Genomic DNA, 57,671 nt, shown 5'->3' with positions numbered 1-57,671 from the left:
TTTCGCTGTGAGACAGGGGTTTTCAACCCCTGTCGGACTGGAAGTCAAACGAGAGATTCGATCGCAAATATGAACACTGCTGAACCTGCATTAACTAAAACTGAATTAAGAAAATCGCTCCTCCACACCCGCAAATCCCTATCAGGACAAGAATGGACACAAAAGAGCACGAGCCTCTGCAATCATCTGCAAAACTCGCCCCTATTCACCCAAGCAAAAACAATCCTCGCCTACTTCAGTTGTCGCCAAGAACCAGATTTAAGTCCCCTATTTGTAACTCCCCGCAAATGGGGATTTCCCCGCTGTGTCGGCAAAGAGCTATCCTGGCACATCTGGCAGCCCGGAGATGCTTTACATACTGGAGCTTATGGCATACTCGAACCCCTGCCGGATGCTCCTAAAATAGACCATTCAGAAGTAGATTTAATGCTCGTACCCGCAGTAGGCTGCGATGTTCGCGGCTATCGCTTGGGCTACGGCGGCGGCTATTACGATCGAATGCTCAGTTTAGCTGAGTGGGAATCAAAAGTTACGATCGGCATTATCTTTGAATTTGCCTCGATCCCCCAGCTACCAGTTGACTCCTGGGACAAACCGCTGTACGGAATTTGCACGGAAAGCGATTTGACAATCGTAGACCAAAAATCTTAAACGGGCCTAAACAAATTAATTTTCCGCAATTATGCCTATATCCTCTTAATCTAGAATCTAGAATCTAAAATCTAAAATCTAAAATCTAAAATAGTATGGCTCAGCGCTACGTTCGAGTAAAAACAACACAAGGACACATCCATTACGGTTTACTGCAACTCAGTCACAGCGTTCAAGTATTTGATGCACCGCCTTGGTTACAAGGACAACCAACCGATTTGGAACTTTCACCAGATACTTACCAAATTCTCGCCCCGTGCTCTCCCTCAAAAATTGTAGCCGTAGGCAAAAATTATGTCGATCACGCCGCCGAGATGGGAACCCCAGTACCTGCTGAACCCCTGCTGTTTTTCAAGCCTCCGAGTGCTGTCATCCCCGCAGGTGGAGCGATTCGTTATCCGCAGCAGTCGGAAAGGGTAGACTACGAGGGAGAATTGGCCCTGGTAATTGGCGAACATTGTACCAACTGCACTCCCGAACAAGCACACAGCAAAATTTGGGGCTATACCATCGCCAATGACGTAACAGCCAGAGATTTGCAAAAGCGGGACAACCAGTGGGCCAGGGCCAAAGGGTTCGATACATTTTGTCCCTTGGGGCCTTGGATTGTCCGCGAACTGAGTCCGGCAGCACAGTTGCAGACTTTTGTCAATGACAGCGAGCGACCGGTACAGTCATCCCAGATCGATCGCATGGTATTTTCCCCAGACTTTCTCGTCTCCTACATCAGTCAAATTATGACCCTAATTCCCGGCGATGTGATACTGACGGGAACGCCGCAAGGAGTAGGGCCGCTACAAATAGGCGATCGAGTCCGCATCGAAATTGAAGGCATCGGCAGTCTTGAAAATACAGTAGTTGTTAGTCATTAGTCATCAGTCATCAGTCATATCATGTCCGGTCGCTTCCCTCCGCTTCGCTTCGCCCCAAATCAGGTAGGGGCGGGTTCACCCACAATATCTGCCAATAATTGACAATCTCAAAAACCCGCCCGGCCGGGATATTATCGTCAATCGATCGGACATGATATCATTAGTTATTAATTAGGTAAGTGCAAAAACAACAATGTCTTTTAGGAGCTTCTAGGGCCGTGTTTAGCGATGATTTGCGCCCTGGAAAGAGTTAACCATTTCACGCACGCGCCCTCTCCCTACTAATGACCAATGACCAATGACCAATGACTGATTTATCGTACCTGCATATAAACAGCATCCGAAAGCGGAGGAATCTCTGCATAGCGTCCCAAAAGCGACTGCACGACTGCATAGACAAATGCAGCAAAAGCGCCCAAAAACACCATGTTATACAGAGTTTCCGCAATAAATGCGACTTGTAAGCCGTTAGAAAAAATCGGCAAAACCAGACCGCACAGCATCAAAACAATGTCTAAAAGAATCGCCTGCATCGCATTAAAACGAATGAAGTGACTGATGTTTTCGTTTCTAACTACTCCTAAATACAGAGCAAAGAAAATAACCAAGCTAGCAAAGGGCAAACTATAAATTTGCATCAAAGGAGCTAGCGGTATCAACAACAGTTGCAGCACAGGAAACTGTGTAAACAGAAACCTGCCAAAGGCCAGCCCGTCAACCAACGGGAGCAAATAAGGCAAAGAAGCAAAAATCCGGTCTGTAACAGTTGTAGACCCGCGCCAAGTCATAATGAACTCTCCTGAGTCGATCGGTGAACTATTAATTCCATTAAACTCAGGATAACGCAGCAGCAGGGTTTGTGTTTCGACTCTGCCGGAACTTGCTTTTCACTCAGCAGGGAGCAGCCCCAACTACCAGATGCAGGCTTTTTTATTTAATATTAGCGATCGTGAAGCCCATTTGACACTCGTACCGATCGGGCAAATTTTCCGTAGGTTTAGCAACTGGATGTCCACAGCGAAGCTCTCCACCACTCCAGCGCGGTTGGCCAGTGCGATCGGCCAGCAAACAACTTTGGCAAACACACTGAGGGGCAAGCATCTGATTTTCCATTAAAATGACTAACATTTGATACCTCCGGCAGGTTTCACACCAGTAATTTCATTGTATGTCAGGAGTTGGGGACAAACCGCTTAACCTGAACACAACGTAATATTTATGTCAATGGTGCGAAATCCGTAGTACGGTATAAGATCCCCAATTCCCAATCCCAAAATTGTCAAGAGGTTGATTATTGTGACGGACACTAACTTAGAATTCCTTTCCAAAACCGATCCGCTCATTGCCGATTTAATCGGGCAAGAGCTCCAGCGGCAGCGAGACCACCTAGAACTCATCGCCAGCGAAAACTTTACCTCCGCAGCAGTAATGGCCGCTCAAGGCTCAGTGCTGACCAATAAATACGCCGAAGGACTGCCAGCAAAACGGTATTACGGCGGCTGCGAATTTATTGACGGCATCGAGCAAATCGCGATCGATCGCGCCAAACAGCTATTTGGAGCCGCTCACGCCAACGTCCAGCCCCACTCCGGCGCTCAAGCCAACTTTGCAGTATTTTTGAGCTTGCTGGAACCCGGAGACGGAATAATGGGCATGGATTTGTCCCACGGCGGACACTTGACCCACGGTTCGCCGGTCAACGTATCCGGCAAATGGTTCAAAGCTTATCACTACGGCGTCAGCCAAGAAACAGAACAGCTCGACTACGACGAAATTTTGGCACTGGCCAAAGAAAACCGACCGAAATTGCTAATTTGCGGCTATTCAGCATATTCGCGAATTATCGACTTTGAGAAGTTTAGAGCGATCGCCGACGAAATCGGAGCCTACCTGCTCGCCGACATCGCTCACATCGCCGGGTTAGTCGCCACAGGACACCACCCCAACCCCCTCCCCCACTGTCACGCAGTCACCACCACTACTCACAAAACCCTGCGCGGCCCCCGTGGTGGCTTGATTATGACCAATGACCCGGAATTAGGTAAAAAGTTTGACAAAGCAGTTTTCCCCGGCACTCAAGGTGGGCCATTAGAACACGTCATTGCGGGCAAAGCAGTAGCTTTCGGCGAAGCATTAAAGCCTGAATTTAAAACTTATTCCGGTCAAGTAATTGAAAATGCGCGCGCTTTAGCGACACAGTTGCAGCAGCGGGGTTTAAAACTCGTTTCCGGCGGCACGGACAATCACTTAATGCTAGTTGATTTGCGATCGGTAAACATGACAGGCAAGCTAGCGGACCAATTAGTCAGCGGTGTGAATATTACTGCTAATAAAAATACCGTGCCTTTCGATCCGGCATCGCCCTTTGTCACCAGCGGTTTGAGACTCGGTTCGCCGGCGATGACCACCAGGGGAATGGGAACTGCAGAATTTACCGAGATTGGCAATATTATTGCCGATCGCCTGCTAAATCCCGATGATGAAAGCGTTGCAGCCGACTGCTTGCGTCGAGTAGCAGCACTGTGCGATCGCTTCCCCTTATATCCCCACTTGTACTTGAAAGTGCCGGCATTAGCTTAATTTTCCTGATCTGCAACGGGAAATTGGTAGTTGGAAGTGTACGGGTAAAAGGGTTAGTCGATTTTAGATTTTAGATTTTAGATTTTAGATTTCTTCTCGCATTGAATCTGGGGGATTGAACTAGCATCTTAAATTTTGGGATCGACCATCGATTGTATCGGGGGCTTGTAACCGCTTTGGGGCGGATATAAAGAGCAGGAAAAGATTGAGAGTTGCCGGTAGCGATATTGACAAGCGGTTTTCACCAAAAATATCGATCGCCAATACGGTTTTTAGTAAAGATATTTGTCGGGCGGGGCTGGTTTGACTAACGGTATTTGTCGGTTGCGAAAGATACCGTTCAACTGGGCCCGCTCGCCAAATATCGACTTTTTTGCTCGCGAAAAAGTCGATATTTCAAATCGTTAATTCGAGAGTTAGAAATGAAAAACCTGACAATTCGTCCTCCTGCAACTGCCATTGCGGCAAATCTCCGACTCCCAAACCCCCAGTCGCTCTTCAAGATGTTTCCTTGTTATAAGCCATCTGAAATGTAGTAGACTCTGCCTGACAGACTAATTGCCCCGCACTATTTAAAATTGATTTCAGATGCCGTACCAGTATCTGTACCACATACTCGCTTTCCTGGTTTCTGCGATCGTCGTCCTCTGGAGTACACCAATAGTCAAAAAAATTGGTCTCAAAAGCGGGCGAGTCGATCGGCCAGGCGAGCGAAAAGTCCACAAGCGCCCAATGGTGCGCTTGGGAGGAGTGTCCATCTTTCTCGGCACTATCACTGCCCTCTTATTTGTCTGGATCTCAGGAGGCTTCCTCGATGCTAACGGACAAGTTCTCAATCCCAAAGACGAATACGAAATTTGGGGAGTCACCCTCGGCGGCATCGGATTCTTCCTCATCGGTTTAGCAGACGACCTATTTTCGCTCTCGGCCTTAAAACGCTTGCTCATGCAAATTGGCGTATCCAGCATCGTTTGGTACGCGGGCGTACAGATTGAGTTTCTGACAGTTCCCTCCTTGGGACTGACTAATATTGGCTGGCTGAGCTTGCCAATTACCGTGATTTGGCTCGTCGGCATGGCGAATGCCATCAACTGGATTGACGGTTTGGACGGTTTAGCAGCCGGAGTTTCAGGGATTGCAGCCGTTGTGATGCTGATTGTCAGTTTGGCGATGCAGCAACCAGCGGCGGCCCTGATTGCAGCGGCTTTAGCTGGCGGGACATTGGGGTTTCTGCGCTACAACTTCAATCCGGCTCAAATCTTTATGGGAGATGGCGGGGCTTATTTTATCGGGTTTACTCTCGCTGGAGTGGGAGTAATTGGGTTGGTTAAAACTACGGCTGTTACTTCTGTGTTGCTGCCCTATTTAATTTTAGCTGTACCGATTTTAGATATGTCGGCGGTGATTCTCGATCGACTTCGCAACGGCAAGTCACCGTTTATTGCTGACAAGCGCCATCTCCACCACCGACTTCTAGAAGCCGGACTCTCCCATCGATTTGCGGTTTTATTTATTTACTCACTGACACTGTGGGTGGGAAGTTTAGCCCTAGCTTTTTCGCTTCCGAGCGGCGTAATTTACGCTATGGGTGCAACAAGTTTGCTGGGATATGCTAGCTGGAAAGTTTGGAGACACGCTAGGTGAAGGAAGAAGGAAGAAGGAAGAAGGAAGAAGGAAGAAAAATAATTTCTAATGCCAAATGCCTAATTCCCAATGCCCTGCGCGGGCCAATGCCCAATGCCCCATGCCCCATGCCCCATGCCCAATTCCCCATGCCCAATTCCCCAATCCAATGCCCCATGCCCAATGCCCAATGCCCAATTCCCCAATCCAAAATCCAAAATCTAAAATCTAAAATCGAATAATGGTTGCTGAAATTATTTGTGTTGGCACTGAATTGCTGTTAGGCGATATTCTTAATAGCAATGCCCAGTTTTTAGCCAAAGAATTAGCGAGTCTGGGAATACCTCACTACTATCAAACAGTGGTGGGGGACAATCCAGAACGTATCAAACAAGTGTTAGAAATCGCCGTCAGTCGATCGCAGCTTTTGCTCTTCACCGGCGGTCTGGGCCCCACACCAGACGACCTGACAGTGGAAACCATCGCCGATTTTTTTGGGGTTCCCTTAATAGAAAAGCCGGAAATTATCGCCGATATCGAATACAAATATGCCCAGCGGGGACGCACCATGAGTCCCAGCAATCGCAAGCAAGCTTTAATTCCAGAAACTGCGGATATTCTGCCGAACCGCAGCGGTTCTGCACCGGGCATTATTTGGCAACCGGTTTCTGACGTGACAGTAATGACATTTCCCGGCGTACCGGCGGAAATGCACTTGATGTGGCAAGAAACCGCCGTTCCTTACCTGCAAAATAACGGCTGGTGCAGCGCCACTATTTACAGCCGCACATTGAAATTTTGGGGGATTTCTGAGTCAGCATTGGCGGAAAAAGTAGATAGTTTTTTGAATTTAACTAATCCTACTGTGGCTCCCTACGCCAATCACGGCGAAGTCAAACTGCGGATTTCGGCCCGCGCAAACGAGAAAGTTGCTGCGAAAAACTTGATTGAGCCGATCGAACAACAATTGCGGCAAATTGCCGGCTTAGACTGTTACGGTGCTGATAGCGATACCCTCGCTTCGACTGTGGGCCAATTGTTGCTGGATGCGGGGCAAACTCTCAGCGTGGCTGAATCCTGCACGGGAGGAGGATTGGGGGCGATGCTGACAGGTGTTCCCGGCAGTTCGAGCTACTTTTTAGGCGGGATTATTTCTTACGACAATCGGATTAAGGAAGGATTATTAGGTGTTAATCCCCAAGATTTAGCCGAATTGGGGGCAGTCAGCCACCAAGTGGCAAAACAAATGGCTGCGGGAGTTCGCGCCAGCCTCAATACCAATTGGGGGTTGAGCATTACAGGCATCGCCGGGCCAGGAGGCGGCACCGACGGTAAACCTGTCGGACTGGTTTATGTCGGTTTAGCGGGGCCCGACGGATCCGCAGAAAGTTTTGAATACCGTTTTGGCGATGCCAGAGGCCGCGAGTGGATTCGGAATTTGAGTAGCTGTACGGCGCTCGATCGACTCCGGCGTACATTATTGTTGGCAAAAGTGTAGAAAAAATCCTACGATTGGTCAATTGTCAACAGTCAACCGTAAGCTTAAGCTTTATTTAACACTCTCTACTCCGATATAATTCGGCAATTTTCCTTTTGCCTCTTGATTATCTGTAAAGATTCGTTATGATAATAAGATAGGACTGATTGGCCAAGATACTGAATCTCTCCATTGCTGAAAATAACCAGCAAGCGAGAAAGCAAGTTTGACCTTTGGTTTCAAAGTCGTGCTTGCTTATTTTCAGATATTTAGCCGTCGGTTTAGCAATCTAGACTATAAAAAAAGGAGCTATCCGTTCAATGGAAGACATTGAAAAGGTGCTGGAACAAATTAAAGAATGGGTTCGCAAGCTGATAGAAGGATTGCTGAATCCTGAAGCTCAACCGGAACTAGAACCGATTCGTATTCCTGTCAACCAACCGAGGAATCGCAGGTAGTCGGGACTGAATTAGAAGTTTGATGTTTAAGGTTTGACCTTTGAGGTGGTTGACTGGTTTTAAATACCATGTCAAAACTCTCTTAAATTTTGTTGCGCGGGAAATTTTAAAATTGTTAAATATCCTGGTACTTCACGGCCCTAATCTGAATCTATTGGGTCAGCGAGAACCTGGAGTTTATGGTTCTGCGACTTTAAATGATATCAACAAGTTGCTAGAACGAGAAGCGCAAGCCCTCCAGGTGCAAGTCTCAATTCAGCAGTCGAATCATGAAGGGGTATTGGTGGATGCAATTCACTCGATGTTAGGGCAGCACCAAGGCTTATTGATTAATGCTGGAGCTTATACTCATACGAGTGTGGCAATTAGAGACGCGATCGCCGCGGTGAATATCCCGGCGGTAGAAGTTCATCTGAGCAATATTTACCGGCGGGAAGCTTTTCGGCACCACTCCTTTATCGCAGCGGTGGCGATCGGGCAAATCAGCGGTTTTGGCTCAGAAAGTTATCGGCTGGGGCTGCAAGCTCTAGTGAGTTACGTGATTAAAAATTAAAAATTTACCGATGGTAGCGATCGGATGAGGGCAGGTTTTAGATGGAAAACCAGCCCTTATATGTTTGGGTTGAATTCAAATTAATCACAAGAGTTAGGCAAAGAAGCAAACCAGGAAGAACTCTAAATTACCAATTACCAATTACCAATTACCAAAGAACGGGGTTTAAAGCCCCGTCCTTATAGGACGGTTTTAATTTCTTAATTGTCCTAATTTTCTCAGATGTTGTGGTATAGTATAATAAGAATAACACAGGAGAGAGAGGCATGAAAGCGCGGTATCGATACAGATTATCTCCTAGTACGGAACAAAAAATTAGCTTAGCTAAATTGTTTGGTTGTACTAGAGTAGTCTGGAATGATGCCCTAAGAATTTGCAAAAACTCTGCCAAAAAACCTAGCTGTGCAGACCTGCAAAAAATTGTAATAACTCAGGCAAAAAAGACTGAGGAGAGAGCATGGTTGGGAGAAGTGTCGGCGATTTGCCTCCAACAATCTGTCTCTGATTTGGAAACAGCTTTTAAGAATTTCTTGGATTCTTGTAAAGGAAAACGTAACGGAAAAAAAGTCGGCTATCCAAAGTTCAAAAAAAAGACAAACAGCCAATCCGCCAAACTAACCAAAAACGGTTTTTCGTTGAGGGATGATTATGTTTACCTTGCAAAGATTGGCAGAGTTAAGCTGATTTGGTCTAGGGAATTGCCAGACCATCCAAGCTCTTTAACTATAATCAAGGATTGTGCAGATCGGTATTTCATCAGCTTTGTAGTAGAGGATGATCCCGAAGAAGTCGAAGCTAAGAACCACAGCGTCGGCATTGATTTGGGCATTAAAACCTTCGCTGTAATGAGTGACGGGACTAAAGCTGTAAGCCCTGACTACAAAGTGTTAGATCGCAAAATTCGCAGATTACAGCGTAAACTTTCCCGTCAAAAACTCGACTCTAAACGGCGGAATAAAACCCGACTGCAAATAGCTAGACTGCACAACCGAATTGCTGACACTAGAAAAGATTTTTTGCACAAACTATCAACTAACTTGGCTAAGGATAATCAACTTGTCATTTTAGAAGATTTGAATGTAGCAGGAATGGTAAAAAATAGGAAGCTATCAAGGGCAATTAGTCAGCAAGGTTGGGGTGAGTTTAGGGCTTTGTGCGATGGAAAATGTGGGAAGTATGGCAGAGAGTTCAAAGTAATTAGTCGCTGGGAACCTACCAGCCAAGTTTGCTCAGATTGCGGGTTTAAGTGGGGGAAAATAGACCTCTCTGTGCGTTATATACTCTGCCTCAATTGCGGTACTAACCAAGACAGAGATGAGAACGCCGCCAAAAATATAAATAAAGTCGGGATAGGGCATTGCCACGACTCTAAATGAACATGGAGACGCTCGTAAAACTACTTCGGTAGTATCGGTCAATGAAGTGTTAAGAATCCCCGCGCTTTTAAGCCGGGGAGTATGTCAATAACAACTTGAGTTAAATTCAAATGCGGCATTCCCTGTTGAGCAAGTTTCAAGGAACCATCCTGGGGGCAGTTTTAGGAGACTCTCTAGGCCTGCAATACCAGAGGCAACTCGTCGGTATTCCCCCCCAAACAGAAGACTTGCAGCCGATTTTACAACTGACGAAACACCAACAATTGACCGTAAGTGGCGCAACATTGGCGTTGAATTCTGTCAACAGTAAAATCCCAAGTGGCAAAGACTCATCCGCATCCGGGACACTTGCGGTAGCGTGTGCTCAAAGTTTAATTCGGTGTAGGGGTTTAAATTTAAAAGATTGGCGCGATACTTGGGAAGCATTTGCCAAGTCGGAAATCTACCATCCCCGCAACAGTGAGTTTCCAACCTTACTTAACCCTGGTGAAGCTGCCCTTGCTGCGCTGCCATCGGCGATGTTTTTTCACGAAAATAAAGCCAAATTGCGAGAAAAAATCATGCTGGCGATAGAGGTTTGGCACAACGAAAACCCGCCAGAATGGGAAACAGCAATTTTAGCAGTAGCATATACGATCGCCCGCTCTCTCAAAGAAAGACTTGACCCCGCGACGGCGATCGAGCAAACACTTGCCTACCTGAAAACAGAGAATGCCTTAACAGAGCTGCTGCTGCAAGTGCAAATACTACTAGAAAAGGGAGCCGATTTAGAAACAGCCGCCACTTATCTGTGCAAAAGCGCCACAGCTTTGCGAGAAAGACAGGGCGAAGGTGAAAAAAAATTACAAACCGAGTCAATTGTCAACCCAGGAAATTTCATTCCCATTGCCTTAGCTTTCTACTGCTTTTTGAACACCCCAGAAGACTTGCGCTTGTCAGTGGTGCGTGCTGCCCGCTGTGGTATAGCCGGACAAATAACCTGCGCTTTGACGGGAGCTTTGTCTGGAGCGTATAACGGCGTTGCTGCGATTCCTGTAGAATGGCGACAGGTATCTTCGGCTCAGGTTAATTCGCAGCAGCTAGCCGAGGGCCGAGAACCTTTGCTCTGGGGAACTGGCAGCGATGTAAAAATTGTAGAGTTAGCAAATAACCTGTTTGCTGTTTGGGCAGGCGTTTACAGGCCCGATGCCGGAGTCGATTCTGCTGTGCTAGCCCGATCGGTGGCTGCACCTTATGTCATTAGACCTCGTAAAATATAAAGGTTAAAGCTTTTAACAGTAAGGGGAAACCAGCAACTAACAAGTCAAAAGCCAAAGTGGAAGGAGAGCGCCAATTAAAGATTAAAAAGTGAAAAATTAAATCGGACGCGCCTGCCCCACAAAACCGGGTTTCAACGAGAATATGGGTAGTTCGGATAAAATCAATCAAGATGCATAGTCAGAAATTCTGACAAAGCTGCTGGATAACAGTGATATATCTTCGACACAAATGAATACGCTCTCCTCATTGATGCGACAGATTGAGCAGCTAGGGGCTGCGCGCTCACTGCGCCAACACATTGCTAAAGTGCAAAATGGCAGCAAAGCAGATACCTCACGCGCTGGCGGGCCTCTCCTGAGCCGTTTGTCGCGCCAGAAATGGCTTCTTCCCGAGACTTTTACTACTAAATTTACAAGTAAAACCTCCAAATCAAGCCTCAAAAATCAAGCTCGTTCCCCTATGTTGGCGCTGATAGCGGTAGTTTCCCTAAGCAGCACTCTGGGCCACCGCTTCTACAACCAGCCGAAACTGGATGTGGGGACGAAAGCTCCTCAGACGATTAAGGCTCCTGCTACTGCTAGCGTCCCGGATTACAAAACTACTGAAGAACAGCGGAAAGCAGCGCGGATAGGGGCTGTAGCTATATTAATGCTGGATTCGGCGGTCGATCGACAAATTTATCAAGAATTGCAACAATTTTTGCAGCATGGGAGCGATCTACGGGAGGCGGTAGGCCCGTTTCCGTTTGCGAGTACCTCGGCCCTCTCACTTGCTGTTCAGGTTTACTTGCGGAGCTGTCCTGAGTGGGAGTGGCGCTGGATTTTGGCGCAAGCGGGTGACAAAAGTGCAACTTCCGAGCGATTGAGTTTGGATTCCCCGGCAATTGCTGCGGCAACAGATAACAAGTCTCAGCAAGATGCTATCGCTCAACTGCAAGCTTACAGCCGATCGGTCCGGGCAGCAGAATTTCAAAGCCTGACAGACAGTATTTCCTCTGCTCGCGAGCGCTATCTCAATGCTGTGGAGGCGCTGGGAAAACCGTCGGTTTTGGGGCTGCCCCAGATTTACGATACTTCGCTGTTTGATTTGTCCGAAGCAGCTTGGCAGAAAACCCAAACCGGTATGAGTCGGGCGGCAAAAAGAATGGTGGCTCAAGGTATCCCGCAGGGGTTGCCCAAAGAGATTTTACAAGAAGCCGTGAACCTGCAAGTGGCTGATGAAGTGCCGTTAGAGTCCCAAGGTTTGGCGGTGGAGGGTTTAACAGCGATTTTGCAGCCAAATCTGGTGAGAGATCGGGAGGAAACCAAACAGCTAGCTGAATTAGCGGCGCAAAAGGTGAAACCGGTGATGATCGCAGTAGATCGGGGCGAGATAATTGTTGCACAAGGACAAGAGATATCGCAGCAAGATTTCGTGTTGCTGGACTATTTTGGTTTGAGCCGGCGGGGGGTGAATTGGCTGGGGCTGACGGGTTTTGTTTGTTTAGTCGCGGGGGCAATTGCGATCGTACTGCTGGTGGAAAGGCACTACCGCTTGCGCCGCAGAGATCATTTGCTATTGCTGCTGCTGACTTTGAGCGCGCCAGTGCTGGTGAGTTTGGGGCTGCCTTGGACGAGTTTGCCCGCGATCGGGATTTTAGCGGGCGGCTTCTACGGTTCGGCGGTGGGAGTCACTGTGGTGGGGCTGCTGTCGGCGCTGCTGCCCATTGGCTTAAATGTGGACTTGATTCATTTGGTGGCTAGCGGGGCGGGCGGATTGCTGGGCGCTTTTATGGCCGGGCGGCTGCGATCGCGCGAGGAATTGGCTCTTTTGGGCGTAGCTGTCGGCTTGGCTCAGGGCAGCGTTTATCTGGTGGGGACTTTGATTGCCAGCGCGGCTGCCGGTGCAATTTGGTACGTCGTACTCGGTACGGTGGGCGCGCAAAGTTTGGCCGGTTTGGCTTGGAGCGTTGTGGCGATCGGCATCAGCCCTTATTTGGAACACGTTTTTGACTTGATTACGCCGATCCGGCTGGCGGAACTTGCCAATCCCAACCGCCCGCTGTTGAAGAGGTTGGCTGCCGAGGCTCCTGGGACTTTTCAGCACACGCTGTTTGTGGCGAGTTTGGCAGAGGCTGCGGCCCGAGAACTCGGCTGCAATGTTGAGCTGGTTAGGACTGGGACATTATACCACGATATTGGAAAAATGCACGACCCGCTGGGATTTTGTGAAAATCAAATGGGCGGGGCCAACAAGCACGATGAAATTAATGACCCTTGGGCGAGCGCGGAGATTATTAAAAAGCACGTTACCGAGGGTTTGGTGATGGCGCGAAAGCATCGATTGCCGAAGGCAATTCAGGCGTTTATTCCCGAACACCAAGGTAAAATGTTAATTGCTTACTTCTACCACCAGGCGCAGCAAATTGCTGCCAAAGAAATAGAAGATTTAAAGCTTGTTTTGCCAGATGCGGATAATTCAAAGTTAACAATCGCAAGTCGCCAAGTGAGGGAGGAGGATTTTCGCTACGATGGGCCGATTCCGCAGTCGCGGGAAACCGGGATTTTGATGCTGGCGGATTCTTGCGAGGCTGCTTTGCGATCGCTCAAGGATGCTACTCATGAAGAGGCTTTGAATATGGTTAATAAGATTTTGAGGGCTCGCTGGCAGGATAATCAGTTGATTGATTCGGATTTAACGCGGGAGGATATGTCTCTAATTGCGGAGATTTTTGTGCGAGTTTGGGAACAGTTCAATCACAAGCGGATTGCTTACCCTAGTGCAGTTTTTACTCCCAGGTAGGCGAAAATTTTTAGTTAGGAAAAATCAGTTCGCATTTCAGTTGTGAATGAGATTTTATTGCGGTTTGCGGGGCAAATCGCCATGCACTTCAGGATTGTCGCTGACAATTACCATAGTTTGTTTGATTCCTCAAAATTCCGAAGAGTCGATATCTCTTTCGCCGGCTAGGTGCGATCGCAATTTTTGCCAGTCTTGGGCATCGATCGCATTTGCAAATGCGATGATAGTATCTAGAACCCCAGCGCGGTCAACAATCCAGTGGATTTCTGGCCGTTCCTACATTACAAATAAATTTTGTGAGTTGTGAGTTCAAAAGATTTTAATTTTTAACCGCAGATGAACGCGGATTAACGCCGATTTTTTATGTTAATTTTATCCTTTGACTCCGGCGGCGGTTTCTGTTGGCACAATGTATTTTTGCAAGAGCAAAAATAGTCCTAAAACTGGAACAATAGACATAATAGAACCCGCCGCAACTAAACGCCAATCTAAGGAAAATGTTCCGGCTAAATTGGCTACCCCTAAAGGTAATGTGTAATATTCCGGCCTGTCTAAAACTAGCAGCGGCCACAGAAAGTCGCTCCAAGAACCGATAAATACGAAAATTCCTAGGGTGACTAAAGCTGGCTTAATTGCCGGAATCATGACGTGCCACCAAATGCCTAATTCGCTGCAGCCGTCGATGCGGGCTGCTTCTTCTAGTTCTTTGGGAACTGCTAGAAATGCTTGTCGCAATAAAAATATGCCGAAGGCTGAGGCTAGTCCGGGAAAGATTACGCCTAAATAACTATTTTTTAGTCCGAGTTGTACAGTCAATATGTATAGGGGAATCATGACTATTTGGAAGGGAATCATGATTGTGGAAACGATCGTGATTAAGATGGCTTCGCGGCCGCGAAAGTTGAGTCGGGCTAAGGGGTAAGCGGCGAGGGCGCAAAAGAGGACGTTGATGCTAACCGTGAGGCCAGCAATTAGGGTGCTGTTGAACAGGTAGCGGCCGAAGGGGTTGGTTTGCCAAACTTTGATGAAGTTTTCGAGGGTTGGCTGTTGTGGCCACAGTTGCGGGGGAAATTGAAAGATGTTTTCGTTGGGGGATTTGAGGGAGGTACTGAGCAGCCACAGCAAGGGAAATAGCATTAAAAGTGCGATCGCGCTCATGAGGCTGTACGTCCACAGGGTGCTCCACGGCGAGGGAGTGTTGTTTGGGGAATTTGGTTTTTTAGTTTTGAGATTGTTCATGGTTGGGATATGATAATAAGTCCTTGCTTCGTGAGAAGCCTTGTTGTCCATAAGGGGATTATTGCCATGAAACCGTTTATTTACGAAACTATGTACATTCTGCGCCCTGATTTGGGTGAAGAAATGACAGACCAGGCGATCGCTAAATATCAAACTATTTTGCGCGATCAAGGTGCTGAAAACATCGAAACTCAGCACCGCGGCAAGCGCCGTTTGGCTTACGAAATCGGCAAGCACCGGGACGGAGTATACGTTCAAATGAACTATACAGCTCCGGGCGCTGCAATTTTTACCCTGGAGCGCGCGATGCGTCTGAGCGAAGAAGTGATTCGCTATTTGACAATCAAGCAAGATGTGCCAGATGCACCGGAAGCGGAAGCTGAAGCTGAAGTCGCCGAGTAGCGATCGTGTCAATTTAACGTCTTATGTAGTACCCGTCTACTGTTTGACGATTAGGGCCGCTTATTCCTCGGCCCCGGCACGCCTTTCTTAAGGGCTACGCTGTACGCACAACTTGAAAAACTAACGTCAGAGCCTTTCGCTCCCCCTGGCATCCTCCTGAACAAGAGGCTAGGGGGAGCTCTGGAATTGTGGGTACAGCATAGTTTTTTAAGGGCGGGGCTTGATGTTAATTGAAATTATAGGTGAATGGGCGATTGTTTTTCTAGGGGAGGACGATCGCTCTTTTTTGTGGAGAGACTGCTGGGACTTAATCTATTTTTATCAACAAACAAAGCTCGCTTTTTGAGGATGGCGAGGGCGATTCACTTAGCCCAACTCTATTATCTAGTTGACTACAAAAAACTTGACTAGACTTGAGCATAACTGCTTAATCATTGTAAATCTAATTGTGATTCGCTACTTATTAAATTTACTGTTAACTAAGGCAAATTCTACTTTCTTGAGAGACAAAATTCTGCATCTATAACTTTGAACCAAACTATAAAGTTATTTTTGCCCTTGGCAATTAGGTAGCCGCTAAAATATGGCTCTTAGAACAGGAATATTGTCAAATTTTGCCAACTGCTGCTTGAGGTTGGGCCTGAATCCACCAGCCAAAGCTCGATCGCACTCCCTGCAACCTCGATCGAGATTCTCGCCCCATAGCCCAATTGTAAAGTTTTGTGACAATTTTAATTTGGTAGCTTTAGATACAGAATTGTCTGTTATAGTGATAGAAGAGAAGAAAAAACCAGCCCAACATTAATCTAAAGAATACGGAGGAACCGCATATGTCTACTGAAAATCAAGCTCGCTCTCTGATGATGCGCCACCACCAACTGGTGAAGAACCGCCAGCAATCCATGCTCAACCGCACCGCCACCGAAGTCGGGATGGAAGATACGCACTACTGGGGTCACATTCAAGGCAAACCGCAGCCCAGCTTTCAAGCCAGTTACGATCGCAGCAACGCCACTATGAGCTAGGGCAAACTCAATTTCGACAATTGTCTACGAAGTTATTACCTATAATTTGGAGAAATCAGTTATGTCCACTCAAGAACAAGCCCGCAACCTGATGATGCGCCATCAACACGTCGTCAAAAACCGTCAGGAATCCATGCTGAGCCGTGTGGCTGCTGAAGTTGGTTTAGATGCTGGTTCTCCAGCGAGTATCGATCGCAAATAACTCCTTTTTTCAACGGCGAGATAGTTTAATCGAGTTTGTTGTTGGCCAGCTAAAAATTAATAATGTTCATTACAAAACCGTCGCGACTTCTTCTTGAGTTCTAACTCTAGATTGGAAGCCGCGATTAGTTTTATGGGGAATGGGGAATGGGGAATGGGGAATGGGGAATGGGAAATTGGGTTCAAAAGAATCTAAAATCTAAAATCTAAAATCTAAAATCGTTTGACTGAGCGCTCACGCCGAAGTCTAAAATCTAAAATCTAAAATCTAAAATCTAAAATGGTATAATCCCCTTTCAGCAGATTGAAGGCTACTAGGGAGGTCATCATGTCGGACTGGAAAGAAATTGACGGCGGAGTTACAGCACCCAGAGGGTATAGAGCATCGGGAATTACAGCGGGTTTGAAGCCTTCAGGCTTGCCAGATTTAAGTTTAATTTTGTCAGAGGTAGACGCGATCGCCGCCGGAGTCTTCACAACCTCCACCGTCCGGGCCGCTTGTGTGGACTACTGCCGCCAGCGTTTGCAAGCTAAACCCAGCGCGAAAGCAATTTTGTGCAATGCGGGACAAGCTAATGCTGCTACTGGCGAACAAGGTTTGGCAGATGCCCTCGAAAGTGCCAAATTGTTGGGAGAAGCGCTGAATATTCCTCCAGAATCAATTCTTTTGGCCTCCACTGGCGTCATCGGACAGCGGATTAAAATGGAGCCGCTGAGGGCCGCAATTCCCCGATTAGTTGCTGAGGCATCGGAAACTGGTTCCGATGCGGCGGCTAAGGCTATTTGTACGACTGATTTAGTGCCGAAAACGATCGCCCTGGAAACAATGTTTGGCGATCGGCCCGTCCGCATCGGCGGCATTTGCAAAGGTTCGGGAATGATTCACCCGAATATGGCAACAATGCTGGCATTTGTAACTTGCGATGCAGCAGTGTCATCGCATTTGTGGCAAGAAATGGTGAGTCGGGCGGCTAACAGAAGTTTCAATCAAATTACTGTTGACGGCGATACCAGTACCAACGATTCGCTAATTGCTTTGGCAAACGGCCAATCCCGCACGCCCGCAATTACAGAAATGGGGGCAGATGCTGAAAAATTAGAAGCGATGCTGACAGAAGTTTGCGTGCATTTAGCAAAGGCGATCGCCCGTGACGGCGAAGGTGCAACTTGTTTGGTAGAAGTGCAAGTTAGTGGCGCGCTAGATGAAGTTTCTGCGAGTAAAATTGCCAAAACAATTGTCGGTTCTTCCTTGGTGAAAGCTGCTATTTTCGGACGCGATCCGAATTGGGGCAGAATTGCGGCGGCGGCTGGGCGCGCTGGTGTACCTTTCGATCAAGAGAATTTGCGGATTCAATTGGGGGATTTTTTGATGATGGAAAACGGACAACCTAAAGAGTTCGATCGCGCTGCAGCAAGTAATTATATGAAAGCGGCTGCGGAGGGGGAATATTTGAAGGCTGATACGGTTTTAATTCAGGTTAGTGTGGGGGATGGCAGCGGTTTTGCGAAAGCTTGGGGATGCGATTTGAGTTACGACTACGTGAAGATTAATGCGGAGTATACGACTTAAATAAGTCCAGGCGGTTACAAGTCCGGGCGGTTAGAAACCGCGCCTACACAAACAAAACCAGACGAGAGAAAGTTGAAGGCAAATTTCACACAATTTAAACTCAACTTCCCCCCACGGGGGGAAATTAAAAAATCTGAAACCTTTACTCACCGAGTTAATCTCAGCTTTTTTGCTCCTCATTTTAAAATCGCTGAAGCCCTTACCAAGATAAGCTTTTTAGGAGTTTAACAAAAGAGCGCTAAAAATATTATTCAGACTAAGTTTCAAGACTTTTTAAGCTTATTATTAATAAGTCTAATATCAAGTTTGAAAACACGCCCTAACCAAAACTATCGGAGACAAACACATAGCCGCCGCCGTATCCAACATTATCATCCACTAATATTAAGCCCTCGTTACCCTGCGGATCGCCACTCTGAGCAAGTCCATAATTCACCACGCGCAACAACCGCTGCGGCGTAAACGATTCCAATTCCACAAAATTGCCTGCATCCAGCCATGCTAGTTCTTCTGCTGTTAAACTTTGCCTTACAGCGTCGGGTAATTGACGGGCTGTTTGTGCGATTGTTTGAGATTGCTGCACAAACATATCGCGGGATGCTAAGATTTGACGGGGAGAAATTCCCAAATCAAAAATTGTCACCTGTTGATTCGCAAACCAGTTTGGATTAGTTCGCAGTTGATGTACCAAGCCAACTCCAGCAGGGCTCGCATTGTGCAGTGCATAGACTTTTAAATCGGTATTGCGCCGCAGCATTTCAATCACGGTACTGAAGATGCTTTGGGGATAGCCACTAATACTAAGAATCGCGCAGTTGTTTTCAAAATGGACGTTGTTGGCAATGAGGAATTGAGCTATTTCGTCACTGTCACAGATGATTGCGCGATCGAAACTGTAGGCGCTAACTTCGCGATCGATGCTGGCGGGTAAAGCTTCTTGACGAGGCGCAGGGAGCAGTTTTTCTAATGTGCCGTTTACTGTTTGCCAGTCTCGCAGCCATTTATCACTCTGCGCTTGATTGACAAGAAATCCTTCACCAGTTATCTGTGGGCGTTTTTTTTGTGAAATGCCGAGCCAGTAGGAAAATAGCCCTAGTGTAATCGCTACGATGTATCCTGAAGAATAATCAAATATTAGGCTTCCTGAAATGCCCAGCACTAAAATAATTCCCCCTAAAATCTGGAGGTTTTTAGCATTATTTCTTCTGCCGCGAATACCTTGATCAGGAGATTTACTGTCGTGAAAAAATAGCCATATCCAAATCAAATTGTAGAGAGCGAAGGTAATAATAACTGCGAATTGTGAGGGAAAAATAGCAATAGCGAAGGTAAGGCAGAAGGTTCCCGCAAATACGCTAAAAAAGAAGTAGGTCAAAATCCAACTGATTTCGGGTGCGCGAGATTTAAGCTTTTGGTCAATAAAATACAAAAACTGTTTGTGCGTAAAAAACAACATATTTTGGCTGGAAATATTCTCGATCGCCTTTTTGAAAAACGGATCGGTGAAAGCCAACTTTTTATCAGTGACGGTAGTGGGTTCAAAGACAAACGGATGGTTGCACTGTTTACAGCGACCTGAGTTGCTTGTACGATCGCGCAAATTGTTATCGGTATTACACTGGACGCATTTCATTCCCATTTCGGTTACTCCTGATTGATTTAATGGATTTATATCGTTGACGGTTGTTTTGGAATGATTTTACCGCAGAGGCCGCAGAGGGCGCAGAGGAAGTGAAGAGAGATAACTTCGTTACAACCGAGATGTTACACCATTGTCAGCAACAGGCAAGATGCCTGTTCCACAAGACAATTTATTTATTGTGGAACAGGCATCTTGCCTGTTCTTAAGAATGGTGTAACATCTCAGGTTTAAAATACTTGCCCGTTTAACAAGATAGAATAGTCTTCTCGCTGTCGAATTAATCGATCGCCCTTGGCATCAATCAACACTTCAGCAGGGCGGGGGCGGTGCAGAAAATGCGACGACATCGCATAGCCGTAAGCCCCGCTATCCAAAATCGCGATCGCATCTCCAATTTTGAGTTTCGGTAGCCAACAGTTGCGCCCTAAATAATCCCGCGAATAAGTCGTGTTGCCGCAAATATCGGTTTCATGTCGCGATACATCGTCGGTTTCCCAAGTCGCGATCGCCCGATAGCCGCCGTGCACCGCAGGCACCGATAGATTTGATACAGTCGTATCCACGCCGACAATTTGCCTATCGCCCAACCACTTCACCGACACAACTTTCGCAAGCAAAACGCCACAACCTGCAATCGCCGATCGTCCCGGTTCAATCACCAACTCGATCGGGCGAGATAGCGCACTCAATCGTTCAGTTATCGCCGCACCAAACTCCCGCCAGTCAAACACCGCACCACCTCGATAGGGATAGCCAAAACCACCGCCAAAATCGAGGGTTCGCCAATGGGGCAACAGTTGGGCGATCGCAATTAGGCGATCGATCGCCTGCGTAAAAGCACTCGTGGCGTTAGTTCCAGTCCCCCGATAAAAATGCAATCCGGTAATCCTCAACCCCTGCGGCTGCGCGATTTCCTTGGCTTTCCCGAATTCGGCGGCACGTACTCCAATCCGACTGTCTCCCGTCAATTCCGGTGAGTTGAGGCGCAGTCCAATTTCGGCACGGATCGATCGCGGTTGACTCCCGGAATATTCGCAAAAATCTTGGAGTTGGGACAGACAATCGAAGTTAAATCGCTCAATCTTCCACTCGATCAATTGCTGAATATCAGCCCTGTTGAGGTTACTGCCGGTGTAGACAATGCGATCGCTCGTAAAACCCGCTTTCAGTCCCAAAAAAACATCCCCCGGTGTATTCGCGTGTAGCCCCCAACCAGCCTGCTGAATCAATTGCAACAGAGCAATATTGCCGTTGGTGACGCTAGCAAAATGAAACTGAACGTGCGGATAGTCGATCGATCGCGTAATATCGTCAAGGGTTTGACGGAGGATATCGGCCTGATACACATATAAAGGCGAACCATAAGTTGACAAAAGTCGCTGGGCCATTGCTTCGGAGAACGGCGGCGAATGTGTTTTGGTTTCATTTTGTAGCAAAGATTCAGTCATATAGAAGAAGTTCGGCAACGAGGAATGTACGGGATTTAACGGATGTAACGGGTTATATCAAGTCCGAGGGATCTGTCTGATATAATTCCATATCTTGTAGGGGCGGGTTCACCAGTATTCTCAACTTCAAAGCCAACAAATTTATAAACCCGCCCCGCCCATATCAACAGTCAACAGTCAACAGTCAACAGTCAACTGTCAACCTCCTTCGATATTTCCAAATGCGTTGTCCGATCGCCGGTGGCAACCAAAACACATGATCCAGCGATCGCTTAACCGGAATTTCGCCTAAAACCTCGGTTCGCCATGCCTGCCACATCAGCAGCAACCAGAGATTATTGCCAATATAGCGATCGCGCATGGTAACTCCGAGTTGTCCCGATAACATCGAGTCAGCCAAATGGGGCTGCCAGCAATTTTGCGATCGCAACACATTCGGATTCAGCCGATCGCCGATCGCAGCCCAAAACTCCCGGTAATACCAAACCTTCAACGGGACTCCCATCCCGCGCTTTTCTCGCCAGACAATTTCCGGCGGCAGCCAGCGTTCAGACGCTTTTTTGAGGATGTATTTTTCGCACGCACCTTGCAGTAGCAGCTCGCCAGGGAGTTGAAACGTCCAGTCCGTGAGGTCGGGGTCGCAGAAGGGCGATCGCACCCACAAACCGCAAGCAAACGCCAATGAGGTTGCCCTCGGCTGAATATTTTGGGCACCTTTGAGCATCAGCGAAGCGCGCCGTAGCCTCGCTAGCAGGGAAGGACACCTCTTCGACAAACAACCGGGATCGATCGCGTCTTGCAGGTAAACGCTCAAATCGTGAGACTGGATGCGATCGAGCATTTCGGGCGAAAAAATCTGTTTTTCATAACCATAAAATCGCTGAAACGTCCGCAAATACTGCTGTTCAAAGGTTTCTTTTCCGGCGGGATGTTCTGCTGTGTAAACTCCGTTGGCAATCAAAGGCTTGTTTGTCCATCCGGCAAATAGCTGATCGCCATTCTCGCCATTGAATACAACTCGCACATCTTGCGCCGCCGCCTGTTTGAGCAAAAACAGCGCAGCCGTCGTACCATCTCCATAGGGTAAATCGAGGGCTTTGGCGGTTGGCCCGATCGCGCGCAACACTGCATCACCCGTCGCCGCCACCCGAATCAGCGGAATCTGGAAAAAGTCCGCCACCTGTTGGGCGTAGGGCAGTTCGGAATAGGCTTCGACACCAAAATCGAGGGCATAGGCGCGCACCTGCAAGCCTGCTTTCACTAGCAGCGCCGTCACCAGGGAAGAATCGATGCCACCGGAGAGTAAAACGCCTACGGGTTCGTCGATCGGCAAATCGGCCACTTGTCGATCGATCGCCTGTTGCAACAGCCTTTGCAATTGTGCGATCGCCTCGTCTTCACTCCGCAGTAATTGGGGCGCTTCTTGCCAAGCTGAAGGCAGCGATCGCACTTTCGGCAGATCCTTAATATCGGCAATTTCCCAAATCATCTCGCTTCCGGCTGCTACGGAGGCAATTTGCTCGATCGGCGTTAACGGCGTGGGCACGTAGGAAAAGCAAGCATAAGTGTGTAGGGCGATCGGGCTAATTTGAGAGGAAGCAATCAGCGGTAGCAGCAGTTGCATTTGCGTCGAAAACCAAATCGTTTCTCGCAACTGCATCCAATAAAGCGGCACTCGCCCAAACGGATCGCGCCCCAGCCTTAGCTGTTGGGCTTCTACCGCCGCCCAAGCATCTCCCGGAAAATCCGTCGCCCGATCGCGCCCGCAAGCATTCAGCGTCACTCGATCGCCCGTGAGTACAGATGCAGAGGCGATCGCCCATTCTGATAATTTGCCCTGTCGGATGAAGTAGTCTGGGGCTAAACGGCTGAGCGTTTTTGTGCGATCGCCCAGTCCCCAATAGCCTATGAAATGTGAAGGTTTGCCGATCGCACCCATCTATTTCACCGTGAAAGGTTCACTGCCGATCGCGCGCCCATCCAGGGACATCCGAACTTCCCATTTGCCTGGGGCTGCAGCAGATCCGAGATCGTAAAAGCAGTGGGTATTCCAAACCGCAGTATCGATCGTGCGAGTTTGATACCTAGCCTGATGCACAGTTTGACCGCTAGGATTAATCCAATCGCATTGCAGAGACAACTCATTGCCGATCGGAGCATTTTGCAACGTCACCTGATAGTAGATGCGGGGATTAATTTGACGATTGACTTGAGTGAGGCTGTCACCGCCCTTTTGAGATAGGGAAATTCGGTCTTCTCCTGCGACAACTCGAGCAGTTTTTTGTTGCTGATTTTGCCCGAACAGTACACCTATACCGATCGCAGATATGACAACGGCTGTCGAGGCGATCGCGATCCAGCGGTTGCGTCGCTGCTGTTTTTCTAGGACTTCGCGGCGGCGCATTTGGGCGATCGCATCTTCTAAAAGCTCATCAGGCAGATTCAACTCCCGTAAAATTTCTCTTACCCGATCGGGTTCCAATTCTAACTCGCGCTGCTGCGATAACTTGTCGATTTCAGCGACTACCTGTGCTAACTGAGTTTGAGTGAGTCGAGGTTCCATAGAGTTCCTTCCCAGTAAAAATTAGATATAAAAATCACATCACATTTCTCTTCTCTTCCTCTGCGCCCTCTGCGCTCTCTGCGGTTAAATTACTCATATTATTCAATAAACAGCTCTCAAAGTCAATTCATAAAAATCCTAACCTTAACCTCATAAAATTTATGTAAAAGCTATGGTAAGGTGCGTCGCCATCTATACTCTCCAATTTTTATTGAATCTCTGACAGCGACGCACCCTAAACATTATCGCTAAGTCCTCTATTTAAGAACCTCGATTATAAAATCAAGACTGCTGCACACTTCTATTTTTGTTTCACTTAAAGGCAATTTGCCTGAATTGATTTTTTCCTGTTGGCGATTCAACCAAATTGCGTTTAATCCCGCATTTTTAGCACCACAATAATCAGCTTTGAAGCTGTCGCCGATATGCAACACATTCTCCGCAATGCAGTTGTGCTTTTGCAAAGCGGCGGTAAAAATTTGAGAATCGGGTTTGGCTGCGCCAACTTCGGTGGAAATTGTCACTGATGTGAAATATTCAGCTAAATTTAGTGCTTTTAATACTGCATAAATTCTGGAATCGAAATTCGAGACTACTGCTAATTCTATTCCTTGTTGCTGCCACTTATTTAATGCTGGCAATACGTCGGGATAGACGAACCAAGGTTCGGCGGTGGCAAAATGAGCGTAGAGTTCGACAAAGAATTTGGGAAAGTCAGAAAATTGCTGGAAAATGCCTGCTATTTGGAATGCTTTTGCGGAAACAGTTTGCCACCACTCAAATTCTAATTGGGGAATTTTTGCCGTTTCTCTCCCTGGAAATGCCATCGGGCTTGCTGAGGCAAAGCTTTGGAAAAAGGCTGCATTTAACTCTTCGCTTTTAACTGTTACTCCAAAACTCTTGGCTAGTTTTCCGTAGACTTCGCCGACGCTACCGCGAACATCAAATAGTGTACCTGCGGCGTCTAAAAAAATTACTTTGGTCATTTGTTATTTGTTATTTCTTATTTGTTATTTATCAGGTTTTTGGGTGGTTTAAACCGCTACTATACAAACAAAGTCCGCCTGCGCGGACTAATTAATAAATACAGTTAACAGTTAACAGTTAACTAACTTTTCAGCAAATCCTGAATCGGCTTGCTAATCCAATTGAAACCAACTTTTAGCTGATGGTCAAATGTTGGCATCCGATAGAGATAGGCTAGGCGGCGAGCAATGTGGGCTAGTTGTCCGTCGAGTTTAATTCCTAAACCGGCTAGGGTGGCGTTGTCATTTCCTAATGTCATCATTTCTCCTAGGGGCTGATAGCGGAAAGGAAGTAATGGGCGGCCGGTCAGGGAGGCCCAAATGTTCCATGCGGTGTAGTCAGCTTGCTGGAAGGCTGTTTGGGCTGTTCCGGGGACTTTTTGACCATTTGCATCGTGACATTCAGCTAAGTCTCCCAAGGCGAATATATCTGGATGGTCGATAATTTGCATTTGCGGATTGACTATTAATTGACCGCGCTGGTTTTGTTTGAGGGGTAGCGATCGCACTGCTTGACTAACTTGAGTTCCTACTGTCCACAGCACTATGTCTACGGGGAGAACATCTAATTGTCCTTTGTAAAGTAAGGATATTGTGTCTGCTTCGATCGCCTCTACTGCTGTTTCTAAGTCGATCCACACTTTCCGTTTTTCTAAAGCTTGGGTGGCGGCTTGGCGGTTAAACTCCGGTGATGTCCGCAGAATCATGTCGCTTTGCTCAACTAACCGCACGCGACCTTTTTCTCCGAGTCGATCGGCTAATTTACAAGCTAATTCTACTCCCGAATAACCGGCGCCGACGATCGCCACCCGAATTTTGTCGGTGTTGCTGGCTTCTAAAAACCGCAGTCTTTCTTCTAAGCGGTAGGCGTCGTCGAGAGTGCGAAACGAGTAAGCATATTCAACCGCACCCTTGACCATATCTAGAGGGGTTTTGCCGCCTAAAGCTAAAACTAGGCGATCGCACGGAATTTCTGGCCCGTCGTGTAACTGCACTCGCTTTTGCTCCACATCGATGCCGGAGACAGTACCTTGACAAAAGCGCACACCTGTGTTTTCCAAGAGTTCGGCAAACGGGGGGGCAATTTCCCAGGTTTGGAGTTCGCCGGTCAGGAGTTCGTACAGCAAGGGAACGAACAAAAATCGATCGCGGCGGTCAACTAGGACTATTTCGGGTTTTTCGGTTTTGGAGAAGGGTAACTGACTCAAGCGCAGGGCTGTGTAGAGTCCGCCGAAGCCTCCGCCGAGAATGCAAATCCGGGGTTGTTGTTGAGTCATGGTGTTTTGTTTGAGGGGCTGGTCGGTAGCAAGGAAACTTATCTTATTCTAACGAGAGTGAGGGAGTGGGGAAGGGGGAGATTGGGGGAGTGGGAGTGGAAGAGATGGGGAGAGGGGGAGAGAGGGGGAGTGGGAAAACGAGAAAGGGGAAAATCTTCCCTGTTTCCCTCGAACCTCAACATCCATCCGTTAAATGCGTTCAATCCGTTAGATAATGCGTTTCCGAACTCTTTTCTACATCTCTAGCCTTGATTAGCTCTACCTATTAGCCACCCTCAAATTTTCTGAATGTTCGCAGAACTAATTTTGTACTATATTAGTTTATAACGAATTATTTCGCCAATTTAATTTACTTTTTATAGGGTAATCTACTCTAACACTTGCCCCCGCACTCACAAGTGAAAAAATCATGCAAATTTCCTCTAATTCTTCTAAATTTAAGAACGGCGATCGCAATAAGGAAGACGGCTCATCTTTGTTAAAAAGCGAAGAAAAATATAAAAATTTAGTAGCTAATATTCCTGGTGCTGTCTACCGCTGTACCTGCGAGTATACGGACGAGGAGGAATTAACACGCACAATGGCGTTTTTGAGCGAGGCTGTTCAAGAAATATCAGGCTATCCTTCTTCGGATTTTATCAACGATCGCGTCCGTTCTTTTGCCAGCATTATCCATCCTCAAGACCGCAAAAATGTGGATGCTACTGTCAAAAAAAGTGTAGAAACCAGAACTCCGTACATCCTTGAATACCGGATTTTCCGGGCTGACGGCGCTATTAGCTGGGTTTACGAAAAAGGCAAAGCTGTTTGCTGCGAGGCGGAAGAGGATAGAGGAAAACAAGAGGAACAAGGGGAAATTGAGGGTTTTTTGTCGGCTGTGGTTTCGCCGGTTTCGCCGATCGCAAATTCTCAGTGTCGGGTTGTTTATCTCGACGGAGTAATTTTGGATATTACGGAACGAAAGCGAGCTGAGGAAAACCTGCGAAACACTCAAGATTTTCTGAATGCGGTACTGCAAAATCTACCAATTAGCGTCTTTATTAAAGATGCTGTAGAGCAAAAATTTATTTATTGGAATACTGCTAGCGAAGAATTGTTTGGCTATTCCAGGGATGAAGTGATTTTAAACAATGCTGCTGACTTGTTGGAGTCAGTTCAGGCCAATTACTTGCAAGCACAAGATTTAGAAGTGCTGGAAACTAGAAAAGGCGTAGATTTGCCCGAACAAACTATCGAACTTCCGCACCGAGGCAAGCGGATTTTGCACACAAAAAAAGTTCCTTTGTTTGACGAATCGGGCGCGCCTAAGTACATTTTGGGTATTGCTGAAGATATTACGGAAAGCAAAAAAACTGAAACAGAATTGTTGCGCTTGGCCATTGTGGCTCAAAAAACGCAAAATGGTGTGATTATTACTGATGCTCAAGGCTGCATTGAATGGGTGAATGAAGGATTTACTCGGATTAGTGGTTATGTGCTGGCAGAAATGCAGGGCAAAAAACCGGGTGATGTACTGCAAGGCGCTCAAACAGACCCGGTAACTATTGCTCAACTGCGATCTGCTTTGGCTGCGGGCCTGCCGTTTAATCAGGAAATCTACAATTACAGCAAGGATGGAAAGGGTTATTGGGTGGCGCTTTCGATCGCCCCAATTTATCAAGAAAATGGCGAACTAGAAGGTTTTATTGCGGTACAAACTGATATTACGGATCGCAAGCAAGCAGAGGCAACAGTCAGGGAGAGGGAGAATTATTACCGCTGCATTGTCGAGACGGCTTCGGAGGGCGTTTGGATGTTTGACAGCGAAAGTATCACGACTTTTGCTAACAGCATGATGGCCGAAATGCTGGGGTATACTGTGGAGGAAATGCTGGGGCGATCGCTATTTGAGTTTATCGACTGCGAGTCTAGGAAAATAGCAGAAAGTTACGTCCAGCGCCGGCGGCAAGGCATTCGCGAACGCCACGATTTTAAGTTTACTCGCAAAGACGGATCTCACTTGTGGGCGATCGTCTCGGCGACGCCGATGTTCGACGATGAGGGCGAATTTTCCGGGGTGTTGCGGATGATTACCGATATTAGCGATCGCAAACAAGCCGAAGCAGAATTGCGCCAAACTCTCCAAGAGTTGGAATTTGAAAAATTTGCTTTGGATCAATCGGCAATTGTCTCGAATACCGACGAATTCGGAGCCATTACCTATGTCAACGATCAATTTTGCGAACTATTTAAATATTCCCGAGAAGAACTGATTGGCAAAACCCACAGACTTGTCAATTCTGGCTATCACTCAGCCGATTTTTTCAAGGAGCTTTGGTCAACCATCCGCCAGGGAAAGGTTTGGCGAGGAGAAATGAAAAATCAAGCTAAAGATGGCACATTATTCTGGTTGGATACTACCATTGTACCTTTCTTAAATACCAACGGCGAACCCCATCAATATGTAGCAATTCGTAAAGATATTACCGATCGCAAACACGCAGAAGAAGCGGTGCGACTTTCCGAAAGTCAATTGAGGGCTAAAAATCAAGAATTGGCAAAAGCCCTGCGGGATGTGCATAAAACTCAAAGCATGATGGTTCAAAATGAAAAAATGGTAAGTTTGGGGCAATTAGTCGCTGGCGTTGCTCACGAAATCAACAATCCAGTTAGCTTTATTTACGGCAACGTCATGCACGCTGACGATTACTTTAAAGACTTGCTAAAAATGCTGCAACTTTACCAGCAGGAATACCCGCAACCAACATCGGCAATTCAACAAGAAATAAATGATGTTGATTTAAATTTTCTGCTCAAAGATTTGCCGAACCTCTTAAATTCGATGAAAATGGGAGCAGAGCGAATTCGTCAAATTGTGCTGTCACTGAAGAATTTTTCGCGATTAGATGAAGCCGAACAAAAGCAGGTGGATATTCACGAAGGGATTGAAAGCACTTTGTTGATTTTGCAACACAGGTTGAAAGAAACGGCAGGGCATCCTAAAATTGTACTGATCAAAGAGTTCGGGAATTTGCCCCGCGTACAGTGTTATGCAGGACAGTTGAATCAGGTATTTATGAATATTATCGGCAATGCAATTGATGCTTTGGAAGAGGCAATGGAGACTGGACAGTGGGCGCAGGGGGAACAGGCGCTTATTCCTTATTGTCCTTCGCCGACGCTGCGGATTTGTACGGAGGTAAAATATGAACAGGATGCTTTGATGCCACCCGATTCTGCTGTTTCTGATACTTCGATTCGGCATCCTTCTCATATTGTGATTAGGATTGCTGACAACGGCCCGGGGATTCCGATAGATGTTCACGAAAGGCTGTTCGATCCGTTTTTTACTACGAAAGAACCCGGTAAAGGTACTGGTTTGGGGCTGTCTATTAGCTATCAAATTGTAGTGGAAAAGCACGGCGGGCAGCTTCATTGCGATTCTGCACCGGGTCAAGGTACGGAATTTGCGATCGAGATTCCTGTAGGGAATAGTCAGTAGTCAGTAGTCAGTAGTCAACAGTCAACAGTCAACAGTCAACTAATGAAATATAACGTAATTTACGACGGCAATTGCAATCTCTGCGTTACCTTGGTGCAGTTACTAGAAAATTTAGATAAAGGCCAGAACTTTGAGTATATTTTTATGCAAGATTTAGAGCAATTAAATCGCTTTGGGATTACGTCTGAAGACTGCGAAATGGGGATGATTTTGATAGATAGCAACACCCCCGAACGACGCTGGCAGGGCAGCGATGCGGCGGAGGAAATCGGACGGATATTGCCTGCTGGCGAGGTTTTTGTGGCTGCTTATCGGGCAATGCCGGGGATGAAGTGGATGGGCGATCGCGTGTACGAACAAGTCCGCGATCACCGCTATACTTTGTTTGGCAAGCGATCGACTACTTACAAATCTGTTTATCCAGTTGGCTGTAAGTCGATCGGCAATTGCGACAATCGGGACTAATACCAAATCCACCTTCGTTTCCGTAGGGGCAATCCCCCCGTGGTTGCCCGATTTCAATCGCCGATTGACCTTCAATCTAAAATCTAAAATCTAAAATCTAAAATCTAAAATCGATTGATTGATTGATTAAACAAATCAAAAATCTGCTGGCAAAAGTGTTTGAGTTTTTGCGCCGACTCCACCGCAGGTTCGGTTAGGCCGAGAAAATTCCAATTTTCCACAGTAGAAAAGTGCCACTGCTGACCGCTATGATCGTAACCGGCGGCCTCAACTCCGATCGCCCGCCGATATCCTTCCACCGGATCTTGGTAAAATCGGATTTGAATCAAAATGCTGCGGCTTTGCAACAAGCGACTTCTACCGGGAAAATGGAAGCCAATGTCGATCGAATCTGGATCTACAAGTTCTCTGGTATCCTCGTCATTCATCCAAGGTTTCAAATCAACTTTTGCATCCGGGAATTCCGACTTGAATAAATTAACAACCGCAGCAATTTTGCTGGCAACTTCTATATTTTTGGCTTGTTCGGCAGCGTTCACTCGAAAAACTCCTATCAAATATAGTTATTACATTTAGCTAATAATGTAACTGCATACTGCCGAATGTAGACTGCCAACAGCGGACTTTTTCAGAAATAATTAGGCATTGACAAATTTTCATATATGTGTTATTCCGTTTTTAGCCGAGTCTCGCTCCCCCTAAATCCCCCTTAAAAAGGGGACTTTGAGCAGGCTCTTATCCTCCCCTTATTAAGGGGGGTTAGGGGGGATATCCGGGTTTTAAAACACGCCATAGTTCCATGATTTTAATTCAAAGGAAGGGCGATCGCAAATTCCGAACCTTCTCCCAGCACCGATTCGCAAGTTAGTTTACCGCCGTGGGTTTCTTCGACAATTTGCCTGCTGATAGACAACCCCAAACCCGTACCTTTTCCTACTCCTTTGGTAGTAAATAAATGGTCAAATATTTTCGACTTGATCTCCGATGACATCCCTTTACCGTTATCTTTGATTTTAATCACCACGCTGTTGTTATCCTCCGAGAGATGAGTGATAATGGCGATCGTATTCGGTAAAGCTTCAATTTCAGCGTAAGTGCGACCCTGATTGAATTCGTCAAAACACTCGATCGCATTTGCCAGCAAATTCATAAATACCTGATTCAGTTGCCCAAAATAACATTTAACTGACGGGATATCTCCGTATTCTTTGATAATTTTAATCGCGGGGCGAGTATCTTTAGCTTTCAGACGATACTGTAAAATCATCAAAGTGCTGTCGATCCCCTCATGAATATTTGCTGACACTTTATTCGCACTGTCAGCGCGAGAAAAAGTCCGCAAAGACTTGCTAATATTGCGGATGCGCTCTGTACCTGATTTCATAGATAAAAGCATTTTCGGCAAATCTTCAATCAAATATTCTAAATCAATCTCTGATGCTTTATCCTGTAATTCATCTCCAGGATTAGGAAATTTTTCTTGGTAAAGTTGTAAGCAATCAATCAAATCTAAGCTAGCCTCAGCAGCAGCATCAAGATTGCCCGCAATAAAACCAAGCGGATTGTTAATTTCGTGAGCAACCCCTGCAATTAAGTTGCCTAGAGCAGACATTTTTTCGCTTTGAATCAGTTGCAGTTGCGCCTGTTGCAATTCATTGAAAGATTTTTCTAACTGTTGAGATTTTTCTTTCTCCCGCGCGTACAAACCAGCATTTTCTACAGCAATAGCAACTTGAGAAATTAACACTTTGAATACTTCAACTCTCTCTGCTGTAAAAGCTCCTACTGTCAAAGCATTTTCTAAATAAATGATTCCGCGCCGCTGAGATTGATAAATAATCGGCAAACAGAGAATTGATTTGGGTTGATATTTCTGAATGTAGGCATCTACGTTAAAAGGTTCCGCGACAGTCGCATTGTCTAAAACTAGATGCTTTTGACTGCGGTGTACGTAATTAATCACAGACAGGGGAACATCTTGACTATTTTCTACGGGAATAGAGGGTAAGAGTGTCACTTTATCCTCCGCGAAACTTCCAGTAGCTTCTATGCAGAGGTTCTCGTTTTTCACCAGCAGCAGCACTACTTTTTGAGCCGCTGCATTTTCTAAAATAATTTTGATTAATTTGGTCAACAATTTTTCTAGAACAATTTCACCATTAATGGCTTGCGCCGACTTAATAAAAGTAGCTAAGTCTAATAAATCGCCTAAACTACTACTGGTAGTATTTCCCGTGGTAGTGCGGGTGACATCGAGGGTTGGGGTTGGAATTGTGCGCGTCTGTGCTGCTAAGAAAGGATGTGTTGATTCTAAGTGTTTAACTTTAGCGATGGCTCCCCAATGGATATATCCATAATAGGCTTTAGTCAGATATGCTTGAGAAACTATCTCTTTACCCAAAGATTGATAAAATTCTCCTGCTAATTCATAGGCTAATGCTTCCTCTTGAATGTAACCGTTTTTTGCGGCTCCCTCAATTGCGCGATCGTACAAATCCATTGCTTCAGTATTTTGCCCCAACACTCGCGCTTTTTCCGCTGCAACCAAGTCGTATTTGTGTTGATAATTCATCGGAGCATGAACTGCCCATTTTTTCATTTTCTTTTGGTTTTGCAACACTTTTGCCAAATATTGCTTTTGTTCCTCTTTGCCAGTTGCTGGATACAAAGCTATCATACTGAGAGATGAGTAAAAATTATTCAGAGCAACCACATCGAATCCGGCTACAGACTCCTCATGTTTCTCAAATAACCTTGAATTTTCTAAAGCTTGAGCGTAGTTTTTGAATATAAAATTAAGCTGAGTTTTGGCATGATAAACCAAACCCACTAAAAAAAAGTTTTTAGATTCTATTAAAATGGGGAGCGTTTTGACTTCATTAAATCTCTCACCGACTAAATGACAGGGCTCGACAGCTTGACCGCGCAAATTGAGCGCTGTCTGCCTGCCTATACTTATATACTGTACAGCCATTTCAAGTTGAGATTGCTGCATTAGTTTCATATATTTACCAGTTTCCTGCTCCACCAAATCAAGAGGCTCTCCTATCGACAGTTGGTTTAAGCAATATGCACCTATAGCATAACCAGCAAATTCCAAATCTCCAGTTTCCATCCCATTTTTAAAACCTTCTTTTAGATCGCCTAATCCTGACTTGAGAGTGGCTTTCCAGTGGTGAATAAAAGAACCAAATGTTGCATAAACTCTACTTTTGATTGAACGGGAGGGAAATTTGTCTAACAGCCTAATTGCTAGTTGACCGAATTGGTATGCCAAACTAATGTCCCCTAGCTTGCACATAACTACGCCATAATAAACGTAGGCAATACTTGCATAAGGCGAATTACCGTATTTAATACACAGCTTGACCATCCTAAATGCCAGCAGCGGTATCAGTGGGGGTTTTGCCTGAATAGCACTGCTGAGAATCCCTGATAAAATCCGCATGGCTGCTTGTTTTTCGGGATCGATCATTTCTGGCAAGTTAGCTAAATCCTCAATTCGTTTCAATCCCAAGCTCAGTTTGGTATTACTCAGTCCCGCCATAATATGTAGCGCGTGGGGATTTTGAGGAAAAGAAATGCCTAATAGTTTCAGCACTTCCAGTCCTGTATTTAGTGCTTCTACCACTCTATTTTGAGCGTTATAAGACTGGATTTGAAGTTCATAAACATTCACTTTGTCCAGTAATATTTTAGCTTTTTGCAGTACAATATCAACCAGCTTTTTTGAATCTTCATAGTGGACATTTAAGTATTCAGCTTCGGCTGTTGACTCGTAGATTTCTAACGTTAAGTCATAGTGACATTGCCAAGAATCTGCCGGCAATAATTCCATAGCAACCCGCAAATACCTAACAGCCGCTTCATAGGCAGCAGCCGCTTTGGCTTTGCGTCCAGCAGTTAAATTTAATTGTGCCAACTGAGTTTTTTCTGATTGTTGGCTAATCGTGTCAATTCCAACATTCAATTGATTGACGATATCAAATATGTTTTCTTCTAGCTTGTCTGCTGGAGTATTATTTAACAGTAATTGACCGATTTTTAAATGAGTTAATTGCTTTTGGTCTTCGGGGATTAGCGAATATGCGGCTTGCTGGACGCGATCGTGCAAAAATTTGTAACTAACCCGCGAAGTGTCTAACTTGAGGTTGATTGATTCGGCTCGATCGAAAACTAAAGGAATGCGATAGGCATCACTCAATGGCAGAATTAACCCGGATTGTAAAGCTGAATAAAGTTCAGTTGCTGTAGTATTAGCTGACTTTTCGCTAACAAGTGACAGCACATCTAGAGCAAATTTATCTCCCACGCAAGCTGCTAGCTTCAACACTTCTTGCGTGGGTTCGGGTAGCTTTTTAATGCGAGAAGCTACCAGTTCCACTACACTTTTATCGGTGATTCCAATGGCTTGGATTTCATCGATACTCCAATACCAGCCCGTTTGACTTCCCTCATTTGTAATCTGATTAAATTCAAATCTTAAAAGAGAGTCTTGATAAAGTGCTTGGAGTAATTGGGTCAAGAAAAAAGGATTGCCACCCGTTTTATTCCAGATTAAATCGGCTATATTTGTTACTTTTTCTGTGCAAGTGTTAAGTGTTTCAGTGACTAATTCCGTCACATTTGCTAAATCAAGCGGTTGCAACACGATATTGTTGACTATTGTACCAGTTTTTTCAAGTTCTTCTACGGTCTGAATTAAGGGGTGGGTCGGACTAACTTCATTGTCTCGATAGGCACCGATTAGCAGCAAATATTCCTGGTCAGGGTCAGTTATTAGTATTTGCATCAACTTTAATGTTGCTGAATCTGCCCACTGCAAATCGTCTAAAAAGATAACTAGGGGGTGTTCTTTTTGGGCGAAAACGCGAATAAATTCTTTGAATACCCGATTGAATCGATTTTGGGATTCTATAGGGGCGAGTTCTGGGACTTCTGGCTGTTTGCCGATGATTAATTCAACTTTGGGAATTACGTCGGCAATTACTTGGCCCTCTGTTCCCACTGCTGTTAAAATTTTAGTGCGCCATATTTCTAATGAAAGTGCACTTTCGGTTAGCAATTGCCGCAGCAAGGAGTTAAATGCTTGGATTAATGAGGCATAAGGAATGTTGCGTTTTAATTGGTCAAATTTGCCGCTGATGAAGTAACCTTTTGACCTGGTAATTGGTTTGCTAATTTCGTTGACTACGGCGGATTTACCGATGCCTGAGTATCCTGATACTAGCATTAATTCGCTTTGGCAATGGGCGAATTTTTCTGTATTTTGGTTTGGTGGAAAAGATGGGGCTGAAAGAGTTTCTGCATTGGGGCGGGCGGGTTTTTCTGTATTTAGGTTGGGTGGCAAAGATTTGGGTGATCCCGACCCTACACGTTCAAATGCTGCTAAGAGTTCGTTGACTTGTTGTTCTCTACCGTACAATTTTTGGGGGATCAACAACTGGCTGAGAATATCTAAGCGTCCGGGGATGAATTCGGTAATTTGTCCGGTGGCTTCTAACTGATGCAAAGAAATTTCTAAGTCTGCTAACAATCCGGTCGCACTTTGATATCTATCTTCGGCATTTTTGGCTATCAATTTCATCACTATCTCTGAAAGGGCGACAGGTATTTGTGAATTGATTTGATGGGGATATATTGGTTGAACGGCGATGTGGCTGTAAACTATTTCTAAGGGGTCGTTGCTGCCGAAAGGCAATTTCCCAGTCAGCATTTCATAGAATGTGATACCAAGGGAATAAAAGTCTGTGCGGTAGTCGAGGGTGCGGTTCATTCTCCCGGTTTGTTCGGGTGACATATAGGCTAAGGTGCCTTCGACTGAGTTGGGGTTGTTAAATTGCGGGTTTTCTTTGTTGAGTTGTGTAGCAATGCCGAAGTCGGTTAGTTTTACTTGTTTTGTTTGCGAGTTAATTATGATGTTGCTGGGTTTGATGTCTTTGTGAATAATGTGGTGAAAATGCAGGTATTGTAAGGCTTTGACTATTTGGAGGGCGATGTTTAATTTTGCTTGCAGACTCAAGGTTTCTATTTCCAGCAGTTGGGCGAGGGATTCGCCGCCAAAGTCTTCTAAAACGATTCCTAATCGGTGGTCAAATGTTTCGATCCTGATGGCTTTGACGATTTGTTCGCTGTCTAAATTTTGGCTGATTTGATATTCGTGTTTGAGCCTGGTAATGGCTTCGAGGGTGGGATATTCGGCTTTGAGGACTTTCAGAATTACTGGGGGCGAGTCTGTCGGTTTTTGTCCGCGATAGATTATTGTTTCAACGCCTTCGTGCAGAGTAGAAATTATTTGGTATTCTGATAAGGTTAACATCACTTAAGTTATAAATTACAGGACATAATTGGGATTAGATTAACACTACTTAATCTAGATTTGGTGTGATTCCGATCGTGTATTTGGCGATTTCCCATCACACGGAATATACAAGAAGTGACAATGTGGGCTTGGTCGTTGGTGTCAACAAACATCTTAAATGTAATATTGGTCTTGTGTGTGAGTCCCGGATGTTTTCGCGGCACCGTTTTTCAGGGGGATGGGAGCGATCGCACGCAGGCCTCAAACAGGAGGAGATGGGAGCGATCGCACGCAGGCCTCAAACGGGCGATTGAACGGGTTATCAATCGCTGACTACCGTAACTTCACAGATAGTAGAAATAGATTCCGGTTCAGGTAAAATACGCACGCGGGCGAATTTTAAACCGCTGACTCCTTGCAGTGATTCTACCATGCCGGTCTGAACTTTTGGCTCGACCCAACCTTCGCGAGACAAGTAGCGCAAGTATTGTTGGTACTCTTCCCATTCGTCTTCGGTTGAATAAACTACCGTTAACATTCCTGGCTGAGTAATTCGCTCTTGTGCGTCTTTGTCAACGGCTTTCTCGATCCGCTTTTTGACAAGTTCGTAGCGGATGTCGCGAGTGCCTTTGACATCAAACATTTTTTCGGTGTTTTCGTTGTGAAAAATGTCGATCGTGGTATTCTGCACTAAGACTAAATGTGCGAGTTCCATGTTGATTTGAGACTCGGCTTGCAGGCGAAAAACTGTGCGACCGCAATCGCAAATAGCTCGCAGTTGTTCGTACCGTAAACTGTGTAGGTGAAACTGGCTGAATGTGGGGTCGATCGATTTTCCTGCATAAATCATGTGATCGATGCCGTCGGTGCATTCGATATCGCAGTAGTGGGGCAAAATTTGCTGCATTTTTTCTTGCCAGCGAGCCCAGGTTTCTTGAAGTTTGGTGCTGATTAGGTTCAACATTTGGTCGTAGCGGTTGCGATCGCTGTAAACGCAGTTGTGCTCATTTTCACAGGCTGCTTGGTAAGCTTTAACTGCTGCCTGAACCTTGGGCCCGCACTGCACAAAATAGTCAAAATATACTTCTAAACGCTCGTTTAAATATTCGGCTGCTCGCACCTCCATATCGACTGTTACTTTTTGTTTTAAATGCTGGATGTAGTCGAGCAAGTCGAGTCGCAGTTGCTCGCCGAGGTGGGTAGTTTGTGTTTCGCAAACAGCATCAGCTATGACTAAACCTAAGCGAAATTGTTCGAGCAAATCAGTTTGAATGGCTCGGTTTCTTTCGTCGCTAGAACCGCGAATGTCCGAAATTCCGTATAGCGGATGAACATCAGCAAATACGATTGTTTCGGGAGGTAGTCCCCAACTTCGCCTTTCTGCTTCTTGGGCGAACCGCCACTCGACTGCGGGATGGATGTTGTGAATGTGGGTAAACCGCTCCTGTATGGCTTGCCGCAGGGCTGCAATGAAGGCGGGAATGAGTTCTTGGGCGTGTTGAGCGTCAATGCCGTTGAAGTGATTTGGCCGATCGCACAACAGCCCCACAACTCCCAAAATCCGCTGCCCGCACCCCTCGCGGGTGACGGATTTGACTACGAGGGGCACCAGCAGCATCGATCGAGTTCCCATTCTCCGCAAAGTTCGATCGCACTCGGTTTCGCACTCCCTACGCAAGTCTGGCACATTCCAAACTTGATTTGCTGCTGTGGCCTTCAAAAAGTGAGAAGCTTCTAGGGAGTGCATTGAATAAAGAATCGGCTGCAAATGTTGGCCGTCTTTTGCAACTAATAGCTGTACCTGTTCGCCGTCGGGGCGCAGCAGCAAAGTGCCGTCAGCATGGAAGAGGGATCGCAAACACCGATCGATTCTCTCAAATTTCTCTGGCCGCAGCATCGAATCTTGATCGATCAATAACTGAGTCAGCCGCCGAATTTGCTCCTGCACGGTGACATCAAAACCTTCTAGCAACAGCAAGCCTTCTACGCGATAATTATCCAACTGCAATCGATCGGCTAAATTCTCCAGTTGATTCGGCTGCATCAGCCAAGCTTCCCGTTCCGCTACAGGCATTAATCTTAAAGAAATATCCGCAAATTCATCTATTTTTGAGTCAATTCGAGTAATTTTCAACTGTTCCGAACCCAGCCAAAATTCTATAAATCTAGGTTCTCTGTGTTTGGGATTTTTTACACTCGCCATGACAGGTTCTTCTAGCACCCGTAAACCGTCGATGTCAATTTGATAATATTGCTTAAATACCCAGTGCAAAAGGTGGCGGCGGTACAATTGTTCTGCTGTTTTGCCGTCCCCATCCTCGAATAGTTGCAGCAGAGTGATGTCGGTTTCTGCAAACAAACCGTTGGTAGATTGAGTTGCCAAGGACGTTTCCTCCCAACCTGCCAAGCGACAAAATGCCGCGTTAGCGTAACGCAGGGCAAAAGTTCCCGGTTGCATTACTGCGATTAAAACGCGGCGATCGCCGAGAAATTGAAACAATCGCTGTAAATCTTGTTTCCACGTTTTCAAGGGTTCAATTTCTGAAGATTGACTGGGTACTTGGCCCGCCAAAGCTTCGAGTAGCTGTTCTATACTTGGTTCGCTGGGCAGATTGTTACTGTCTGGCTTTGTTGGGACGATATCTGTCGCTGGCAGTGATTTTACGGAGTTGTTGTTTTGATGGGAAGACGATTTAGGAGTAGACATGAGTAAAACACCTGAAAGCAGTGGATTTTGCCAAAAAATGTCAGCGATCGGCGATTATGGCTTTGTAAAGAGCTTATATCCTGTTTGTAAAGTTTGTGTATGGATATCGGAAACTGGGTTTTTTCTCGGAGGATGGGCCCAGGGACTTTTACTTTTATTCACAAACAACCTCTCAGTCTCGACGTTATAGGTGATATTAACGTGTTTACTGCCTGGGGGGTAACACCCATTATAAGCGGTAGACAGTAGCGGATAGTGTCAATCGATTTTAGATTTTCTATTTTAGATTAAAGAATTGACCCTAGGGATAAATGCGGGGGCTCTTCTGATTTTCGATTTTCGATTAAAGAATTGATTCCACCGATAAATCACGTGGCGGGTACCACATGAAGAAATTCGTGGTCAGCAACTAATGCTATTTGACTAAAAGGCGAGATATATAGCAGGTTTGGGTTGAATGAAGCACAGCCCTGGTAATTGGGAATTGGGAATTGGTAACTGATACGATCGCGTAACCGAAGTATTGATAATTGTAATTGACTATAGCTCAACAGGTTGCTTGTCATTAATTGAGAAACTAAAAATTGCAGCCCAAATCCAAATTCTTGCTATTTGGCAATAGAATAATTAAAATGTATAATACAGCTAAGAGGATTTTTGAAAGGACATAGTTATGGCTTTAACGGTTAACAATCTTATTGGCGATGTGACGGGATTTCCTGTATTTGCTGGGGGCGGGCCACGTCTTTTGGCATTCGCTACACCCGATGAGATTAACGTAGGGAATGGAAATTTGGCGTCTTTTCCCTGGGGAGTTTGGGGACTCGATGGCAACGATACTATAGGAGGTTCGTCGGATTCTAACGAACGGCTGTTAGGAAATAACGGCAATGATATTATCGGTGGTGGTGGCGGAAATGACATAATTTACGGCGGGAAAGAGGACGATCGCCTGGATGGAAATGATGGCAACGACGTAGTTAGGGGCGACGCCGGAAATGACCTGATCTTCGGAGGGTTCGGGAACGATATCCTGCGGGGAGGGCAAGGAGACGACGATTTAGAGGGCAATGAGGGCGACGATTTCTTAGCAGGCGATCGGGGAGTTGACGTGCTCACGGGAGGCCTCGGTGGTGACATATTCGTCCTCAGAAGCAACGATGAAGCATTTGGTATAGATGGAGCAGATGTCATTACCGATTTCAACTTCGACGAGGGCGATCGCATCGGTTTGACGGACGGTTTAACAGAACTAGACCTTTTCTTTGAAAACGACAATTTGATTGCTTACGATAACGACGGAATCATCAACGACATGGTGATTGAAAACATATTTACCGGACAGATTGTGGGGATAGTTTTAAACACGGACAACTTTGAACTTATCGGTGCATTTGAACAGGCAAGTCCGTTTGCTTTGGCAGTTAACGGTTCTCAATTCCAGTTTTTGGCTTAGTTATTTGTAGGGAATTAGACTGGCAAAATCCCCCATAACCCCCCTTAACAAGGGGGGAACAAGAGCGCTCGAAGTCCCCAATTTCTCCCTTTATATATTATTATGCTAATCTAAAAGTAGAAACTAAAAATCGGGGAAAGTATATATGACCATTGCCACTCACCCCAAATTAACTGCACTCCCGGAACAGCGGTTGATTTTGCCGCTATCAATGACTTGGGAACAGTTCAAAGCTCTGGATTCCTTGCTAGAGTACACTCGCAGTGTTCGCTTGTCTTACCTCGACGGATATGTGGAAATTATGACACTTTCGCCGGAACATGAAACCATTAAATGCCTGCTGGCAGGAATGTTAATGATCTTTTTCTTAGAAAAAGATATTAGTTTTACACCGACAGGGAGTGCTACACTCCAAGGGGAAACAAAAGGCAGCAGCAAGGAACCAGATTTATCTTACTACTTTGGCGAAGACCGGCGGCAACGAGAAACACCCGATTTGGCGATCGAAGTTGTTTTTACTAGCGGAACTATCAACAAGCTGGAATACTACCGCAGATTTAACGTAGGGGAAGTTTGGTTTTGGGAAGACGGAGTATTTTCGATTTACCAACTGCACTCGGAGGGTTACGATTGCGTTTCTCGGAGTATGCTGTTGCCGGATTTGGATCTAGAATTGCTGGGGAGATGCCTGCAAATGTCGGAAGAAAAAGAAGCTTTGAAAGTGTTTCGGGACGCAGTGCGAGGCTGCTAATTATTTGGGAAGTAGAGGGGCGATCGCGCTTTTTGACAAATTGGGGTGTAAGGGCGATCGCACTTTTGTAGTAACTAGGATATCAGCAGCTAGGGTTTGGGCTGAATCTCTGGTAATTTAAAACTTAATTGGTAATATGGATAAAATCAAGGAGTTTCAGTTTTGATTCTGTTGCTTATTAGCGTGTAGTTATTCTGATAAGCAGCCAGCTTTTCTTTAGCTTTAGCTTCGACAAATGTACCTTGAGGAATAGAACTTAACAAGTTGATCGCCTGCTGCAATTTTGATTGAGCATTCTGCCAGACTTCTTTAGGATGAGGTGGATTATTAACCATGACGGCAGCTTCCCATGCTAGTTTTTGGGCGGATTCTAAATTAGTGGCTGCTTTCTGTTCAGTAACAATTCTATTAGTAATCGCCTGATAGTTAGTTCGATAAACACTTAGCTTTTCTTGAGCTTGAGTTGCAACAGGCGAATTGTCGGGAATTGCCTCTAACAATTTGATTGATTCCTGCCACTTCCCTTGTACTTGCTGCCAATTTTCTAGTGGATGAGGTGGATTTTGAGTCATAACGGCAGCTTCCATTGCTAGTTTTTGAGCGGCTGCTAAATTTGTTGCTGTTGGGTCTGGCTGAGGAGCCGGTGTTAAGGTGGGTGAAGGTTCAGAATTTGGTTTTTGCTCCCCAACATTTAGAGGAATTTCCGAATTTGGTATTGTCTGCTGACTCGGTGAAATTTGAAAGGTAGTTTTCCAGCCGATAAAACCCACAACTCCTAGAGTCAGTGTGGATAGTATCAGTATCCAGCCACTTCTACCCCCGCGTCTTTGCTCTGAAAACATGGTACTGTCAATAGTATTTAGAGATTCTCCTGTCTGTGTGGCTCTTTCGCTTTGCTTACGACTAGGTTTTTTTTGTTCCTTGCGACGGCGTTCTTTTTCTAGGTGTTTAAGAGATTGTTCAGCCTGTCCTCTTAACCTATTAGCCCGGTCAATTAAAGCATTAGCTTTTTCTTTTAAAGATACACATTCATTCAAGATAATTCCTAATGTTGTAGTTTGATCCTCATAAGATATAATAAGCCCATGCTCTTCATCAAACCATTCTATCGCAAACACTGATTCCCCAAAGTAAGATATAAAAGCTTTTATGCGCTCAATTGGCTCGACATTACGTTCAAGATTGTGTAGGATACTATCCAGTTTGGGCAGAACCTGTTTTAGCTGTTCTTGAGCTACCTTTATTTGCTGAACTTGTTCCCTTAAAGTTTGCTCTTCATCAAAGTCTATGTGAATTCTTAAATTTTCATCAATTTGCCTTACTTCTTCTGGAATACTTAGAGATTTCCTTTCCCATTCTAGCTTGATCAATAATTGTGAATCATTTAAAATATTTTCTGCTATATTCTTTAAACCATCGCCCCACTCAATTAAGTTTTCAACATTTTCTATTAAGTCAGCAAGAGACGTTTCCTTATCTGGGTCGCCCAATTTTTCAGCAAGTAAGCCACTCCCTGCCGATACAAGTGCATCTACTAAAAATCCACCAGGTATGAACCAGCCCGCAACTGCGCCTAACAAAGGTATCGCTCCCAAAAATCCTTTATTGAATCTCTCATTATTTAATACTTCTTCAAGTTCCTTGCCAATAGTATTTAGTCGCTTTATAAGATTATCGATCTTCCCAATTTCACGTCTGATTTCACTAGGATTGCCAATAGTAAGTTTCATTTCCTCGGCAATTTCTGGCAGTTGGTTTAGAAGGTTTTCAATGTCAGCCATGATTTACTCTCCTTTAGAGTGGAGGAATCCCCACTCTAGTTTATCAATAATCGTTTAACAGCTAGCTAATTAAAACTTCCACTCGTGGTTGGGATCGGCGAGAGCAGCCTGCACAGAAGATAAATTAGCCAGTTCTTTAAACGGGCTAGACTTAGCAAGCTCTGTAATCGAATCTAATGCTAATCCCAGTTGCTCATTATTACCAGATGCTATTGCTCGATCGACCACATCGAAAAGTTGATTAAAATTTTGCGATCGTTCATCAAAAGAGCGATCGAGGTACTCCATTAATAAGTCACGTTGAGCTTTAATCTTGGCGAGGCTTTCCTTTTCCCAAGCTTTGATTTCACGGCGCTTTGTCCGCTCTTGTTCAGCGATTTGCTTGTACTCAAGGTAATGTGCAATAACTTGCTGAAAGGCATCAGCACCGCTAACAAACGCTGCTATTTTGCTCATTGTTAATTTCCTCACATATTACGGTATTTTGCTTGAATATTCGCCACGGCAGAATTCAGATTTCCTTGGCTATCTAACACAGGGGTTTTCATAATTTCTACAAGGCCTTTCACCAGTAGGGCTACCTGTTGAAACTTAGCAGCATCTTGAACTCGATCAAAGGGTTTTGATTCAAGTTCGTTGAGAAGTAGAGCAACGCGGCTATCTAACTCAGACACCAATTTGCCTAATTCTTTGACTCGCCGTTCGACTTGTCGGATGAAATCTCTAGCCTCTTCAATTTTGGCAACTTCAACGTTAACCTGAGCTTCGTATTCACGTGCTTTCGTTAAAGCTTCCTCACCTTTACCTGCAATTTGGAAACCGCCAACAGCTAAAGCAGGGCCAAGTGCAATACCTCCGAGTACAGCCCCACCTAGTGCCATGCTGCCACCGCCTAACCACGCCGCCACACCAGACATACCGAGTTGAGAAACAGCTACATTGGTACTAAACAAGCCAAAAAATTGAGGAACTGCAACTGTCCCAAAAGTTTGGGCCACGCCTACTGCTGTAGCACCAGCCGCCGCGCCTGCCCCTGCGGATGAAGTCACACCTTGGAATACTTCCTGACCTTCCAGCGCGACAGTTTTGTATTCTTTTAGCTGCTGAATTGATATGCCTTCTAGTCCCGCTAAAAATTTCATATCACTTTGGGAAGCTTTCTGGCCAATGCGTTCGATGAAAGCCACAAACCGCCCAATAGTACGATGCCTTACACGAATTTGCAGTTGACCGTAAACTTCTGCTAATCTGTTGGCTGCTTCCCAGTCTACTTTTAGATCGCTGACTGCTTTCTCGTGTCGATGTTGGGATCGTTCTCCTATTTCCTTGGCTTGATTGATGTTACCAAAGCCTTCAGTACCTTTCACAGCGCCATACGCAGCAGTAGCTAAAACAGCAGCGCCCATAATAAACGGAATTACAAAAATCATAAACTACTCCTTTTCTTCCCAGTAAATCAATCACCCAAAGACACGTTTAGCTCCCAGTTTTTATCCTCCATCTCTTGATATGAATATGTCAAATCGCCTCGCCTACCGATCTGAATTGTGTAAAACTCTGCTTTTCTTATACCATTCACTTCGATAGAAAATTGGCAGTGGTTATCAGATATTATTTTACCTATGCCTAACTCTCCAGTCGCAATGGTTTCTCCTTTATGATCTTTTACTAGCACCTGCCTACCACTTTTAATATCCCCGTAACCTCCTTTTCCATTACAAAACTGACCCACTCCACCGAAGAAGTCATCCTTGAGTGTTAGTGAGCCTTTAATATTGTGATTGAAGCCTAAAAAAGGTATTCCTTTAAAGGTTAGAGTTGCTAAGACAATAACTCCTACTACAATCAAACGTTTTTGACGATCTGGATTTTCATTAATATAATTTTGACCGATGTCTAACAATTCTTTAAATTTTCGTTCTCTAAGCAGCTCAATAATCGGAGTCAATAGATCAGTCAAATTTGCAAATTTATCTGTTGATAATTTTTTTGAATCTGAACTAACCTCTGCCTTTAGCTCAAACTCTCGATTCCAAGCCGGAAAATCCTCACCCGCCTGCTGCCCGTAAACCTTCACAGAAGCGATCGCCCCCGCCTTCAAATTCATCAACTCCCTGCGGACAATCCTGATAGAAGCCTCCTCATCAGGAACCCGATCGCCCTCCAGCATCACCTGCAAACAACCATCTTGCAAACTCGCAGTCGCACTAATCCCCTTATTCTGTAACGGAAAATTTAACAGAGATGCGATCGCCTCCACATCCCCAAGCTTAGCCCGTTCCTTCAAACTAAGCTGATTTGACTCCGTATTTTCACTAGAAATTGCCCGCCCCTCTGTAACATCCGTAACAGGCAACTTTTGCCCCGCCACTTCAAACTCTTGACTCCACGCCGGCACCTTCGCACCTGTCTGTCGCCCGTAAACCTTGACTTTCTCAATCGATGCAGCCCCCAAACCAGCGATCGACTTACTCACCCACACGGCCAAGACTTGCTGACTAGGCGCTTCAGCCGATTCCAGCATCACCTGTAAACAACCATCCTTAAGGGAAGCTGCGGCGGTGATGCCCTTGGCTTGTAGCTGGCGGTTCAGCAGAAGCGCGATCGCCTTTGCATCTCCCTGTTTCGCGAGTTCCAAAATATTCGGTTGTGTCATAACAGGTAGATACAACTAGCGCTGAGCCTAACATTTTCTGCTTTAAGTATAAATTATTTCCTAATTGCCCAAAATTTTCAAGCCATATAAAGTCATATTTAGTAGTTTTTTCCATCCCAAGGAGGTCATAAAAAGTCATATTTAGTTGGTTGCTACTAAAAAAGTCATATTTAGTTGGGTTATAATCTGGTCAACCCCTTGCATATACGTGACCGATGGACGTTGAAGAAGCCTTAAAATTTACAGACCATCTAGCTTTAACTACTACAGGAAAACACTTAGATAGTCTGCAAAAAGCTATACTGCGCGGCGCTTGGGACAATCAGAAATATAAAGAAATTGCACAGCATCACAACCGTTCAGAGAAATATGTTAAAGAAGTTGGCTTTAAATTGTGGAAGCTTATGTCAGTTGCATTAGGTGAGGAACAAGTATGTAAAGCAAACTTTAGAGCTAAATTGGAAAATTTACAAGCTTCTAATATTGTCTCACTTGTCGGGAATGGCTGCATCCATATTGGCAACATCTCTGCTGAAAGTTTGCACTCCCCAGAAGCCTCACAATCTGAACCGCAAGACCAGGATAAATTTAACGAAAAAATAAGCAATTCCGAACCTATACAGCAATTAGACTTATCCGACGCACCCGAAATCTCGACATTTTTCGATCGCACATCCGAACTTTCCACCCTAGAAAACTGGATTTTAAGCCGCACCCGCCTCATCACCATCCTCGGCTTATCCGGTATTGGCAAAACCGCCCTTACCCTCCAACTAATCCCGCAAATTCAACACGAATTCGACTGCATCATCTGGCGAAGCCTCCGCAACGCGCCACCCCTCCAAACACTCGAAACCGACTTAATTCAATTCTGTAGGGGCGGTGCCCCCGTGCCCGCCCCCGAAGAAAGGGCAACCACGGGGGGATTGCCCCTACAATATTTACGATCGCACCGCTGTCTCATCATTCTCGATGACGTGCAAACAATCTTCAGCAGCCAACAACTAGCAGGAAACTACCAACCTGGCTATGAAAACTACGGCGCATTCTTCAAACAAATAGCAGAATCATGCCACAACAGTTGCCTAATTTTGATTAGTTGGGAAAAACCCAGAGAAATTGCTGCCTTAGAAAGCAACCCAAAAAATTGTCAAACATTGCAACTCAATGGTTTAGGCGAACCAGCGCGAGAAATATTTATAGAAAAAGGTTTACTTGAATCAGAAAAATGGTCAGAATTGATTGAACTTTACAACGGAAATCCATTGTGGTTGAATACAGCAGCCGCTGCAATTCAAGACTTATTTAACGGCAATATTTCTGAATTTTTATCCTATGATAGCCTAGTTTTAGGAGACTTAGAATATTTATTTCACCAACATTTTCAGCGCTTGTCAGACTCCGAAAAACAAGTAATGTCCTGGTTGGCAAATCAAAACAAACCAGTCGAAATTTCCAAAAAACCAGCCCTTCTGGAATTGTCCCCTTCAGAATTCCTCAAAGCCGTCGAATCCTTGAGACGGAGGTTATTAATCGAAAAAGTCCAAAAGGGCGATCGCACCCTCTTCACAGTCCAACCAGTAATCGCAGAATACATAAAAACCAACATTTTGTACCAATGTTAATAAACCTGTAGGGGCGGGTTCACCAACAATATTTGAAACAAACAAACAGGTAAAATAAACCCGCCCCCACCCACGCATAGGGCCGGGGCGGGTTTATAAATACCCTGGATGTGAATTAGAAATACTGGTGAACCCGCCCCTACAGCAACTATATCTATTTAACCGGACACGATATAACTTGAAAACATCTCAACCCATAGCGCATCAATCCGCGTTCATCAGCGGTTAAAAAATAAAAACATCAAACTACAAACTACGCATGAGGCCAGAAACCGGCTTTTTTACCGAATCAGTAGGCTGCAACGCGTCTTTTCATAAAAAACCCGGTTTCTTTAGTCGGAGTGCGATCGCGAACTGTTTCAGCAAAACTTGCATCCAAACAGCCCCATTTAGCCTAAAATTAAAAAGACTGACTAGCCAACAATGCCCTATGTTTGAAGCCCTTGCCGATCGACTCGAATCCACCTGGAAAAAACTGCGCGGACAAAATAAAATCTCCGAGTCCAACATCCAAGACGCGCTCAAAGAAGTCCGCCGCGCCCTCCTGGAAGCCGATGTCAACCTCCAAGTCGTCAAAAACTTCATCTCAGAGGTAGCGGCAAAAGCACAAGGCGCAGAAGTCGTTTCAGGCGTCCGTCCCGACCAACAATTCATCAAAATCGTCCACGACGAACTCGTGCGCGTCATGGGGGAAACCAACGTACCCCTAGCCACCGCCGAATCCGGGCCCACAGTTATCCTGATGGCTGGTTTGCAAGGAACCGGGAAAACCACAGCTACCGCCAAACTAGCACTCCACCTCCGCAAGCAAAATCGTACCGCACTGCTAGTCGCAACCGACATTTATCGACCAGCCGCGATCGACCAATTGCTGACCCTTGGCAAACAAATAGACGTACCAGTATTTGAATTAGGCAAAGACATTGACCCCGTAGAAATTGCCCGCCAAGGCATCGAACACGGCAAACAAATTGGCATTGATACCATCATCGTCGATACCGCAGGTCGCCTGCAAATCGACCAAGACATGATGGCAGAATTGGGCCGCATCAAACAAACAGTACAACCCCACGAAACACTGTTAGTTGTTGATGCCATGACCGGCCAAGAAGCAGCAAATTTAACCCGCACCTTTCACGAACAAATCGGCATTACCGGCGCAATCTTAACCAAATTAGACGGCGACAGCCGCGGCGGTGCAGCCTTATCCGTGCGGCAAATATCCGGCGCGCCGATTAAATTTGTCGGCGTCGGCGAAAAAGTGGAAGCCTTGCAACCATTTTATCCCGATCGCATGGCATCGAGAATACTAGGCATGGGCGATGTCTTGACGCTAGTAGAAAGGGCGCAAGAAGAATTCGACATCGCCGATGCCGAAAAAATGCAAGAGAAAATGCTCACGGCAAAGTTTGACTTTACCGACTTTCTCAAACAAACCAGACTGTTAAAAAATATGGGTTCCCTCGGCGGCATCATGAAAATGATTCCGGGGATGAACAAACTCTCAGACGAACAAATGCGGCAGGGAGAAGTGCAGCTAAAACGCACCGAAGCCATGATTAATTCCATGACAGTTGAAGAACGCCGCAATCCCGAACTTTTAGCAAGTTCTCCATCCCGCCGCCGCCGCATCGGCAAAGGCGCAGGCTACGCAGAAAACGACGTAACAAAGCTCGTCAGCGATTTCCAGAAAATGCGTACAATGATGCAGCAAATGAGTCAAGGCAACTTTACAGGAATGGGAGGATTGCCGGGAATGCCGGGAATGCCGGGAATGGGCGGCCCCGGAGGAATGCAGCCCGGTTCCCGTGGCTATATGGGTGCCCAGCAGAAGAAGAAAAAGAAAAAAGATAAGCCTAAAAAAGGTTTCGGACAGTTGTAAAAAGCATCTGATATATTGCAAAATTGTCAACAATTTAGGGGCGGGCTCACCAACCATCTTTGAAACAAATCAAACAATCTGATAAACCCGCCCTCCCCCGCACGATGTCAACAATGTAGGGGCGGGTTCACCAACCATCTTTGAAACAAATCAAACAATCTGATAAACCCGCCCTCCCCCGCCAGAATTTACATCCATATTTTAGCCAACAAATTCACGGTACATTTGTAATTTGGGTGGGCGGTACCTTGGTATTTTTGGTTGGGTAGGGGCGGGTTTACTATATTGATTGATGTTTGTCAGACATGGTTGGTGAACCCGCCCCTACAGAATTTATGTCTATTAGTTTTAGGTTTTTTGTGACCGATTTCTACCTAAAAAAGCGAACAATTGAATATGGTACAAACAATTACTCAACCAGAAACTATATCTATAGAATTGCCAAATGCGATCGCCCTTTTTGTCACAGGCGAACAATTCGATATCCTAGCATTGGCAAATCCCGACTTGAGATTAGAAAGAACCGCAGAAGGAGAATTAATAGTGAATCCACCCACCGGAGGCGAATCAGGCAGCCGCAACCTCAGTATCAGTACGCAAGTAGGCAACTGGTGTGAAGCAAACGAAGATTTAGGAGAAGGCTTTGACTCTTCTACCGGATTCATCCTTCCTAACGGTGCTCGCCTTTCTCCCCACGCTTCCTGGGTGAGTCGAACTCGCTGGGAAGCACTAACTGCACAAGAACGCAAAGGCTTTGTTCCGCTGTGCCCCGACTTTGTAGTAGAATTGCGTGAAGCGAAGCTATCCCGTAGGGAATCGGCCTCGGATTCTCTCTCAACCCTCCAAGAGAAGATGCGCGAATATATGGAAAATGGAGCGAGATTGGGCTGGTTAATTGACCCGCAAAACCAGCGGGTAGAGATTTACCGACAGCAGGCAGAAGTAGAAATATCGATCCAGCCGAGTTGTCTGGCGAAGATGTATTGCCGGGATTTGTATTGAATTTGAGGCGAGTGTGGCGATAAACAGCATTCATACAGCGTTCATGCGTCCATCTGCCAACATCTGCGGTTGCAATCCCATCTACTCTCCCAAAGTTCCCTGATACTCATCCGGTACAAATTCCGTAACCACTTGGCCGCCACCACCGTCGCCTTTAACAATCACAGTTTGATTTTTCAACTCTCCCGCCGCCCTCGGCCCAGTCAAATTAAACACCGGATTTAGCTGCCGATAAACCACATTTCCTTCTGCATCAAAAGTCTGATTAGTTAAATACCACGTTACGCGATCGGTATTTAATTGAGATTGACGTTTTTCCCCAATTCCTACCACATTTCCCGTCAAATAAAAAACTTTTTTCTCTAAATCTCCCCGCCCCGTATCCCCAGTCATCGTCACCTTTTCCACGCGGTGAAAAACCTTCACAGGCCCAGGCGATATCACAGATTGCGCCGGAAAATTCCAACTCATCAAACTGCTTTCTATTTGCAGCGGCGGATCAGAAGGCATCAACTGAGCGTTTTTTGTCAGCGTCGCAATCTTGGTTTTTAAGTCTACATCTACTTGGTCGGCAAAACCGCTGTCTGTTACTATTTTATCTTTGTATCTGTCAATTTGAGTAGGTTTGGTGCTGTTTACCTTTTGTTGATCCATAAACCACACTAAGTGCTCGGTTCGCAATTGCAAAACCGGATCTTTAACATTCGCCACCACAGAGCCGAATAACTCCATCCTCTTAGCCCTAGTGAAAACCCGCGCTTCCTTCGCTGAAGCCGTCACCTGTTTGTTCTCTCCCGTCAAATTGTTGCGGACAACTAAAACATCCTCCTTTGGCCGCCACTCCAACTCATTTCCCCGCAATACCACTCCATTTTTAAGGTCAGTAGCGACTATGTTACCTTTGAGAAAAACTTGATTTCCTTCCTGAAATACCTGGCCAGTTTCTCCCTGAATATCGTAAATTTCTTTGCCATCTTGAAACAATTTGCCTACAGGTTTCTGAACGTTAACTATTTTTTTGTCTTTGCTGTAAACGGCATTTTGTGAGTTGACTTTCCAGAACGTCTCGCCCTTTTCGTTTGCTTGTTCTAGAGTTACTTTGTTTAAAGTTAAAGTGCTGTTTGACTGTTGAGCAGTTTGGAGATCCTCAGCTAATTTGTTCTTTTGAGTCTCTTGCGGAACTGCACAAGCACCAATCCCCAAAATCAGTGCTGCTAAAAATAGCAGCCTCAATTTTGGGGAGTTGAGATTGGGAATTTGGGATTGGAGATGAATCATTGGGAATAGGGAATTGATAATAGGTAATTGGGAATGGGAATGGGGAATTGGTAATTGATAATTGGGTCGTGAAAAACACTTAATCAAAAATTAAAAATGTGTCATGCTTTGTCTAAATTTTTAACTTCTAATTCTCAATGATTCAACCCATTAATCATCACCTATTAACCCTTACCAATTACCCATTACCAAATCCCTATCTGTCGTCGTGTTCCTCCATCAAGCTCAAACCAGACAAAGGGCGGTAAGCATAATTAGGGCGCGATGTTTTTTGGATGTCGTCCTTAATCATTTCCAAATCGATATAGCGATCGGCTACATTAATCAAACTGTCGCTCGTCATCGATCGCAAACTCACCACCTCTACCCGCACACCGCGATAGCTCACAGCGTCTACAGCATAAGCCAAGTCGCCGTCACCGCTCACCAAAACCGCCGTGTCGTAAGACCCGACTAAAGCCATCATATCCACAGCGATTTCTACATCCAAATTCGCCTTCTTAGAACCATCTGGCAACTGTACCAAATCCTTAGAAATCACCCGGTAGCCGTTGCGGCGCATCCACAGCAAAAACCCCTGCTGTTTCTCGTTAGTGCGATCGACACCCGTGTAGAAGAAAGAGCGCAGCAGCCGCGATCCCGCAGTTAAACGGCACAGCAGCTTAGTGTAATCAATCTCAATTCCTAACTGCAAAGCCGCGTAAAAAAGGTTAGAACCGTCAATAAAAATTGCCACTCTACCACGATTTTCTAGTACCTGTTCCGGCGTAAAAAGGTCGTTGCTTTCTATTCTATTCAACATGATTGTTATGCCTCAATTTTTATGAAAGATTGGTAAGGAAATAACTGCTAATTCGTAGTCTGTCATCACACCCAGAGCGCTGGCTGCCAACTATGAAGGTACTGTTTACAGCAGTTCGATCCGCTTAAAAACAGGTTGGGGTTCCCCCAGAGTTTGGTTTGCAGGCAAAGCGCCCCAGGCAGCATGAGCTGCAAAATTCGCTAAACTGTTAACTGTAACCCGATCGTTAAAGTCAATTGAAAAACCTAGCTGTTGATAGATAGCGTTGCTGATATTGGGAATAATGGGCGATAAAAGGTAAGATGCTAGTCTAACAGATTCCAGAACAGAATATAGCACTTGTTCAACACTTTCGATCTGTCCCTGCTTGTACAAACTCCAAGGTGCTTGCACGTCAATAAACTTGTTCCCGGCTCGCACTAATGCAAGCACGGCTTCGCAAGCCTTGCTAAAAGCCAACTCTTCGTAAAAACCCGCTACTCGATCGCCCAAATCCAGGCTCATAGCCTTGAGAAGGTTATCGCCCTCAATGTTTTCTCCCAACACATTTGGTACGCAGGCACCGCAATATTTGCGAGCCATGTTTAGGGTACGATTAAGCAAATTCCCCAAATCATTTGCTAGCTCAGCATTCAATATATTGATAAACCGAGTTTCGTTAAAATCGCCGTCCTCTCCGAACTCAATTTCTTTAAGGAAATAGTAACGTACTGCGTCAGCGCCGTATTTGTTGACCAATTCGACAGGGTTTAAAGTATTACCCTCCGTTTTCCCCATTTTTTTGCCGTCTTTGGTCAAAAACCCGTGTGCGAAAACGCGACCCGGCACCAGTAGATTCGCTGACATCAGCATTGCCGGCCAGTAAACTGCGTGGAAGCGAAGAATATCTTTGCCGATCAAGTGCAAGTCAACCGGCCACCATTTAGATAAAGCATTCTCCAAAATCGGGTCGCTGTCCGGATCTAGCAAGGCGGTGACGTATCCCAGCAAAGCGTCAAACCACACGTAGATGCTGTGACTGGGGTCAACTGGCATTGGCAGACCCCATGCGAGATTCACTCTAGAAATGGAAAAGTCTTGCAGTCCAGAGTTGACGAAACTGAGCACTTCGTTGCGTCGGCTTTCCGGCGCGATGAAGTCGGGACGTTCTGCGTACAATGCCAGCAGTTGGTCTTGATACCGTGACAGACGGAAAAAGTAATTTTCCTCGTCGCGCCACTCAACTTCCTTGCTGGTGTGGACAGAGCACCGATTTCCCGGCAACAATTCCCGTTCATCCTTAAATTCTTCACAGGAGACGCAGTACCAGCCTTGTTGCTGGTTCAAGTAGATGTCGCCGGAGTTCCAGACGCGCTGGAAAAATTCTTTGACAATGTACTCGTGACGCCGCGAAGTTGTGCGAATGAACCGATCGTACTGGATATCGAGTTGCTCCCAAAGCGTCTCAAACGCCGGAACCACTGAATCGCAGTGAGCTTGGGGCGATCGTCCCAAACTCTCGGCTGTCCGCTGAATTTTCTGCCCGTGTTCATCCGTCCCCGTAACCAGCAAAACAGATTTTCCCCGCAGCCGCTCAAATCGCGCTAGGGCATCCGCAGCCATAGTCGTATAAGCGCTGCCAACGTGAGGTAAATCGTTTACATAATACAGAGGCGTTGTTATCGCAAAGGTATTCTTAGTTTTATCAGTCGATTTCATTGAATGCTAAAAGAAAATTCCCTAAATTTCGTTTCGATCTTAACTCAGCGGTTAAATTTTTTATGGAGTGGCAATCAAGCCAAATACACTGCAAGTTATTTGCAATTGTCTAACCCGGGCTATTCCCAAAAGAAATATTGCTTTCCTATCCACACTAATCTTTTTTAGTTGTTTTTGACCAACTCTCTAAAATGTCTTAATATTTTGACATTCTGCTGCCTTGGGAATCGACGCTCCCAGGGTGGACGCCTCATCTATTCATTGGTCATAGCCGCTATCCCTAGAGCGGTTTTAGCAGCCCACCCGGTTGGCAACAAAACTCGTCAGTTGGGCTGCTAAACCCGCCGTTCGACTAACACTCCGCGACCACTTTCTGTAAATGCCCGATCGCTCACCATCGCCATCTCTTTCTCCCGATCGCTGGAAAGTCGATCGCCCGCAACTCCTGCCACTTTCCGAGCCACTCATGGACACAGAAACCGGGTTGTTTACAAAACTCTCTTGTCAACTGCCAAGCTTTAGTTTCTTGCCCCAAAAAGAGTATAAAAGCCTAGTTTTTTTGTCACCAAACCCGGTTTTTAAAGGTTGTGAGTACATCCACAGACAATAAAACCCCAAGCCAATTAAGCTTGGGGCTATCAAATTAGGGTGCATCTAACAAAGGATTATCCGATCGCCCTCGATCCCCATCAGGAAAACCAACTCGATTTCCGCCAATAGCTTCTGACAAATAATCCGCCGCAGCTTCCACAACCGCGATCGCATTTTCGTAAACCATCCGCGTCGGCCCCAAAACCCCAACACTACCCACCGGCACCGATCCCCGGCGGTAAGTCGAAGAAATCAGAGTACAGCCACGAATCGGTTCTAAAGAATTTTCCGAACCAATACGCACCGTTACCCGCTTCCCTGGCGTGTCTAACTCCGGCGATTCAAAAATCAAAGGCCAAAGCAGTTCCTGCTCTTGTTCGAGCAATTGCACCAGGGTTTGAACTTGCTGCAACTGCGAAAACTCAGGCAAGCGCAGCGCTTCTGCTAAACCGCCGATCAGAATCCGCGTGTAGGTTGGATTGCTTTGGCGGCTGCTCAAAGCAGTCAGCATAGTTCCCATCCACTCAGCGTACAGCTCAAAGTCCCGGCCTAACTCGCTCCAGTCTACAGCCGAGAGTTCCGAGAGCGATCGTCCCCGCAACTTGCTGTTCAAAAAATTCGACAAAATCTGCAACTGGCGATCGACAATTTCGGCATCAGGCGTGTTACCTTCTGCATCCCTCGGCAACTGCACCAAAACCGACTGAGTTTCGTAGGCATCCGTCACCACTATCAGCATCACCTTTCCCGGCTCTAGCTGCACCAGTTGCAAGTGGCGCAAGCAAGCCATATTGGTTTGCGGTATGGTGATCATGGCTATGTAACCGCTGATAGTTGCCAGGATTTGAGCAGCGCCGCGGAGTGCCGCGTCCATGCGACCGTCCGACCAATTGAGTTGGTCTAGTACCTGTTCCACCTTGCGGGCCAGCGTATCAGACGGCTGAATCAACTGGTCTACATAAATTCGGTAGCCGGAGTCAGAGGGGACTCGTCCTGCCGAAGTGTGGGGCTGATAAAGCAGTCCAGCTTTTTCAAGAGTCCCCATCGCATTGCGAATTGTAGCTGGGCTGACGCTGAGGTTGAATTCGTCAGCCAAAGCTTTTGAGCCAACGGGTTCCGCTGTTGCTATGTAGTGGCGAACCGTTGCCCAAAGGATGTGTTGTTGCCGATCGGTGAGGTTAACGCGCACAGATATTTAAGCAGAATTAGAATTTAGAGTTGAAAGTCGCTATATTAATCGAAACGTCTGTACCAAAATGGCGATCGGGCAGACTTACCTCTTTAAACATAACAGATTTTAGGTTAAGGAAGAAGTCAGTTGTTATTGGTTATTGGTTATTGGTTATTGGTTATTTGTAAGTTTTAACGCCCCATGCCCCATGCCCCATGCCCCATGCCCCATGCCATCTAATCATGTTCTTTCAGAATATTTTGCAGGTAACTAGCCACTGCATCCGGCTGTTCCACCATTGCCAAATGGCCACAATCGGGAAGCTGAAGGACATTCTCGCCGCAACCTTGGAACATCCAGTGAAAGCTAGCCAAATGCAGCACGTATTTTGGTTCCATAATTTTGTCTTTAGTGCCAGCAATAAAATAAACAGGCTGCTTGAGTTGGGACACAATTTGTGGCAAGAGGTGAATCTGGGCTTCTGTGGTGGAGTCCAACAAAGCCCCCAAAGCTGCATCTGGATGAGCTCCCACGAAATCTATTAAGCGCTGCCGTCCCCAGGATCTGCCGATCGAGCGGGCTACAGAATCGCGGGCAAACACGTAATCTGCTAACGGCAACCGAGGCAGCCAGCCGGGACGCATTGTCACTAGCTGCTTGCCTACCGCTCGAAACCGCTCGAATTCTTCCTTAAGATAGATGCCGCCCCCTGCATTGATGCAGACCACGCCTTTAACGCGATCGGAGAATTTGCTGGCTCCCCAAAGGGCGATCGTACCGCCCAGAGAGTGTCCCACCAGCCAAGCAGAAGATATATCGAGTTTTTCGAGTAAAATTTCCAAATCGCCAGCGTAAGCTGCCGGAGTGTAGCAGGAATTTAGCGGTTCGGAATGCCCATGATGAAGGCCACCGTCGGATTGAGAATCGCCAAACCCCCGCAAATCGTAGGTAAGGCACTGATAGTTTGATGCCAAGCGATCGGTCAAAGGTTGCCAGTAGTGGCGGCTTAACAGCCAGCCGTGGACAAATACCAGAACCGGGGAAGTTGAAGTCGGAGCCGTCAAATCGTAAGCGTGCCGAACCCCTAGGATGTCGATTGTTGCCATACTTTTATCCTACCCGCTCCATAAGACCGATGTAAACCTATGTATAGCCTTTCTCAGAAAGAGAGAGTACGCCGAAATCCTGTGTTCTCAAGCTTTTTCAGTTCAATTGTTTACCTCATCTACCCAACAAGCGCTATAAGTTAAGTCAAAAATACTCAACTTTATCGATTTACCGCTTACTTCCTGGTGCAACGCGCGGTCGCTGACGCTACTTTTGTCCACTGCACGGGCAATCTTGGCATAGCTTGCCCTTTTATGCGATCGGCCGAGAATAAATATTCCTTCAAACCAGCGTTCTATGTTTTTTGCAGTATTCAAATTTCTCTCTGCTGTATGAGCGCAATTGCGACATAAATCAGCGCGATTTTTTTAAAGGTATTTTGCGGCAATAATTTTCCCAAAGTTAGCCGATTTGAAAGTTGTTAACCCTCGGCATTACATTGTCAAATTATATATTTTTTTGTAGGTAACTTACCAAATAAATTCGTACTTCCTACCTTCAACTATTCAATCAACTAAATTTTTAGAATACAACAATTTATTTAATCTCTTAATTCTCTAGCCAGCGTTACCTATCCATATTTTTGGGCGAGGTGATACATAATTTTATGGAGCGCATTTTTGCGGATATTTGCGACTTTTGCCTGTAGTCCCGCGATCTTATTTAAGTAAATAGGCGCTGTAAAACTTAAAAATATTGACAACATCGTTTCGGCGTGTCCCATGTTTATGAGAACCGCTATCTACACTCGTTTGTACGAAAAATGTTGCCGAGCTTTTTATCCTATCTCACTGGAAAACTTCTGCAAACTAATGTCTATAGCAATCCTAAATGATTCGTGTAATTCTTGTAGGGGCTCTCCCCACGCCCGGTTGCCCCGATGCAGGCTGGGGT

At 45.9% G+C, this 57,671-nt stretch carries 43 protein-coding genes and 1 pseudogene; 21 read left to right on the top strand and 23 right to left on the bottom strand.

The window, feature by feature from the left end; all coding sequences use genetic code 11:
- Window positions 1-69 precede the first annotated feature (69 nt).
- On the top strand, window positions 70-651 hold the full coding sequence (locus tag QUB51_RS14170; RefSeq protein WP_333208369.1) for a 5-formyltetrahydrofolate cyclo-ligase: 582 nt from the start codon (window positions 70-72) through the stop codon (window positions 649-651).
- A 95-nt stretch (window positions 652-746) separates the two neighbouring features.
- The gene (locus QUB51_RS14165) at window positions 747-1,523 is read left to right on the top strand and encodes a fumarylacetoacetate hydrolase family protein (RefSeq protein WP_333262186.1); all 777 of its coding nucleotides are present in this window, start codon (window positions 747-749) and stop codon (window positions 1,521-1,523) included.
- A gap of 314 nt (window positions 1,524-1,837) precedes the next feature.
- On the opposite strand, the gene QUB51_RS14160 is transcribed toward QUB51_RS14165, so the two are convergent.
- Window positions 1,838-2,311, bottom strand: a complete 474-nt coding sequence (locus tag QUB51_RS14160) for a Tic20 family protein (RefSeq protein ID WP_333054676.1) — start codon at window positions 2,309-2,311, stop codon at window positions 1,838-1,840.
- Between the two features lie 142 nt (window positions 2,312-2,453).
- Window positions 2,454-2,651: a hypothetical protein gene (locus QUB51_RS14155; RefSeq protein ID WP_190739976.1), complete on the bottom strand. Its 198-nt coding sequence runs from the start codon at window positions 2,649-2,651 to the stop codon at window positions 2,454-2,456.
- A gap of 168 nt (window positions 2,652-2,819) precedes the next feature.
- Between QUB51_RS14155 and glyA the strand changes: the two genes are divergently transcribed.
- The 8 genes from glyA to QUB51_RS14115 all read left to right on the top strand — a co-directional run bounded on the left by glyA (window position 2,820) and on the right by QUB51_RS14115 (window position 13,631).
- Entirely contained in the window at window positions 2,820-4,103 is a 1,284-nt protein-coding gene (glyA, locus tag QUB51_RS14150) for a serine hydroxymethyltransferase (RefSeq protein ID WP_333262183.1), read from the top strand.
- Window positions 4,104-4,691: 588 nt separating this feature from the next.
- Window positions 4,692-5,747 carry an MraY family glycosyltransferase gene (locus QUB51_RS14145; protein ID WP_333054678.1) on the top strand — a complete coding sequence of 352 codons (1,056 nt, stop codon included), beginning with the start codon at window positions 4,692-4,694 and terminating at the stop codon, window positions 5,745-5,747.
- 220 nt (window positions 5,748-5,967) lie between these two features.
- Complete coding sequence (locus QUB51_RS14140) at window positions 5,968-7,224, top strand: competence/damage-inducible protein A (RefSeq protein ID WP_333054679.1); 1,257 nt, start codon at window positions 5,968-5,970, stop codon at window positions 7,222-7,224.
- A 299-nt stretch (window positions 7,225-7,523) separates the two neighbouring features.
- On the top strand, window positions 7,524-7,661 hold the full coding sequence (locus QUB51_RS14135; protein ID WP_333054680.1) for a hypothetical protein: 138 nt from the start codon (window positions 7,524-7,526) through the stop codon (window positions 7,659-7,661).
- A 112-nt stretch (window positions 7,662-7,773) separates the two neighbouring features.
- Window positions 7,774-8,214, top strand: coding sequence for a type II 3-dehydroquinate dehydratase (aroQ, locus tag QUB51_RS14130; protein ID WP_333054681.1), 441 nt, complete (start codon window positions 7,774-7,776; stop codon window positions 8,212-8,214).
- 266 nt (window positions 8,215-8,480) lie between these two features.
- The gene (locus QUB51_RS14125; protein ID WP_333054682.1) at window positions 8,481-9,590 is read left to right on the top strand and encodes a transposase; all 1,110 of its coding nucleotides are present in this window, start codon (window positions 8,481-8,483) and stop codon (window positions 9,588-9,590) included.
- 110 nt (window positions 9,591-9,700) lie between these two features.
- Window positions 9,701-10,849, top strand: a complete 1,149-nt coding sequence (locus QUB51_RS14120) for an ADP-ribosylglycohydrolase family protein (RefSeq protein ID WP_333208366.1) — start codon at window positions 9,701-9,703, stop codon at window positions 10,847-10,849.
- Window positions 10,850-11,078: 229 nt separating this feature from the next.
- Window positions 11,079-13,631 carry an HDIG domain-containing metalloprotein gene (locus QUB51_RS14115; RefSeq protein WP_333054684.1) on the top strand — a complete coding sequence of 851 codons (2,553 nt, stop codon included), beginning with the start codon at window positions 11,079-11,081 and terminating at the stop codon, window positions 13,629-13,631.
- 372 nt (window positions 13,632-14,003) lie between these two features.
- Here the strand turns inward: QUB51_RS14115 and QUB51_RS14110 are convergent, their stop codons facing one another.
- Window positions 14,004-14,921, bottom strand: coding sequence for a carbohydrate ABC transporter permease (locus QUB51_RS14110; RefSeq protein WP_333262178.1), 918 nt, complete (start codon window positions 14,919-14,921; stop codon window positions 14,004-14,006).
- Between the two features lie 15 nt (window positions 14,922-14,936).
- On the opposite strand from QUB51_RS14110, the gene rpsF reads away from it, so the two are divergent.
- The 4 genes from rpsF (at window position 14,937) to argJ (ending at window position 18,068) form a co-directional block, all read left to right on the top strand.
- Window positions 14,937-15,272, top strand: a complete 336-nt coding sequence (gene rpsF / locus QUB51_RS14105) for a 30S ribosomal protein S6 (RefSeq protein WP_015176119.1) — start codon at window positions 14,937-14,939, stop codon at window positions 15,270-15,272.
- An 830-nt stretch (window positions 15,273-16,102) separates the two neighbouring features.
- The gene (locus tag QUB51_RS14100; protein WP_006631905.1) at window positions 16,103-16,297 is read left to right on the top strand and encodes a hypothetical protein; all 195 of its coding nucleotides are present in this window, start codon (window positions 16,103-16,105) and stop codon (window positions 16,295-16,297) included.
- A 61-nt stretch (window positions 16,298-16,358) separates the two neighbouring features.
- On the top strand, window positions 16,359-16,499 hold the full coding sequence (locus tag QUB51_RS14095) for a hypothetical protein (RefSeq protein ID WP_015176121.1): 141 nt from the start codon (window positions 16,359-16,361) through the stop codon (window positions 16,497-16,499).
- Window positions 16,500-16,826: 327 nt separating this feature from the next.
- Window positions 16,827-18,068 (top strand): bifunctional ornithine acetyltransferase/N-acetylglutamate synthase, encoded by a 1,242-nt coding sequence (gene argJ, locus QUB51_RS14090; RefSeq protein ID WP_333232420.1) that lies wholly within the window; start codon window positions 16,827-16,829, stop codon window positions 18,066-18,068.
- Between the two features lie 319 nt (window positions 18,069-18,387).
- On the opposite strand, the gene QUB51_RS14085 is transcribed toward argJ, so the two are convergent.
- From QUB51_RS14085 to QUB51_RS14060, 6 genes are all read right to left on the bottom strand, one after another.
- Entirely contained in the window at window positions 18,388-19,701 is a 1,314-nt protein-coding gene (locus QUB51_RS14085) for a hypothetical protein (protein WP_333232418.1), read from the bottom strand.
- 236 nt (window positions 19,702-19,937) lie between these two features.
- Window positions 19,938-21,158 carry a decarboxylase gene (locus tag QUB51_RS14080; RefSeq protein ID WP_333053316.1) on the bottom strand — a complete coding sequence of 407 codons (1,221 nt, stop codon included), beginning with the start codon at window positions 21,156-21,158 and terminating at the stop codon, window positions 19,938-19,940.
- Window positions 21,159-21,342: 184 nt separating this feature from the next.
- Window positions 21,343-23,097: an asparagine synthetase B family protein gene (locus QUB51_RS14075; protein ID WP_333262175.1), complete on the bottom strand. Its 1,755-nt coding sequence runs from the start codon at window positions 23,095-23,097 to the stop codon at window positions 21,343-21,345.
- A complete protein-coding gene (locus QUB51_RS14070) occupies window positions 23,098-23,721 on the bottom strand; it encodes a DUF3859 domain-containing protein (RefSeq protein ID WP_333053314.1) in 624 nt (207 codons plus the stop codon).
- A 257-nt stretch (window positions 23,722-23,978) separates the two neighbouring features.
- Window positions 23,979-24,707, bottom strand: a complete 729-nt coding sequence (locus tag QUB51_RS14065; protein WP_333262172.1) for an HAD-IA family hydrolase — start codon at window positions 24,705-24,707, stop codon at window positions 23,979-23,981.
- 122 nt (window positions 24,708-24,829) lie between these two features.
- Complete coding sequence (locus QUB51_RS14060) at window positions 24,830-26,023, bottom strand: NAD(P)/FAD-dependent oxidoreductase (protein ID WP_333208357.1); 1,194 nt, start codon at window positions 26,021-26,023, stop codon at window positions 24,830-24,832.
- Between the two features lie 409 nt (window positions 26,024-26,432).
- Between QUB51_RS14060 and QUB51_RS14055 the strand changes: the two genes are divergently transcribed.
- Both QUB51_RS14055 and QUB51_RS14050 read left to right on the top strand, forming a co-directional pair.
- Complete coding sequence (locus QUB51_RS14055; RefSeq protein ID WP_333053311.1) at window positions 26,433-29,504, top strand: PAS domain S-box protein; 3,072 nt, start codon at window positions 26,433-26,435, stop codon at window positions 29,502-29,504.
- Between the two features lie 42 nt (window positions 29,505-29,546).
- On the top strand, window positions 29,547-29,969 hold the full coding sequence (locus QUB51_RS14050; RefSeq protein ID WP_333208356.1) for a DCC1-like thiol-disulfide oxidoreductase family protein: 423 nt from the start codon (window positions 29,547-29,549) through the stop codon (window positions 29,967-29,969).
- A 104-nt stretch (window positions 29,970-30,073) separates the two neighbouring features.
- On the opposite strand, the gene QUB51_RS14045 is transcribed toward QUB51_RS14050, so the two are convergent.
- From QUB51_RS14045 to QUB51_RS14035, 3 genes are all read right to left on the bottom strand, one after another.
- Entirely contained in the window at window positions 30,074-30,508 is a 435-nt protein-coding gene (locus QUB51_RS14045) for a hypothetical protein (protein WP_333053309.1), read from the bottom strand.
- Between the two features lie 266 nt (window positions 30,509-30,774).
- Window positions 30,775-36,288 (bottom strand): protein kinase domain-containing protein, encoded by a 5,514-nt coding sequence (locus tag QUB51_RS14040; RefSeq protein ID WP_333262168.1) that lies wholly within the window; start codon window positions 36,286-36,288, stop codon window positions 30,775-30,777.
- A gap of 304 nt (window positions 36,289-36,592) precedes the next feature.
- Window positions 36,593-38,977 (bottom strand): GAF domain-containing protein, encoded by a 2,385-nt coding sequence (locus QUB51_RS14035; protein WP_333053307.1) that lies wholly within the window; start codon window positions 38,975-38,977, stop codon window positions 36,593-36,595.
- Window positions 38,978-39,650: 673 nt separating this feature from the next.
- Here QUB51_RS14035 and QUB51_RS14030 point away from each other — a divergent pair.
- Entirely contained in the window at window positions 39,651-40,433 is a 783-nt protein-coding gene (locus QUB51_RS14030; RefSeq protein WP_333053306.1) for a calcium-binding protein, read from the top strand.
- A gap of 145 nt (window positions 40,434-40,578) precedes the next feature.
- Entirely contained in the window at window positions 40,579-41,184 is a 606-nt protein-coding gene (locus tag QUB51_RS14025; protein ID WP_333208353.1) for a Uma2 family endonuclease, read from the top strand.
- A gap of 146 nt (window positions 41,185-41,330) precedes the next feature.
- On the opposite strand, the gene QUB51_RS14020 is transcribed toward QUB51_RS14025, so the two are convergent.
- The 4 genes from QUB51_RS14020 to QUB51_RS14005 all read right to left on the bottom strand — a co-directional run bounded on the left by QUB51_RS14020 (window position 41,331) and on the right by QUB51_RS14005 (window position 45,621).
- Window positions 41,331-42,965, bottom strand: coding sequence for a hypothetical protein (locus QUB51_RS14020; protein WP_333208352.1), 1,635 nt, complete (start codon window positions 42,963-42,965; stop codon window positions 41,331-41,333).
- A 69-nt stretch (window positions 42,966-43,034) separates the two neighbouring features.
- Window positions 43,035-43,421: a hypothetical protein gene (locus tag QUB51_RS14015; protein WP_333208351.1), complete on the bottom strand. Its 387-nt coding sequence runs from the start codon at window positions 43,419-43,421 to the stop codon at window positions 43,035-43,037.
- Between the two features lie 11 nt (window positions 43,422-43,432).
- Window positions 43,433-44,395, bottom strand: a complete 963-nt coding sequence (locus QUB51_RS14010) for a hypothetical protein (RefSeq protein WP_333208350.1) — start codon at window positions 44,393-44,395, stop codon at window positions 43,433-43,435.
- Window positions 44,396-44,421: 26 nt separating this feature from the next.
- Window positions 44,422-45,621 carry a hypothetical protein gene (locus tag QUB51_RS14005; protein ID WP_333208349.1) on the bottom strand — a complete coding sequence of 400 codons (1,200 nt, stop codon included), beginning with the start codon at window positions 45,619-45,621 and terminating at the stop codon, window positions 44,422-44,424.
- Window positions 45,622-45,836: 215 nt separating this feature from the next.
- Here QUB51_RS14005 and QUB51_RS14000 point away from each other — a divergent pair, with 215 nt between their 5' ends.
- From QUB51_RS14000 to QUB51_RS13990, 3 genes and pseudogenes are all read left to right on the top strand, one after another.
- Window positions 45,837-47,246, top strand: coding sequence for an NB-ARC domain-containing protein (locus QUB51_RS14000; protein WP_333232405.1), 1,410 nt, complete (start codon window positions 45,837-45,839; stop codon window positions 47,244-47,246).
- 430 nt (window positions 47,247-47,676) lie between these two features.
- Complete coding sequence (gene ffh / locus QUB51_RS13995) at window positions 47,677-49,128, top strand: signal recognition particle protein (protein ID WP_333208345.1); 1,452 nt, start codon at window positions 47,677-47,679, stop codon at window positions 49,126-49,128.
- 396 nt (window positions 49,129-49,524) lie between these two features.
- Window positions 49,525-50,153: pseudogene (locus tag QUB51_RS13990) on the top strand (Uma2 family endonuclease).
- Between the two features lie 58 nt (window positions 50,154-50,211).
- Here QUB51_RS13990 and lptC read toward each other — a convergent pair.
- From lptC to QUB51_RS13955, 7 genes are all read right to left on the bottom strand, one after another.
- Window positions 50,212-51,408 (bottom strand): LPS export ABC transporter periplasmic protein LptC, encoded by a 1,197-nt coding sequence (gene lptC, locus QUB51_RS13985; protein ID WP_333053299.1) that lies wholly within the window; start codon window positions 51,406-51,408, stop codon window positions 50,212-50,214.
- Window positions 51,409-51,604: 196 nt separating this feature from the next.
- On the bottom strand, window positions 51,605-52,210 hold the full coding sequence (locus QUB51_RS13980) for a LabA-like NYN domain-containing protein (RefSeq protein WP_006631885.1): 606 nt from the start codon (window positions 52,208-52,210) through the stop codon (window positions 51,605-51,607).
- Window positions 52,211-52,315: 105 nt separating this feature from the next.
- Window positions 52,316-53,908, bottom strand: coding sequence for a methionine--tRNA ligase (gene metG, locus QUB51_RS13975; protein ID WP_333236178.1), 1,593 nt, complete (start codon window positions 53,906-53,908; stop codon window positions 52,316-52,318).
- 291 nt (window positions 53,909-54,199) lie between these two features.
- Entirely contained in the window at window positions 54,200-54,376 is a 177-nt protein-coding gene (locus QUB51_RS13970; RefSeq protein WP_333053296.1) for a hypothetical protein, read from the bottom strand.
- Between the two features lie 175 nt (window positions 54,377-54,551).
- A complete protein-coding gene (gene hrcA, locus QUB51_RS13965; protein ID WP_445243000.1) occupies window positions 54,552-55,694 on the bottom strand; it encodes a heat-inducible transcriptional repressor HrcA in 1,143 nt (380 codons plus the stop codon).
- Window positions 55,695-55,906: 212 nt separating this feature from the next.
- Window positions 55,907-56,776 (bottom strand): alpha/beta hydrolase, encoded by an 870-nt coding sequence (locus tag QUB51_RS13960; protein WP_333053294.1) that lies wholly within the window; start codon window positions 56,774-56,776, stop codon window positions 55,907-55,909.
- A 102-nt stretch (window positions 56,777-56,878) separates the two neighbouring features.
- On the bottom strand, window positions 56,879-57,094 hold the full coding sequence (locus tag QUB51_RS13955) for a hypothetical protein (RefSeq protein ID WP_333053293.1): 216 nt from the start codon (window positions 57,092-57,094) through the stop codon (window positions 56,879-56,881).
- Window positions 57,095-57,671 lie beyond the last annotated feature (577 nt).

The sequence above is a fragment of the Microcoleus sp. AT8-A3 genome (genome assembly GCF_036705675.1).
Classification (GTDB): domain Bacteria; phylum Cyanobacteriota; class Cyanobacteriia; order Cyanobacteriales; family Microcoleaceae; genus Microcoleus.
The sequence above is the reverse complement of the archived record's forward strand: the minus strand, read 5'-3'. Positions and strand labels throughout refer to the sequence as shown.

Bases quoted from the DNA above. Each gene is read 5' to 3' on its own strand.
- QUB51_RS14100 (WP_006631905.1), top strand. From the start codon at position 16,103: ATGTCTACTGAAAATCAAGCTCGCTCTCTGATGATGCGCCACCACCAA.
- argJ (WP_333232420.1), top strand. From the start codon at position 16,827: ATGTCGGACTGGAAAGAAATTGACGGCGGAGTTACAGCACCCAGAGGG.
- QUB51_RS14160 (WP_333054676.1), bottom strand. From the start codon at position 2,311: ATGACTTGGCGCGGGTCTACAACTGTTACAGACCGGATTTTTGCTTCT.
- QUB51_RS14120 (WP_333208366.1), top strand. From the start codon at position 9,701: ATGCGGCATTCCCTGTTGAGCAAGTTTCAAGGAACCATCCTGGGGGCA.
- QUB51_RS14085 (WP_333232418.1), bottom strand. From the start codon at position 19,701: ATGAAATGCGTCCAGTGTAATACCGATAACAATTTGCGCGATCGTACA.
- QUB51_RS14110 (WP_333262178.1), bottom strand. From the start codon at position 14,921: ATGGACAACAAGGCTTCTCACGAAGCAAGGACTTATTATCATATCCCA.
- QUB51_RS14065 (WP_333262172.1), bottom strand. From the start codon at position 24,707: ATGACCAAAGTAATTTTTTTAGACGCCGCAGGTACACTATTTGATGTT.
- QUB51_RS14050 (WP_333208356.1), top strand. From the start codon at position 29,547: ATGAAATATAACGTAATTTACGACGGCAATTGCAATCTCTGCGTTACC.
- QUB51_RS14075 (WP_333262175.1), bottom strand. From the start codon at position 23,097: ATGGGTGCGATCGGCAAACCTTCACATTTCATAGGCTATTGGGGACTG.
- QUB51_RS14000 (WP_333232405.1), top strand. From the start codon at position 45,837: ATGGACGTTGAAGAAGCCTTAAAATTTACAGACCATCTAGCTTTAACT.
- QUB51_RS14095 (WP_015176121.1), top strand. From the start codon at position 16,359: ATGTCCACTCAAGAACAAGCCCGCAACCTGATGATGCGCCATCAACAC.
- QUB51_RS14165 (WP_333262186.1), top strand. From the start codon at position 747: ATGGCTCAGCGCTACGTTCGAGTAAAAACAACACAAGGACACATCCAT.
- QUB51_RS14135 (WP_333054680.1), top strand. From the start codon at position 7,524: ATGGAAGACATTGAAAAGGTGCTGGAACAAATTAAAGAATGGGTTCGC.
- QUB51_RS14080 (WP_333053316.1), bottom strand. From the start codon at position 21,158: ATGACTGAATCTTTGCTACAAAATGAAACCAAAACACATTCGCCGCCG.
- QUB51_RS14030 (WP_333053306.1), top strand. From the start codon at position 39,651: ATGGCTTTAACGGTTAACAATCTTATTGGCGATGTGACGGGATTTCCT.
- QUB51_RS14040 (WP_333262168.1), bottom strand. From the start codon at position 36,288: ATGTTAACCTTATCAGAATACCAAATAATTTCTACTCTGCACGAAGGC.
- QUB51_RS13960 (WP_333053294.1), bottom strand. From the start codon at position 56,776: ATGGCAACAATCGACATCCTAGGGGTTCGGCACGCTTACGATTTGACG.
- QUB51_RS14125 (WP_333054682.1), top strand. From the start codon at position 8,481: ATGAAAGCGCGGTATCGATACAGATTATCTCCTAGTACGGAACAAAAA.
- QUB51_RS14070 (WP_333053314.1), bottom strand. From the start codon at position 23,721: ATGGAACCTCGACTCACTCAAACTCAGTTAGCACAGGTAGTCGCTGAA.
- QUB51_RS13970 (WP_333053296.1), bottom strand. From the start codon at position 54,376: ATGAGTGGCTCGGAAAGTGGCAGGAGTTGCGGGCGATCGACTTTCCAG.
- QUB51_RS14155 (WP_190739976.1), bottom strand. From the start codon at position 2,651: ATGTTAGTCATTTTAATGGAAAATCAGATGCTTGCCCCTCAGTGTGTT.
- QUB51_RS14170 (WP_333208369.1), top strand. From the start codon at position 70: ATGAACACTGCTGAACCTGCATTAACTAAAACTGAATTAAGAAAATCG.
- QUB51_RS14145 (WP_333054678.1), top strand. From the start codon at position 4,692: ATGCCGTACCAGTATCTGTACCACATACTCGCTTTCCTGGTTTCTGCG.
- QUB51_RS14020 (WP_333208352.1), bottom strand. From the start codon at position 42,965: ATGGCTGACATTGAAAACCTTCTAAACCAACTGCCAGAAATTGCCGAG.
- rpsF (WP_015176119.1), top strand. From the start codon at position 14,937: ATGAAACCGTTTATTTACGAAACTATGTACATTCTGCGCCCTGATTTG.
- QUB51_RS14010 (WP_333208350.1), bottom strand. From the start codon at position 44,395: ATGATTTTTGTAATTCCGTTTATTATGGGCGCTGCTGTTTTAGCTACT.
- ffh (WP_333208345.1), top strand. From the start codon at position 47,677: ATGTTTGAAGCCCTTGCCGATCGACTCGAATCCACCTGGAAAAAACTG.
- QUB51_RS14055 (WP_333053311.1), top strand. From the start codon at position 26,433: ATGCAAATTTCCTCTAATTCTTCTAAATTTAAGAACGGCGATCGCAAT.
- QUB51_RS14060 (WP_333208357.1), bottom strand. From the start codon at position 26,023: ATGACTCAACAACAACCCCGGATTTGCATTCTCGGCGGAGGCTTCGGC.
- metG (WP_333236178.1), bottom strand. From the start codon at position 53,908: ATGAAATCGACTGATAAAACTAAGAATACCTTTGCGATAACAACGCCT.
- QUB51_RS14015 (WP_333208351.1), bottom strand. From the start codon at position 43,421: ATGAGCAAAATAGCAGCGTTTGTTAGCGGTGCTGATGCCTTTCAGCAA.
- QUB51_RS14140 (WP_333054679.1), top strand. From the start codon at position 5,968: ATGGTTGCTGAAATTATTTGTGTTGGCACTGAATTGCTGTTAGGCGAT.
- QUB51_RS14025 (WP_333208353.1), top strand. From the start codon at position 40,579: ATGACCATTGCCACTCACCCCAAATTAACTGCACTCCCGGAACAGCGG.
- QUB51_RS13980 (WP_006631885.1), bottom strand. From the start codon at position 52,210: ATGTTGAATAGAATAGAAAGCAACGACCTTTTTACGCCGGAACAGGTA.
- QUB51_RS14115 (WP_333054684.1), top strand. From the start codon at position 11,079: ATGAATACGCTCTCCTCATTGATGCGACAGATTGAGCAGCTAGGGGCT.
- QUB51_RS14035 (WP_333053307.1), bottom strand. From the start codon at position 38,977: ATGTCTACTCCTAAATCGTCTTCCCATCAAAACAACAACTCCGTAAAA.
- lptC (WP_333053299.1), bottom strand. From the start codon at position 51,408: ATGATTCATCTCCAATCCCAAATTCCCAATCTCAACTCCCCAAAATTG.
- QUB51_RS14005 (WP_333208349.1), bottom strand. From the start codon at position 45,621: ATGACACAACCGAATATTTTGGAACTCGCGAAACAGGGAGATGCAAAG.